This window comes from Cytobacillus firmus, assembly GCF_023715565.1.
GTDB classification, from domain to species: domain Bacteria; phylum Bacillota; class Bacilli; order Bacillales; family Cytobacillaceae; genus Cytobacillus; species Cytobacillus firmus_C.
Genome location: NZ_JAMBOJ010000027.1, coordinates 1 through 57671 on the forward strand (window position 1 = coordinate 1; position 57671 = coordinate 57671).

Here is a 57671-nt window from a genome sequence, read left to right on the forward strand (position 1 = left end):
CGGTAATCATGACGGCTAGCTGTTCGCTCATAAGGATATGTATTCAGATGATGATCACGTTCTTTTTCCATGAACTCATTTAATACCAGGACAATAGAAGCCTTTATCACTGAGTCGATGTTTGAATTCATGACGGATTCTTTTAAATTGTCAAGATTTAGGTTAAACTGTAATTGAGTCATAATTAATTCCTCCAACTTGTTTTTCGTAGCTGATAACATTGTTGACCAAAGGAATTAATTTGACTCATTTTCTTTTTACACAATTATATGGGCTTGACCGGTTCGCTATAGGCAAGTCCAGTAAATGTGATGCCCACCGGCTCTCCTTCAGGGGTATACCCGGCCGGTACTGTAATGGATGGATATCCCGCTTTTGCAGGGATGCCTGCTCCATAGTTATTAGGGAACACAATGGCATCCAGATTATGTTTCTGCATTACATAGTCAATGCCCTGCTCCCCTGAAAAATAGATATCCTTCTCTAGTGCTGATATATAGGCCATTTCGGTTAAATTTCCGCTTGTTTCCTCCGCTTCAATCAAAATGGATTGACCGTATTTCAAGCACATTTCGCTGTTCTTTTCATTAAATTCAATGACATCGGACAGGGTGCGAATATGTAGGTGCGGGGCGACAGTCCGCAGATAGGCATTCACATCCGCTTTAAATTCATAAGTGAGAACGTCATAGCTCCACTCCGTTTTTGTGGAAGGAATCACTATTTCGTCGACCACCTCTGCCCCCAGTTCATTTAACCGGGCTACGGCTTGGTTCATTAAGGCGAGCTTTTCAGAACTTAAGTAGTCAAAATAAGTCTCTCTGGCAATGCCGATTCGTGCGCCATGCAGTCCTTTTTCATCAAGGAAAGAGGTAAAATCCTTCCCTTGCAGATCCTGATTTGTCAGGGTAACCGGATCATTTTCATCAGAGACTGCCAGCACGTTTAATAATAATGCTGCATCCTTTACCGTTCTTGCCATTGGACCGGCAGTGTCCTGACTATGGGCAATTGGAATAATCCCGGTTCGGCTGACAAGTCCGACTGTCGGCTTTATTCCAACGAGAGAATTCTGGCTGGCAGGGCTTAATATGGAACCTGATGTCTCCGTCCCAATGGCTGCGGCTGCAAAATTAGCGGCGACAGCAGCACCGGACCCTGCACTTGAACCTCCCACATCAAATTTTTCCGGCCCATAAGGGTTTAAGGTTTGTCCGCCCCGTGAGCTGTAACCGCTCGGCATCCCTTCAGTCATAAAATTGGCCCATTCTGTCATATTTGTTTTTCCTAAAATAACAGCTCCCGCTTTTCTTAATTGAGATGCCACAAAGGAATCATTTTGTGCACAGTGACCTTTCAAAGCAAGTGATCCGGCAGTTGTCTGCAATTTATCTCCTGTGTCGATATTATCCTTTAACAAAATGGGAATGCCATGAAGAGGGCTGCGCGGCCCCTTCTTTTCTCTTTCTGCATCAAGAGCAGCTGCAGTATGCAGTGCATCAGGATTGACTTCTAAAACAGAATGAAGGTTTTTATCCATCTGTCCAATTCGGTTCATATATATTAATACAAGTTCTTGGGATGTAATCTCCCCACTTTGCATTTTTTCCTGCATTTCATCTATCGTGGCTTCAAGTAAAAAGTCATCATGAAATTTGTTTAGCCTTGGATTCTCCATCATCGATTTCCCCTTATTCTTTAGTTAATAAAGTTCTACTAACTAATTCGCTTAGAAAAAGAGAAATACCTTTTTATAAAAAAATGCCAGGCGCCAATGATATAGGTGCCCGGCACTTGATTTTTATACGATTTGGCCGCCGCGCATCACTTTCTTTTCTGCAGTGAGGCCCAGTTCTCTTGCCATTTGTTTAAGTTCGCGTTCTTCTCTTTCAGTGACAAGAGAAATAACGGTTCCACCTGCGCCGAATCTTCCTGTTCTTCCAGAGCGGTGGACATATTGATTGATATCCTTCGGGAAGTCGAAATGTACGACATGTGTAACTCCCTTGATGTCCAGCCCTCTTGCCGCAACATCTGTGGCAATCAGCATATTCGTATTGCCGTTGCGAAAGTTCTTGATGGCCTTCTGTCTGTCAAATTTGTTCAGGTCGCTGTGCAGAGTGCTTGAAGAGATATTTTTGAAATCAAGCTTTTCGGCCATTACGGTCAGGTTGCCGATATCTTTAACAAATACGAGTGCCTTAATGTCTTCAAGCCTTGAGATCTTTTCAAGCATTTTGATTTTGTCCCGCGCTTCTGCCACAAAATAAATATGATCCACATCTGCAGCCTGAATGGTTTCATCCTTCTCGACACGAATGACTTCGGCATCAGCTGTCAGTTCTTTCGCAAGCTGCTCAACAACCGGCGGCAGTGTCGCAGAAAACAGTAGGACCTGTCGTTCTTTAAGTGTAGATTTAACAATGTTTTGAACCGTCTGAGTGTGTTCCTTAACGAGAAGCTGATCACCTTCATCAAGTACAACGGTTTTGACTTCATGCATTTTCAGCTTTTTCTGTTTAATCAGCTCCATCACCCGTCCCGGCGTTCCTAAAGCAATATGCGGATGCTTTTTCAATTTTTCAAGCTGCCTTTTCACATTGGCTCCGCCGATAAAAGAAGCTGCTTTAATTCCGCTTCCTTCTGCCCACTTTTGAATTTCCCCCAAAATTTGCATGATTAGCTCCTGGGAAGAGGCCAAAATAACAGCCTGGACGGCCTGTTTATCCGGGTCAATTTTTTCAAGGACCGGCAGAAGGTAAGCAAGTGTTTTGCCTGTTCCAGTCGGGGACTCGGCAATAATATCTTTGCCTTCCAAAGCAGGAGGAACCGCCTCTGCCTGAATGGTCGTCGGCTGTACAAATGCAGCCTTTTTCCATGCTTCCTGGATAAACGGCTTCATATCTTGAATCATAGATTGTGTCATAAGAAACTCCTTTTTTATGTAAAATTAAACTTTTCTTCAGATTTATTTTCTAGCCTATAGTATAGCCGATTATTTAAGAAAAGAGTACCGGCATATTCAGCTGCTACCCTTACTCTCAATTTTTAACGCTAATGCTTCAACCGGGGGCTCCTCATTTGGCTTAATAGGCAGTTATGAATAATTCCTATCTCCGCCCTCAGCCTTTTCCTTGAGTTCATTAGCAAGAACGGACAAATTTTCGGTTGAATGATTAATTTCCTGAATTGAGTGAACGATGCTGTCGAGGTCCGTTTTGTTGCGGCCGAACATATCCAGATACTGTTCCATTTCCATTCTAACAGTAACAAGCCCGCCTTTTACCTGCTGAATCTGAGCTTGTGATTCTTTTGTTGAGAGATTCATGGAGTTCATAGTATCAACCAGCACGCTGATTTGATTGTCGCTTTTTTCAATTTGTTCCTTGATGTGACTGCTCATCTTCTTAGAGTTTTCTGCCAGTTTTCTCACTTCGGTTGCCACTACGGCAAATCCCCGGCCTTCATCACCCGCCCGGGCCGCCTCAATTGATGCATTCAGTGCCAGAAGATTAGTCTGATCGGCAATATCCTCAATCCCTTTTGTCATCGTGATAATTTGCTCCGAGATTCCCTTTAAAGCTTCAATTCCGCTTATAGACTGCTCCACATCCAGAAGGACTTTATTGAAAGCATGAACCATCTCATCCATTTGTGTTTGGTTGAGGTTAGTCAGGCTCAGCAGATTTTTGCTGCTTTTTTGCGTTGTTTCGGTTTCACTGCGGATTTGATCAGCTTTCAAGCTTGTCTCATTAATCGAAGCTTCCGTTTGCTGTACCGAGGCTGCTACTTCCTGGCTGATAGAATTTAATTCTTTCTGAAGATGTGCATTTGAAGCATTTAATTCATTGAGTTCATTCATTCTGGCCTGTAGATAATTTTCGACAACAAGCTGGGAATCCAGATTAATGATATGTGTAAGAGCCAGCAATGCGTTTGTCAGCTTGTCAGGATCCTGGTGCAGTTCCGCTACGATCTTAGGCACCAATAATGTATTAATGGCAGAATAGGTGGCCAGAAACCACTCAACTGGAAGACCAGCCCCGTTATGGGTATTTCCAATCCTCGTTCTCATCGCAAAGTATTCAGCATCCAGATTGCCGCTTAATAAGCTCTGGAAATATTGGACGTATACGCCATAGAGCCTATCCCTGCTTGTATTATTTTCAGCAATTCTCTTTAATGGCGACTGTTTATAAAGATGATCCAGAACTTTCTGGAGCAATTCATCCAGCAGTGGTGAAATCACCGGGTTCAGATCCTGAAGAGTGTCAAGATATTTTTTTGAAAAGCCCATATACCACATTCGTTCATTAATACGCTGATCCTTTACTTTAACTGTTTCCTCTGATTCCGGAAAGTTCATTTCCGGCTGAAAAAATGAAGATGGATTCTTCTTTTTTAACTGAAATAGCATAATAGTGTCCCTCCGGCTCTCTAACCAATTTGTATATATTTTGTATATATTATGTATATTAAATAGGTAAATAGCAACTATTAACTCTTTTTCAAATCAGGTCAATAGTCCTTAATATAAAAAAAAAGATGCACATTAAATGTACATCCCCTGTAAGTCTATAATTCTGCCTGCTGCTCTATAGGTAACATGAGGTTCACGATGGTGCCTTTTCCCACTTCACTCTCAAATAGGATCTCTGCCTTGTGTTCATCCATAATCTGCTTGGTAACCATTAGTCCTAAACCGGTTCCATCCGGCTTCGTTGTATAAAAGGGATCCCCGACCCGTTCCATACTTTTTGCATCTATCCCGCAGCCTTCATCTTTAATGCTGACCAACACCTGCTCAGCCTCCGTCAACTTGGCAGAAATCACAATTGTACCGCCTTCTGTCATAGATTCCATCGCATTTTTGATCAGATTAATAAAAGCCTGCTTCAGCATATGCTCATCACATTGAACTTTAGGAAGAGATTTCAGATTGTCTGTTTCAAAACGGATATTCTGATTTGCTGCCTGTTCTTTAATGATTGAGAGGACGTAGTGAATCACTGCACTCAGTTCAATTCTTTTAAACAAAGGCAGCCTAGGTTTACTCAGGATCATAAGGTCATCGGCAATCAAATTAATGCGGTCAATTTCATCAACCATCATTTTATATCGATCTCTATCTTCAGGGTGCTTTTCCATCTGCAGCTGAGTAAACCCTCTTAATGCCGCTAAAGGATTTCTCACTTCGTGGCCCACTGCTGAAGCCATCTTTCCAACAGCAGCCAGCTTTTCCGTCTGGCGGAGTTCCTGGAAAACATGTGTAAGCGAGTGAATATATGAATGAAATCGGTTCAGCAGAACATAGGAAACACTCGAAAAAATGACCATAAGCACGATTGGCACCATTACCTTCTGGCTGCTCAACAATAATCCAGCCAAAAGATACTTCCCAATCATGCCTCCGGATACGATCCAAAAATAGCGCTTATTCACAAAAATTGGCGCAAATATAATAAATAATAGTTCTACTGCGCTTCCGCTCTGGAATTCCTTCGGCTCACCAAGATAGGTCAGCATGCTGTTACTAAAATCTATCAGAAAAAAACCTGCAAAAAATAAGTATTTAACCTGAAAAGGCCGTCCCATCCTGATTAAATACAGCGCAAACGGCAAGAGTCCAATATTCGCGAGATAATACCCCCAGCCAAGTCCGCCCTTTGGGATCCCGGGATTTCCACCTGTATTGAGGGGAAACAGATAATAATAAAACAAATCATAAAGTACTAATATAATATAAAACAGCCAGATAAAAAGGGTGACTGCTTTTGTTTCTTCTTTTATCAGAGTATCTTGATTAAAGCCTTTCATTTTTTACAAGCTCCTTGGTTAATTCTAGTAATAATATGCCTTAAGCACTATTATATACGTTCGTGTCGAAATTTGTAAAATTATGTTATATTCTTAAACTTCAAAAAACCGGCCAATGTATTTCCTGGCCAGTTTGTATAATAGCTAAGGTTTTAAGATGACTTTGATACAGTCATCTTCATGGTCATTAAAAAGCTTATATGCACGATCTGCTTCTTGGAGGGGAATCTGATGAGTAATGATCGACTTTGGATCAAATTCCTTGTTCTTGATTTTTTCGAACAGCTCTGGCATGTAGTGCACAACAGGCGCTTGTCCCATTTTGAGGGTAACATTTCTCGAGAAGAATTCCTCCAGCGGGAACTTATTATATGTCAGCCCGTACACACCTGACAGCTGGACGGTTCCAAATTTACGGACGGCTTTTGTCGCTATTTGAATTGGGCCAAGTGTTCCCCCCTGCAGCTTCAGCTTCTGTTCAATTTTCTCCACTGCGGATTTCTTTCCATCCATGCCCACACAATCGATGACCACATCTGCTCCACCCTGGGTGATTTCTTTTAGATAAGCTCCCATGTCATCATATTTCGTGAAGTCATAGACCTCCACATCATTAGTGAGTTTGGCATGGTTCAGACGGTAATCAAGGTGATCGACCGCTATTACCCGCTTAGCACCTTTCATCCAGGCAAACTTCTGAGTCATTAACCCGATGGGGCCGCAGCCAAGGACGACTACTGTATCTCCCGCTTTTACACCTGAATGCTCCACACTCCAATAAGCTGTCGGCAGCACGTCCGATAAAAAGAGCAGTGACTCATCCTCCAGCTCGCATGATTCCGGTATGACAAAGGGCATGAAATTGCCAAATGGCACCTTCAAAAACTCTGCCTGGCCGCCAGGATGATTACCATATTTCTCGGTATAGCCAAAATAGCCTCCCGAATCGTTATGGGGGTTGGAATTATCACATTGGCTTTCCATTTCATGCTGGCAGTAGAAGCAATGCCCGCATGACACATTAAATGGAATAACCACCCTGTCGCCTTTTTTTATACGTGTCACATCAGGGCCTGTCTCCTCAACGATTCCCATCGGTTCATGCCCGATAATATACCCGGGCCGCAATGGCATGTTTCCCTGATATAAATGAAGATCTGATCCGCAAATAGCTGTTGACGTGATCCGTACAATCACATCATCCCTTTTCTCAAGTCTCGGATCATCCACATTTTTCACCTGAATATCTTTTGCTCCCTGGTAAGTTACGGCTCTCATGCTTCACACTCCTTATATGACTTAGTAAGCTATACCCTCCGAACGGTTTTATTAACACCACTTATATCCATGATTTGTTAATTATTTTACTGAAAAAAAATGTCCGGCATCAGCCGGACATCTCTTATCTTTCTATTAAGATACTTTTTCTTCCTGGACTTTGTAGCCATCTTCCCAATACTCGGCGTTTTTGATGCCCAGTTTAGTAGAGTTAAAGACTGGATCAAGCCCCTGCTTTTTCTGTGCTTCATAGTCTTTAAGCGCAAGCAGTGCAGGTTTGGCAAGAATCAGAATGGCAATGAGATTTAGCCATACCATTAAACCAAGACCCGCATCCCCGAGTGCCCATGCAAGGCCCGCTGTTTTGACTGCTCCATAGAAAGTTGATGCCAGCAAAACCACTTTCAATATATGAGTAGCAAGTTTAAGGTTTTTCCCTTTAATTAAATAAGTAACGTTTGTTTCTGCCATGTAGTAGTAAGCCATAATCGTTGTAAAAGCAAAGAAGAACAGGGATACAGCAACAAATCCTGCACCGAATCCCGGCAATACGGATTCAACAGCCGCCTGTGTATATCCTGGGCCAGCTTCTACACCGGGCAAATGCTCAACAACGAATGTCTTGCCATCTGTGCCAACGGTATTGAACATACCAGTGAACAAAATCATGAATGCTGTTGCGGAACATACAAGCAAAGTATCAATATAAATAGAAAATGCCTGAACTAACCCCTGCTTTACAGGATGAGAAACCTCTGCTGCCGCTGCAGCATGGGCACCTGTACCCTGTCCGGCTTCATTTGAATAAATTCCGCGCTTTACTCCCCATGCAATCGCGCTTCCTACAAGACCGCCAAAGATAGAGTCAGCAGCAAAAGCACTTCGGAATATTAAAGAAAATACTCCAGGCAATTCACCGACATTCATGCCAATAATGATTAGAGATACAATAATATATCCCACAGCCATGAAAGGAACAACATATTGGGCAACTGTTGCAATACGCTTTACTCCACCGAAAATAATTAAACCTAAGAGTGCAATGATAATAATGCCTGTTACACTTTTATTGATTCCAAATGCGTTTTCCATCCCTAAGGCAATAGAATTGGATTGAATACCAGGCATTAATAATGCCATTGCAAGCAAAGCAGAAATGGCAAAAAGCACGGCAAACCATTTAATTCCTATACCTTTTTCAATATAAAATGCCGGACCCCCGCGATACAGCCCGTCTTTCTTTTCTTTGTAAATCTGGGCAAGCGTTGACTCGATAAATGCCGTAGCAGCTCCGATAAAAGCCATAGCCCACATCCAGAATACAGCTCCAGGTCCTCCCATTGCGATTGCAGTTGCAGTACCTGCGATGTTACCAGTTCCTACACGGCCAGAAAGAGCAATAGATAAGGCCTGAAATGAAGATACGCCCGATTCGGAACTTTTCCCCTTGAACATCAGCATAATCATGTCTTTAATATGTCTGACCTGCAAAAATCGAGTTAGGATTGTAAATAGTAACCCTATTGCAAGACAGATGTAAATAACAGGTGTACTCCATAAAATACCGTTTAGCTGATTAATAAAAGCTTCCAAACAACTTCCCCCTTTTTAGTATATATTCTGAATCTTTTTCCTATTAGGAATTATAGAATAAATACTGTTATAAGACAATGTTTTTTTAACGGACTGTAGTAATAATGTCATAGAAATTTCTGGATTACCTGAATAAAGCGGTTTTCTTCATAGGTGAGAGGATATATATAAGTTAGAGTAATAGCATAACCCTTTCTATTTTTTGTCATTTTCGTTATTATATCTTTAGGGAAACGAAACGTTGACCGGAAAGAAGTGTTTCAAAAATGGTAAAACAAACGAAAAGAAATTTAATGATTATGTGGTTTGCCAATTTCTTTGTGGCAGGCAGCATGACAATGGTGCTTCCCTTTATTTCGTTATATATAGAAAGCTTCGGCAATCATTCTCCAACCTATGTGCAGCACTGGTCAGGGTGGACGTTTGCCATTACTTTTGTTACTGCATTTCTTTTCTCTCCTGTCTGGGGAAGAATAGGGGATCTTTTTGGGCGACGGAAAATATTGATTCTGTCAGGAATCGGCATGGGGATTTCCATCTTCCTGATGGGATATGTGACAAACGTCTGGCAGCTGTTTTTTCTCAGGCTGTTTACCGGAATTTTTACTGGCTTCATCGGTATGTCACAGGCGTTCATTTCCACGCAGACTCCGAAGGAAATGGCCGGCAGAGTGATGGGGACACTGCAGACAGGAAGCATTACAGGTTCTTTGATGGGTCCTCTTCTTGGGGGAGTCCTTGCAGACTTATTCGGATTTGCAGATACCTTTAAGTGGACCTCCATCGCCATCTTTGTTTCCGCTTTTCTTGTCTTTTTCACAAGAGAACACCAAATCCCAACTCAAAAGGGCGAGAAAACGCGGTATTCAAGCAAGGCGGTCATTCAGCATATTATCAGTAATCCCGTCCTGCTTACAGTTATGCTGATATCAACGCTTGTTCAAATTGCACATTTCAGCATCCAGCCTATCCTATCCTTATATGTCAGCGAATTGCACGGACCGGAAAATCTGGCATTTTTTGCGGGAATTGCTTTTTCTGCTGCAGGGCTTGGCAATCTTCTGATGGCAAGGCAATGGGGGAAAATCGGGGACCAGTATGGTTATATAAAAACGCTAATTGTTCTCCTCTTCCTCGCAGGTGTGTTTTATCTGCCTGGAGGATTTGTCTCTAACATGTGGCAGCTTGTTCTTGTCCGCTTTGCACTTGGTGTCACCATTGGGGGCATCATCCCTGTCCGAATCGCTTATATCCGCCAGGAAGCCCCGGTTGCCATGCAGGGTGAAGTACTTGGCTACAACACAAGCCTCCGTTTTTTCGGGAATATTATCGGACCCGTTATCGGCGGTATGATCTCTGGCTATCTTGGTTTTTCAGCCGTATTCGTCGTCACAAGCTTTCTCCTCATCTTGAGCGGATTGATTCTGCTAGGAGCGATGAACCGCCATCCGAAGCTTGCAAAGGATTCTTCTTATTAAAAAATAATGAAGCCGGCATCTCTGCTGGCTTCATTATTTTTTTGCTGCATTGCTTGCAATATGGACAGCATCCCAAACACCCGCAAACGGCGGCGCATAACAAAGATCTACCATGCCAAGCTCTTCTGCTGCCATATTGTTGTGGATAGCAACGGCGAATATATCAATTCGAAGGACCACTCCTTTATTTCCAATGGCGTGGGCTCCTAGTAACCGGTTTGTCCCTTTCTCACAGATCAGCTTGATCCAGATAGGAGTCTGATTCGGGTAGTAGTCCGGATGATCGGCTGCTTTTACAAATTCAGTTGTATATCCTATACCAAGCTTTTTGGCATCCTCCTCGGAAAGCCCCGTTCTTCCAAGCTCCATATCAAAGATTTTAATCGCTGCACTTCCCAAAGTTCCCACATATTTTTCATGGTTTCCGGCAATATTGCCACCAGCCAGGCGGCCGCATTTATTCGCATTATTCCCAGCGGAATATAGTCATTTTCTTCAAGCACCTTATGATAAACCTGGGCGCAATCCCCCGCGGCATAAACACCCTCAATGTTTGTCCTCATTTCACGGTCGATGATGATGGCTCCATTTTCCGCCATCTCTATTCCCGATCCTTTCAGAAACTTCGTAGCAGGTTTTACACCAACAGCCACAAGCACTAAATCAGCTTTATAAGTGCCTTTATCCGTTTTGACACTATCCACTTTCCCATTGCCGTTGAAGCTTTCCACCTTTTCTCCCAGGTTCAGCTCTACACCGTTATCTCGAATTTCCTTTTCAGCGATATCGGTTATTTCCTTATCAAATGGAGCCAGGATTCTTTCGCCCATTTCAACAACTCGAACATTTTTACCGAGGGCTTTCATCGCTTCAACCACTTCAATGCCAATATAACCACCACCGACGATAACCACATCTTGCACTTCAGGTTTGCGGGAAATTTCTTTTAATATCATCCCATCTTCGAGTGTCTTCAACACATGAATGTTCTCGAGATCAGCTCCCGGAAATGGAGGCATGATCGGAAACGTGCCTGTCCCGATCATCAGCTTGTCATATGTATCCGTAAAGGTTTTGTCTGATGCAAGGTCTTTAACCGTTACTTCCCTTTTATTTGTATCTACTTTTAAGACTTCATGCTGCAGATGTGTTTTAATATTCCTCTCAGCAAATTGCTTCTGTGTTCTTGCGATCATTTTACGGTAATCGTCATTTTCGCCGGAAATGTAATACGGAAGACCGCAGGCTCCGTAAGATAAGAATTTACCCTTTTCATAGACCGTAATTTCCGCTTGTTCGTCCATTCTCCTTAATTTCGATGCGGCTGACATACTTGCAGCCACTCCGCCAATGACCAGCAATTTCATCGGAATCTCTCCTCGCGTTTCAAAAAAGTATTCAAGATAGGTTTCGTTAAAAGGTTGAAATTATACAGAATATCCATACCCTTACCACTATCCTTTTTTGGTTATTTTAAAACGTTTTTCAGAACTTCTTCCGTTACTTTCCGAACGATATTTCTAATCATTTCTTCTGTCATGCCCGGAGCTGTCCGGATTTCCTTATCACGTTTCGGAACGGGTATTCCGCCTGTATGAATACCCATTTTTTCACGGATTGAGATCAGCTCGGCAACTTGGTCTGTACTTAGTTCGTTTGACTTTTGAATAATGTGATCAGAATACATCATCATAAGTGCATAGTGTTCCAATGACTCCATCCGGAAATAGGCCTCTGTTATGTCCCTTCCCCAGGTTAGGGCTCCATGGTTCGCGAGAAGTAAAGCATTGTAATCCCTGCAATATGGGGCAATCGAGTCTGGAACTTCCTGTGTCCCCGGAGTGGCATAAGGGGCTACTGGCACTTTGCCAAGCAGGACTACAGCTTCAGGTGAAACAGGTTTTTCAAGGCTAATTCCAGCTATGGCAAACGAAGTGGCCACAGGAGGATGGGCATGGACAACAGCCATTGCTTCAGGGTTTTCCTTATATACTCTGAGGTGCATCTTTACTTCTGAAGATGGGTTCAGCTTCCCTTCCAGAATATTGCCTGAAAGGTCCATCTTAACCATCATATCAGGTGTCATAAACCCTTTGCTCACTCCCGTTGGTGTTGTCCAGATTTCACGCTCATTCACTTTAATGGAAATGTTTCCATCGTTTGCAGCAACGAAGTTTTTATTGTATATTCTTCTGCCGATTTCGCAGATGAATTCCTTTGCTTCCTGGTCATTATGGTATGTATTATTATCAGCCACGGCTGTCAGTCCCCTCCTATTCACATCTACTCCCTATTGTATATTCAAAATTAATTTGTTTCAGCATTTTCTATCAGTTTACATGTCTCGCCAAAATTTGATCATTTCCGCGGAAATATTATAAAAAACCGCCTGATCAGATCAGACGGTTTCGGGAGTATGATGCTTTTCGTTTATTTTACGCGAGGGTATCCGAAGCCTGACGCATAGTCGTCACCAGATGCTGCTCCGTATCCGCCTTTAATGTCATATTGCTTAGCACGATTTTGAAGCTCTGTACGAAGCTGGGAATGACTCATGGATGGGCTGGATGACCAGATTTTTGCTGCAAGGCCTGCTACGTGAGGTGTTGCCATGGATGTTCCGCTGATCGTGTTGTAGCCTCCGTTATACCATGTTGACTCGATGCTTGCACCAGGTGCAGACACTTCTATGTCTTTTTCCTGAATCACATAGTCGCCATCAGTGTTAGGGTTTCCGCGTGAAGAGAAGTTTGCCACACGGTATGTACCGTTCTCCTGAACATTTTCAAGTGCTGCAACTGCAACCGCATTCTTTAATGCTCCAGGATATCCAATTGTATTAGCACTGTAGCCTGAGTTACCTGCCGCTGCCACAATAAGCACACCTTTGCTGTATGCGTAATCAACTGCACTGCTGATTAAAGAATCTTTGCCACTTGAACCAAGTGACATATTGATGACCACTTTAGAACCTGTGCGGGATGCTTCGTCTGCAACGTGACGGATTGCAGCTGCAATATCATCTGAGTAACCTGAACCATTATCTCCAAGTACTTTGTAAGCCCATAATTTCGCCTGTGGGGCTACCCCATAAATCCCCTGTCCATCAGATCCGCCATGCGCCAATACGGTTCCGGCTACATGTGTGCCATGTCCCTGACGATCCGTACAAGAGCCATTGACAATCGGAGAGGACTGTGTGAAATCTTTACATTGCTCTGCGGAGCCTGCCAGATCAATATGGCTTGTATATACGCCTGTATCAAGGACAGCTACCTTAATCCCACTTCCGCCTGAAGTACTCGTTATACTGCTGTTGTTATAGATGGATTCAATCCCCCAAGGCGTCTGGTCACTTGGGTATCCAGCAGCCTGAGCCTTATTGGACGCTGTTGTTCTAACTGTATCAAGTTTAACTTCATGAACTTTTTCAATCTTTAAGTTTTTATTTTTCAATAATGCCTGGTACTGCTTAGAATTAACCTCTGCAGTCATACCATCGCTGCCAAAATCCCAGCGCTTGTCCACTTGTGAATTCACAGAAGCTGTAGCATTTGATGGGCCTTGGATCAATACCCTATAGGTTTCGTTTTGAGTCTCCGGTTCTTTAGCAAATGCCCCCGCTGTGAAAACTGATAACCCCATTGTCATACTTAGAAGTGCTGCTCCTAATGCCCTTTTTTTCTTCATCCTTTTTCTCCTCTCGAATCTTTATTTTTTCTGTCGCTTCTTGTTGCATTTAAAGTATATTTGAAATATTCAGACTCTATCAATATGCTAAATTATTTAATTGTCAGACTTTGGAATCAGGCACTAAAACATAGTTTCTTAAAAAGTATCAGGTAATTTGGAGGGTTTACAAATAGTTTATATTATTTACATGTTGTTTAATTCATAATTTTTCCATTAAATAAATGAATCACCTCAAATACAACAGTTCAATCGATCGATGCAAAGAGTAAAATTACACTATATTTTGTCGGTTTCAGGGATATTTTCCTAGTTAAACGCTTTAAAGGTATAAAGAATTAAATATCCTCCTAACCGCTTTGGCAGGAGGATTTATATTCTTATTTGAACATTTTGGGAAGGTTTTCTGTGTAAGGTGCATAAGCAATGCCATTTTCCGTGATAATGCCTGTGATCAGTTCATTATCCGTTACATCAAATGCGGGATTATACGTTTTTACACCTTCCGGCGCCATCGGCTTTTCGTACCATTTGGAAGTAATTTCTTCTGAATCTCTTAATTCTATATGGATATCATCCCCTGTTTTGCATGCGAGATCGACTGTTGACAGCGGAGCACAAATATAGAAAGGTATATTATAATGTTTTGCAAGAATCGCAACGCCAGATGTTCCAATCTTATTGGCAGTATCCCCATTGGCTGCAACACGGTCACAGCCGACAAGTACCGCTTGAATCCTGCCTTCTTTCATGACGATGCTGGCCATATTATCGCAGATCAGCGTAACATCGACACCTGCTTCTTTGAGCTCCCATGCAGTCAGGCGCGCCCCCTGAAGCAGCGGGCGGGTTTCATCGGCGAATACTTTAAAATCATACCCCTTTTCCTGACCTAAATAAATCGGAGCCAGGGCTGTCCCATATTTAGCGGTTGCAATTGTACCGGCATTGCAGTGTGTCAGAATTCCCCATCCGGGCTTCAGTACAGAAAGAGCGTGCTGTCCGATCGTCTCGCAGACTTTTTCATCCTCAGCCCGAATTTTTTCTGCTTCCTCTTTCAGTGCCTGCTTTATTTCAACTGCACTCTTACCTTCTTCCTTCTGGAAGCGGGCTTCCATCCGGTCGAGCGCCCAAAACAGATTGACTGCAGTTGGCCGCGAGGACGCTAGATATTCCTTCGCTTTATTAAAATCCAGATAAAGTTCATTATAGCTCTCTGCCGCTGATTGCTTTGTACCCAAATAAACACCGTAAGCTGCGGCTATCCCAATGGCAGGTGCACCGCGGACCTTTAAATGATAGATGGCCTCCCAGATATCCTTTACTTCTTTCAAATGCAAAAAGTTCTTTTCATTCGGCAAAACTGTTTGATCTAATAGAATGAGTGTATTGTTTTCATCATCCAATCTTACAGACTGGATAACATCCACAGGCTTTCCCATCATGCTGCCTCCTTTAGAATCTTTTTTCACAGGCTTTTAGAGTACGAACAAAATCGGCTCCTGTTTTAAAAGATTCCCTATCCATGATAAATATTTTTCCTGCTGCCAGACAAATCATTTCTGCTGAAGCTCTGCTGGTGTAATCTTCAATGGATGTGACATCCTTTACAGATGCCAGCCCGACAATTCTTCTGCACAATTCAAGTCCTGTGACGGCTGCTGTGTCACGCAGGATTGTATCAACATAGTATTCTTTAAAGCCTTCATAGCTGGCAGTTTGTTCAGATGCCTTCTCATCCCAGGCCTGCAGGAATTTCGATTGAAACAAGTCGATAATATCTTCAATAGTATTTTCAAGATAACCCAGCTGATCGCTTCTTGCTTCATCATCGTAAATGGTATACTTTGCGTTCACATAGGCGAAAATCAGGTTGGCAATCACGTTTCCGACATCGTATCCTGCCGGGCCATAAAAGGCGAACTCAGGATCAATAATTTTAGTATAATTTTCTTTTACAAAAATTGAACCTGTGTGCAGATCGCCATGCAGCAGGGACTGGGCATTAGTCATAAACTCAAATTTAAGCTTTGCTGTTTCAAGCTGAAATTTTGGATCCTCCCACATTTCCTTTTTGGCAAATTCCCTGGTGCCTTCAAACACTTCATTTCTCACACAATCGTAAAACGGTTCTGTGAAGACGAGATCCTCTGAAATTTCGCATAGTTCCGGATTGATAAACTTTTTGACGAGCTCTTTCTTTTCCTTATGTCCCATTACGACATCTGAAGTTAGCAATAAGGTATTGACCAGAAAAGTCGAGATATGGTCAGCAAACAGCGGGAATTTTTCATGCTTCATTAAGGCTGTTCTCATAATAGTGTAATCTGACAGATCTTCCATTGCGGTACAATTCATTACTGGATCATAATTAAACACTTGTGGTACGAAGCCTGGAGCGAGCTTGTTTTGCAGATCAAGTATTTCGTATTCAATGCGGTTGCGGTCAGGAGACAGCTTAAATTCATCAGATATTCTAGCAACCGGTCCGGCCTGCTTGATAATTAGAGACTTCTTGTGTTTATGATCAGTCAGTCTGAAGACATAGTTCAAATTGCCATCGCCAATTTCCCCGCACTCCAATTCAGCATCTGAAGCAAAATAATTAAGCCTTGTTTTGGCATATTCAATGGCTTCCTGTTCAGTCATTGTAAAATATGCGGATGTAAAAACAGTCATGCAAAAAGCCTCCCATACGAATCTTTTTGATAGTAGCTATTATTTTGTCAATTTATTATATTGGAAAATATCTAAATACTATCATGTGACCTGGGGTTCGACAATTGTTTTTTAAATATTCCACTTTTAAACTTCGAAAAAAAAAAAGCCCTTTAGGAGCAGCTCCATTCATTACCGCTATTTAATGCTTCTGATCGCCTGCAGGACGCTCGAGTATACTTCAAGGGATGACAAGTCAATACAAGGACAACGGCATTCATTGCCAAATCCGGTCTGATTCCTGTTGCAATGGTCTTAACACCTATTAGCTGGAGAATATTACGGATATCAAAAATATGATTGGCAATTTCAACATCTATATTTACAGTGCCGGAAAAATCAATAATTAAGGTTTCAATTCCCAGATGACGGACCCGAGGGACTGTCTTCTCAATGATGATTTGAGCTCTGTCATAGTCTATACTGCCGTCAATGGAAGGATTGCAATGCTGTCCTGGATCGGTACAATGGCCGCAGACAGCTCATTTATCTGGGATTGCGTCTCTCTCAGTTGTTCCTCGGAGTGCCGTTCAAAAGCAAATACGGTCTCATTAATACTTATGTCCAGCATAAAGTTCACTTTTTTAACAATAGAAATAATTTCATCAGCCGTTAACTCCAACTCTTTGCAAATCTTGTTTATTCTATCAGTAAAAACGAGGCGGGTGTCAGGATACCGGATAACGAAATCAGAAATTCTCCTTCCCTTGGAGGCAGCCTGTTCGCCATTTCCTTTGCTCCATTCAACCAACCCTTCATGAATCCTCTCATCGCTTCTTGCAATCATGGTTCCCAGGAGCCTCATAAACTCCACATACATCAAAACGGCAGCCTTATATTCCTGTTTTGGAATTTCAAAACCAAATCGTTTTATGATCTCTGTAACCAGCTTTTCGGATAATACCTCCGCATTTTGAGTAAGATACGCTGAAACATTATGAATAGGCTCCATCTGTGTACATATCTCCCCTCTTATGTCTTGCTTCAAATTATGTCCTCCTATTCTCTTAAAATGACATAACGGGAAATAAATAGGAGAATTCCCCTAATGGGCAAGATTGCTGTTTTCAAGCTTTTTATAAATACTGAGAGCCTCTATTAAAAACTCGCGGTCATACCCTGTCTTTTCATGAATCCGGGCCGCCCATCCTTCAATAGATTCTGCGGGAGCATCATGGTACAGGCCTTCTGTGGTACTAAGGAAGCTTTGCCAGTTGTAAAATTCCCAGTGTGCGGTTTCGTTTTTATAGGAAATCCGCTGCTCCAGCAAAGCCTTTGGATAAATATAGTTTTGGGAACGTTCGGCTGCTTCATGAAAGAAGTTCATTTCAACCGGATCCGTATCATAATTTTGCCGCGATATTTTTCCGTTCGGCCGATGATAGGCAATTTCCAGCTGTCCCGGTTCAGATGAAACCTGAACATCTGCCGCCGGGAAGAATCCTCTTATCTTTTCCGGAGTAAAATTCCGTGACTTTGAATCAATTAATATGGGCTGCAGCCATTGGTCGCCAAGATCACATAGAAAGCGGCGGCCCTCTTCATCCACTGCCACCACTGCAGCATGGGCTGAAGAATTATGTAATTCGTGGCCAACCGGATAGGCCTGAATTCCAGCCTCCTTAAATTCGTGCAGAAGCCAAATGGCGAGGTCAAAACAGTTTCCGGAAATGCCATATTGGGCATGGTGCTCCTTCATTAAAGAAACATCCCGCTGCTTTTTCGTTCCTGCTTTATCGGAAAACCATGCTTTTGTCAGTGTCTCCATCGGAAAGTGATCAAATTTTTGCCAAACAGACAATATCGATTGGGGTGCCTTCAATATGATCATCCTCTCATATATATTTCTATTTACTATTCTTTTTGGATTATCAAATTCCTCTTCCTTTTGTTTGAACTGAAATCTATGATAGAGTATTTTTCAGAGAAAAGAATTTAAAGGAGGCTCCATATGGCCAAGTACAGAGGATACATAGGGACATATACTAAGGGAGAAAGTGAAGGGATTTATACATTTATTCTGGATACCGATGCCGGCAAAATTTCCGATGTGAAAACGGCAGCGATTTTGGATAATCCCACCTATTTAACAATCAGCCAGGATAACCGTTTTTTATACTCGGTAGCCAAGGAAGGAGAATCCGGCGGAGTAGCTGCATATCGTCTGGATAGCAGCAGCGGTTCACTTAAGAAGATCAACAGCCAGGTTTCTGCCGGTTCCCCTCCATGTCATGTCAGTATAGATTCTGCCGTCCGCAATGTTTTCAGTGCAAACTATCATAAAGGAACAGTCGAGTCTTACTTAACCAATGAAGATGGCTCTTTAAATCCTGCTGTTTCGGTTATAGAGCATAGTGGATCAGGTCCTGACAGCAGGCAGGAAAAGCCTCATACCCATTACGCGGGGCTTACTCCGGACGAAAAATACTTAGCTGCAGTTGACCTCGGAACAGACCAGGTGATTACGTATGAAGTAAGTAATGGCATTCTAAAGGAAACTAGCACCCTATCCGTTAAACCTGGGAGCGGACCGAGACACCTGGTGTTTCATCCAAATGGAAAGTATGCCTATGTGATGACCGAGTTTAGCTCTGAAGTGCTTTTACTTGAGTATCATGAAGATGGAAGTTTCGTTCAAAAGCAGGCTGTAACCACGCTTCCTGAAAGTTTTACGGAAAATAACCAGGGCAGCGCTATTCATATCTCAAGAGACGGCCGCTTTGTTTATGCGGGCAACCGCGGGCATGACAGCATAGCTGTTTTCTCCGTCAATCAGGATAATGGAGAGCTTGCATTTGTGGAGTATACCTCCACAGAAGGAAACTGGCCGCGTGATTTTGTAATCGATCCATCTGAAAAATTTGTAATTGGCTCGAACCAGAATTCAAGCAATATTGTTTTGTTCTCGAGAGATGAACATACAGGGAGGCTAACTTTGCTTCAGTCTGATGTGAAAGTGCCTGATCCGGTTTGTGTGAAGTTTTTAAATGTATAAGTTAATGAAAAGAAAGAGCCCGCAAAGGCTCTTTCTTTAGATTTTAAACTTCATAGCCTTTTCATGGAGCTCCTGTGCCATGTCTGCAAGGACACCTGTTGCGGATGAAACTTCCTGAATGGCAGCGCTCTGCTCCTCTGTTGCACCTGCAACCTCCTGAGTAAGCAGCGCAGCGTGAGTTGCATATTCATCAACCGTATTAAACGAACCTGAGAGCTGGCTCGTGCTAAGCTGTATCTTTTTCATTTTTCCGGATACACGCTCCATTTGTGCATACGTTTCTTTTACAGCAGCCGATATCCCATCGAAGGAATTCCAAGCCTCACCAAAAAGTATAATACCCTCTTTTACTGTTCTTTCTCCTTTTGAAATGGATTCAACCGCAATTTTGGTTCGATCCTGAATGTCGAGAATGAGTGAAGAAATTTGTTTTGCAGAAGCACTTGATTGCTCAGCAAGTTTTCGGACTTCATCTGCAACAACTGCAAACCCTTTGCCGTGCTCTCCGGCTCTGGCAGCCTCGATAGCAGCATTCAATGCAAGCAAATTGGTCTGATCAGCAATCTGACTGATAATCGATAGAATCTTCTCGATTTCTGCAGACTTCTCATCCAGCATATGAATAATTCTGCCAGTCTCATCCGTGTTTTGGCTGATAATTTCCATCTGCTTAATTGCACGATTAACGGTCAGCATACCCTCTTCTGACCTGGCAGCTGTATATTCAGAGGACTGTGCGACTTTTCCTGACAAAGAAGAAATTTCCCTGATATCGTCTGTAATTAGATTCAAATGTTCGCGGGACTCGGCAACCTTTCCAGCTTGGCCTTCCGTCCCTTCAGATACTTCCTGGATGGATCCTGCAATTTGGTCTGTGGCCTTTGCCACTTCGTCCGCATTTGCATTCAGCTGTTCTGCAGAGGCTGCCACCTGCTGAGAAGTATCTATCACGTTGGTTATCAGCTCTTTTAAATGATCCATCATTTCGTTATAGCTTGATACCAGCATGCCTAGTTCGTCCTGCTGCGCTGAATACAGTTTATCGACTGAAAGATCACCTTTTGCCAGTCTATACATGCCTGACTGAAGTGCTCCAAGCCGTTTTATGAAATTTTTCATAAAGATATAAACAATCAGCAGTCCGGCCAGCACAGATAATCCGGCAATGATTAAGGACTTATTCAGTATATCTCCTCTTATTAGAAGAGCAAGCTTGTGCATATCAAAATCAAGCCCTGCCACTCCCTCAATATTCCCATTTTCATTTTTAAAAGCTTTCGCTAATGTAATAGTAGATTTCCCTGTGCCAGTGTCAATATAAGGATCAGTCCAGATTGCCTTTCCATTTGCCTCTTTTGCACTTAAATACCAGTCACGCTGCCTAGGATCAAAATCCCTCAGGTCTACTTCTGAAGGCGGGATATTTGAAAGGTAAAACTCTCCCTTACCTTCTGTTGCAAAATATAGGTTTAAGGTGTTTTCGTAATCACCTGCTTTACTGCTCAGGTAGGTTTCATAGAATTGTGTTTTCAATGGGTCATTGGCTGCCGGCATATTTGTAATCTCTTTTGCCATTTTATCCGGAAATGAGTATGTATTTGACTTCAGTTCTTCCGAAACAGTTAATTCTGTTAAAAATTGTTCATAATCTGCAAAAATTCCCTTGAAGTCCGGATTGATTTCCTCCAATGAGCTCTTGGGGATAATTGCATATTCCAGCACTTTAGTCTGCTGATACGATAAAAATCCGATTAGCATTAACGGAACTAGTAAAAGCAGGATCATAATCAGGCTCATCTTAAACCTTAAAGATTGATAGAACTTCATTATAGCCTCCAAAGTTGAAACATGTAGAATTTAAGGCTATTCTACCACTACTAATGATTCATAACAATAAATTTTTAGAATGTTCCCAAAATTTTTCCTTATAGTAATAAACACCTCTGTTCCGAGGTGTTTATTTTCTTATCTAATCGTAAAGGCAATTTTCCCCCATTGCTCTGCGTTTGAGATTTTATCAAAAGCCTGTTCATAATGTTCCAGGTGAAATGCCTGATCCAATACCGGCCTTATTTGATGTTTATCAATAAATTGGAGCATTTCATCGTATTCCTCTGCACTTCCCATTGTCGAGCCAAGCAGGTTTTGCTGAGCGTAAAAGAGACTGCGGAGATTAAGTTCCAGCGCATCTCCTGTAGAGGATCCAAAGGTTACAATGGTTCCGCCATTTCGAAGGATTTCCAGAGATTTATTAAATGTAGCCGGGCCGACAGATTCAATGACAAGATCCACCTTTTTCCCGCCAAGAGCTTCCTTCCAATCTTCGCTGCTGTCCAAGGCTTTGTCTGCACCAAGCTCCAGAGCTCTCCGGCATTTCTCTTCGGAACGGGAAGCCACATACACAGTCGCCCCTGCCGCTTTAGCGAACTGCATCAAGAAGGTTGCCACTCCCCCTCCAATTCCAGGAATGAACACCTTCATGTCTTCCTTAAGCTTTCCTCTTGTAAATAATGCTCTGTATGCGGTTAGTGCTGCAAGGGAGAGGACGCCTGCTTCCTCCCAGGTTAAATATTCTGGCTTTTTTGCGGCATTTTCAGCCGGAATCACAATGTATTCTGCGAATGTCCCATGATACGGCAAGCCGACGATTTCAAAACCGGCGGGCGGTGCCTCGGTCTTTTCCTTCCAGCCAAGCCCCGGATTGATGATGACTTCATCACCCCGCTTCACTTCTGATACACCCTCCCCGACTGCATCAATGACCCCGGCACCATCAGAACCGATGACAAGCGCCGGATCTTCCGGTTTGTGGCGATGCGGGACAAATAAATCACGATGGTTCAATCCTGCCGTTTTTAGTTTCACCCTGACCTCGCCTGCACCCGGCTCAGGCTTTTCCATTTCACCATATGATAACCCGTCGAGACCCGCTATTCCTTTATGAATGATCGCTTTCATTTCCTCCACCTGCTTTTCTTTAAAAATTTCGTCTATTCTATCATAGCTTGAGAAGGAGCCGAGAAAAAAGAGATATGCCTAGCTTAGCCTTAGTTTTACAAACTTCCTTTTTCCTGCCTGAAGAACTAATCCATCTGTCATTTTCACAATCAGCTTTACATCGTTGACTTTTTCTCCGTTTAACCGGATGCCTCCTCCTGCAATCATTTTTCTTGCTTCTGTTTTGGATGGAAGAAGCCCAAGTCCTGCAATCAGATCTGTAATGAGCATTTCACCCTCTCCCTTCCATTCGATTTCCGGGATTTCCTTTGGCATGGCACCTTTTTGGAAAATGGTTTGAAAATGCTGTTCGGCTTTTTCAGCTGCAGATGCACCATGGTACATGCGGACGATCGTGCGCCCTAATAGCATTTTAGCGTCACGCGGATGAAGCGCTCCATTTTCCAGCCCTGCTGCAATTTGCTGCTTCTCAGTCACCGGCAAATCGGTTGCAAGATTGAAGTATTTTATAATCAACTCATCCGGTATAGACATCGTTTTGCCGTACATATTATTCGGATCCTCATCCACACCGATGTAATTTTTTTTCGATTTGGACATTTTCTCTTTGCCATCCAGGCCCTCAAGGAGCGGCATCAGGATGACAACCTGCTTTTCCTTTTCAAAATGCTCCTGCAGATGGCGTCCCATCAGAACATTGAAATGCTGATCAGTGCCGCCGAGCTCGATATCACTTTCAAGAGCAACCGAATCGTAGCCCTGCATCAGCGGGTAGAAAAATTCGTGAAGGGAGATCGGCTTTCCTGTGGCCAGGCGCTCTGAAAAATCATTTCGTTCCAGCAGGCGGGCAACCGTAATGCTTGCGGACATGCGGATAACATCTTCAAGCTGGAGGTCTGAAAGCCATGCTGCATTGTAGTGAAGATCGACTTTGTCCATGTCCAGCACTTTGCTGAATTGCTCGAAGTATGTTTTGGCATTATACTTCACTTCTTCATCTGTGAGCTGATTTCGGGCTGCCGATTTGCCTGTCGGGTCGCCAATTTTTCCTGTAAAATCGCCAATAATCAGCTGGATGACGTGTCCGTTGTCCTGAAACTGCTTTAATTTATTCAGCACAACCGTATGGCCAATATGGACGTCCGGTGCCGATGGATCTAGCCCAAGCTTAATTTTTAAAGGCTGATTTTGAAAAATGGATTTGGCGATTTTATTCTTTAACTCTGCTTCAGGCAGAATTTCCTGGACACCATTAGAGTAAATCTCAAGCTGCCTCTCTGTTTCGAGCTTTTGATCTTGTGTAAGTTTTTCAAAAAAATTCTCCATGTTCCCCATCCTTTCTATTATTGAAATATAAAAAACCACGCCCCTATAGAAAGGGACGTGGTTAACGCGGTACCACCCTTATTAAAGATTGCTCTTCCACTCAGCGGATTAACGGTCCGTGCCGTTCCCTGCTACTTCTGTTCACAGAGAAAGTTCGAGAAGGTAATTCACTGTTATCTATGTGCTGATTTTCACCGGGCATCAGCTCTCTAAAACAGGGAGAGAACAGCTACTGATTTCTGTCATTACTTTAAAATTTGAAATTTTTATTATTTTAGCGGATTGGTTTGGAATGTTCAAGTGTTTTTTTTAATCCTTAGAAGTAAATAAACCAGGAACATGCAATGTCCCTGGTTTATGTTTATTTCGTTAAGATAATGGGTCCTCCTTTTGTGATAACAACTGTATGTTCGCATTGGGCGACATGGCTTTTATTTGGTGTGACGAACGTCCAGCCGTCGCTCATTTCTCTTACTTCTTCATCTCCGCTCGAGATAAATGGTTCGAAAGCTACAACCATTCCTTCTCTTAGCAGCTGCTTATCCCATGGATCAAAATAGTTCAGGATATGGTCGGGCTTCTCATGAAGGGAGCGGCCAACACCGTGGCCGGTCAGATTCATGATTACGTTGAATCCATTGTTTTTTGCGACTTTATGAACCGTTTTACCAACAAGGCTCAGCTTGCCGCCCGGCTTTAATTTTTTCAGGCCTTCGTCAAAAGCTTCCTGTGCTGCACTACATAACTTTTGCAGCTTCTCGTCCTCGCCAACTACAAATGATAGGCCTGTATCTGCGAAGTAGCCGTCCTTAGATCCTGAAACATCAATATTTACCAGATCGCCTTCTTTTATTATGCGGCTACCCGGAATCCCATGGGCCACCTCTTCGTTCACGCTGATGCATGTGAACCCTGGAAAGTCGTATTCTCCTTTAGGTCCTGAAATCGCTCCATGCTTTTCAAATAGCTCTCCAGCTAGGTCATCAAGCTCCTTGGTTGTTACGCCTGGTTTGGTTTTTTCGATCATCACATCGCGAATCTCCGCAACAATTTTGCCGATTTCCTTCAGTTTTGCTAATTCTTCTTCGTTTTTTACAATCATACAGAATCCTGCCTTTTCTTTAGTTGTTATTTCTCTATTATAATCTAAATGTGACTTGCTTAATAAGAATTCGCATTTTCTCTTAATAAAAACCTGATAATCATGAGCATCATTAGTATTAAAGTCACTTATTAATTGGTTCTACCTATCAATCAAACGTTTGATTGAATTTCTTCTATCCCAGGCCATACTAATTTCCAGTTCTTTTTTTCAATTCGTTCCATGTAAACTCCAAACAATTTGCTATCTTCAGCAAACACAGGTGTGGGCTTTATTTTAAGAGCAAGCAGGTCCTCGATCCCCCATGGAGCAGTTAATATAATATTGTCTTTGTCATCAAGCTTTAATCCAAGGGCAGTAGCCGTTTCAGGAAATTTTGAGATTGCATTCACTGATGAAGTATATGGGGGAAGGTCATTAATGAGATGCATTCTTGCCTCATTTTTAACTGACCAGGGCACTTTAGGCAGAAAGGATTTAAGCTGAGACTCCAGTTTTTTTTCCGTATTTTCGCTAAGGTCACTCTTATTAAAATAAATGACATCCACATCCGGCAAGTGAGTTCTATTACTGAATCCATGAAGAGTATCCCAGACTTTTGCCCTCACAAAGCCTGCACAGACCCACCAGTCAGGGAGGTCTAATGACTTTGCGGCTGTTAGGATAGTCATCATCCATTTGTCCTGCTTTACCACCTTCACTATATCTTCTTCAGTCTTAATCAGCATGTTCCTTCTCCATCTCCCGAATTGAATGCAGTACGCGCCTGTAGTAGGAATCCTCATGCGGAACAAAGTCCTCTTTGCTCACTGCAATGGCAGAAGAGATTCTTTCATCTCTTTCAACCTGAATCCCTTCTGCCTTAATATGTTCTCTTGATTCAAACCAAAGCTCATAGAAGTCCTCCAGAGCAATCCGGTAGATTCCTGTTACTTCTTCCGGCTGCGGGTTGAACTCCTCCAGTGTATGGACGCTGTCATAAAGAAACACATGCGCCAGTTCTTTGTCGATAAAATTTTCTTTCTCTGCCAAATATTCAATGACACCCAGTGGCATCAAATCCGCAAAATCAACATGAATTCCCAGTTCTTCCTCCACTTCCCTCATACCGTCCATGACCGATTCATGGCTCATGAGGTGGCCAGCAGCCGTTATATCCAGAAGTCCGGGGTAATCCTTTTTGTCATTGCTGCGGTATTGAAAATAAATAAAATCCTGATCATGTTCCCTGCTCACAAACCAGCAATGAAAAGTTTCATGCCACTGGCCTTTTTTATGGACCTCTGCACGGGAAGCTACACCGATTTGTTTTCTGTTATCATCGAAAATATTAAGTATTTCTGTGTCCAAATAATATTGGCCTCCTCTTTTAGATAAACTAAATTGAAGGGATACCCAGCTTCCGGTTCCCCTGTTTCAGCTTTTCTGATTGATAAAAAAACCGTCCAGCATATCTGATGATATACCTTCTATATCCACTTTATATTCAATCATTTTGTCAGCTCTATTAACATCTAAAAAAAAACAGTTAACAATCCTGCTAACAAGATATTTTCGTCAATTATTTATAAAATGCCTGCGATTTTTTTGAAAAATTCAAACAGGCCATTTTTCATTTACTCTTCAATACATTAAAATGATGATAATAGACTTGGTTAAAGGGGCATATGGGATGTTTGAACTTCTGATTACGATGCTCGAGCGGCTTGGAATAATTGTCACCATTGCATTGATTCTGACAAGGTTCCGCTTTTTCAGGGAGATGATTTATGGGGAACGTTTAAAACGAGAGCACGAGTATAAAGCCATTCTTTTTTTCGGTTTCTTTGGCATCATTGGAACTTATTCCGGCCTGGCCTTTAATACAGACACTCTGCAGTTTAACCGCTGGGCATCCGAACTTGCCTCGGATGAAGCCATTGCCAATTCGCGGGTGATCGGGGTCGTGCTTGCCGGATTGCTTGGCGGTCCTAAAGTAGGAATTGGTGCGGGTATTATCGCAGGATTTCACCGATTTACACTTGGCGGCTTTACCGGGATTGCCTGCGGCCTTGCATCCATAGTCGCAGGGCTGCTTGCCGGCTTTTTCCGCCGAAAGAACGAGCATGTAAAGCTGTCCTCAGCCTTCTTCATTGGGGCTGCGGCAGAAGCTGTGCAAATGCTGATTATTCTTGGAATATCAAGACCCATGGAAAAAGCTGTGACTCTTGTTCAAATGATTGGAATTCCCATGATTGTAGCAAATGGACTTGGAAGCGCCTTATTCCTGCTGATCATAAAAAATGTCATTAACGAAGAAGAAAAAGCAGGTGCTTTTCATGCACAGAAAACGCTACGGATTGCAGATCAGACCCTTGTTCACCTTCGGGACGGGATTAATAATAAATCCGCACTGGCTGTCTGCCAGATATTACATAAGGAACTTCAAATGAAAGCTGTTGCGATCACCAATCACACTGAAATCCTGGCCCATGTCGGCATTGGTGACGACCACCACCGTTCCGGAAGCCCGATTCAGACACAGATCACACGTGATGTCATAGAGCACGGTGAAATTGCGGCTGCCAATGTTCAGACCATTCACTGCCAGCAGGAAAACTGTCCGCTTGGTGCAGCCATTGTCGCTCCTTTGAAGCTGCGTGGAGAAACAATTGGGACGCTGAAGTTTTACTTCACTTCGGAAAAAGAAATGACCAATCTCTTGATGGAGCTAATCTCTGGACTGAGTGTACTGCTCAGCAATCAGCTCGAAATCGCTGAAGCTGATAAAGCCTACCAGCTGGCAAAAGAAGCTGAAATTAAAGCACTGCAGGCGCAAATTTCACCGCATTTTTTATTTAATTCATTAAATACGATCATTTCCCTTGTGAGGATTGAGCCTGCTCAAGCACGAAAATTGCTTGTATCACTTTCACACTTTCTCCGGCAAAACCTGACAGCCACAACAGTCAGCTGTACAACCCTCGAACAGGAGCTCAAACATGTAAAGGCCTATTTGTCCATAGAGGAAACCCGGTTTGTGGATCGGCTAGAGGTCATATATGACATTGAGGAAGAAGCCCTTTCGGAGAGAATTCCGCCGCTCACTCTGCAGCCGATTGTAGAAAACGCTGTAAAGCATGGGATTAAAGACAAAGAGCATGACTGTCTCATTAAGATCGAAATAATGAATCGAGATGGAAAAACGATAGTTAAAGTGAAGGACAACGGACAGGGTATGAGCATGGAGAGAGCTGACCAAATTGGGAAAGAAACCCTTACCTCCAAATCGGGATCCGGCCTTGCACTCTACAACATTAACAGACGGCTGTCGATGATGTTTGGTGAAGAAGCTTCCCTGCAAATTGCCAGCACGCCTGGCATCGGCACTGTCATTCAATTCGCTATTCCACAAACGGAGGAAAAAACTGATGGACAAAACGATTCGTGCCTTAATCGCTGATGACGAACGCTACAGCAGAGATGAATTAAAGCATTTAATGGAGAAATTCCCTGCCATTCAGGTTGTCGGTGAGGCTGAATCAGGTGAAGCAACAGTGATGAAAGCCATCCAGCTTCAGCCGGATGTGGTTTTCCTGGATGTGGAGATGCCTAAAATGAACGGTATGGAAGCTGCCAAGTCTCTGTACGAACTGAAAAAAGTGCCGCTCATCATCTTTGCAACGGCCTACCCGCAGTTTGCTGCTGAAGCCTTCCGCTATGAAGCGACAGATTATTTATTGAAGCCCTACGATGAAGAACAGCTCGAACAGACGATCAGGCGCGTGGAAAAACTGATTTGCCGCAAAAAAGAAAATGACATTGGCAAGCCGGCCGGCAAACTGGCAGTTGAAGAAGATGGGGAAATTTTATACCTGGAGCCAAAAGATATCCTCTATATTGGACGGGAAGAAAAAGTATCCAGGATCATTACCAAAACCGGAGAGCATGAAACCAAAATTCCCTTAAAGGATTTGGAAAGCAGGCTCTTGCCCTTCTCTTTTTTCAGGATTCATAAAAGTTACCTGGTGAATCTGGACTATATAACCCGGCTGACCCCCTGGTTTAACGGCGCCTATCAGCTGGAGATGGAAGGCCGGGATGAACTCTTGCCTGTGAGCAGGAACTATGTGAAAGCATTGCGAGTGCGATTGGAATTGTGAAAAAGCATCGGAAAACGGTGCTTTTTATGTGGAATTGACGGCTATATTCAGGGCTTCCGCTTTGAATTCAGGTCAATTTTTCAGCTCAATGTCTATTAATAAAGAGAATTTTCTAATCATTCTCACCCCTTTCTGCATCTTAATCTCTCTCCATTGCCTTTTAATCTTCATTTATTACATGTTGGACACAAATTGTTCAAATTTTATCTTTCTTTTATATAATAATTGTAAACGCATTCATAATTCGTAAAGGGGGATACAAATGATTACTTTTCTAGTCTGTATAGCACTTTTAATTGTTGGTTATTTTACGTACGGTAAGTTTGTTGAAAAAGTATTCGGTGTGAAAGAGGCACGGACGACTCCAGCCTATACTCATGCTGACGGTGTGGACTATATCGCTATGAGCACACCCAAGAACTCATTAATACAGCTATTGAATATTGCGGGGACCGGTCCTATTTTCGGCCCGATTATGGGTGCTCTTTACGGCCCAGTGGCCTTTATCTGGATTGTAGTCGGCTGTATCTTTGCAGGTGCAGTTCATGATTATTTAACAGGAATGATTTCTATCCGCAACCGCGGTGCCCATTTGCCTGAGCTTGCAAGTAAATTTCTCGGCAAAGTCATGAAGCATGTTGTGAACGCCTTCGCTGTTCTGCTTCTGTTGTTGGTTGGTACGGTGTTTGTTACGACTCCGGCTGATTTGCTTTATGTTGTGATGGATCAGAAGGTATCTCTGACACTAATCATTGCTGCAATTTTCATCTATTATATTTTAGCGACTTTACTGCCTGTTGATAAAATTATTGGCCGCCTGTACCCATACTTTGGCGCATTGCTTTTAATCAGTGCCCTTGGTGTAGGGATAGGCTTAGTTGCAACCGGTGCTAAAATCCCGGAAATTTCTCTTCAGAATTTCCACCCGGCTAACGCACCTATTTTTCCATTACTGTTTTTCACAATCACTTGCGGTGCTCTATCCGGTTTCCATGCAACCCAGACACCGATTATCTCCCGTACAACTCAGAATGAAAACCAGGGACGTAAAATTTTCTACGGCATGATGATTGCAGAAGGTGTTATTGCGATGATCTGGGCCGCTGCTGCTATGAGCTTGTTTGATGGCTATAACGGATTAAGTGACTTCCTTGCAAACGGCGGTCCTGGAGCTGTCGTCAGCGAAGCTTCCACTATGATGCTTGGTGCCGTCGGCGGAACACTTGCCATTCTTGGGGTAGTGGTCCTTCCAATCACATCTGGTGATACAGCATTCCGAAGTGCCCGTATGATCATTGCTGACTATATCAATTTCGCACAAAAGAAAATTTCAAGCCGTTTATGGATTTCGATTCCATTGTTTGCTGTTTCCTTGGCACTTACGCAAATCGACTTTAACCTTCTATGGAGATATTTCAGCTGGGCTAACCAATCAACTGCAGTGATCGCACTGTTTGTCGGTGCCATGTACTTGTATATTGCGAAGAAAAATTACTGGATCTCGCTTATACCTGGAACATTCATGTTGTTGATGGTCTTAACGTATATCTTAAATGCACCGATCGGCTTCGGATTATCCTGGACTGCTGCCTGGATTGGCGGCGCAATCGGCACAGTTGCTCTTGTAGTCCTGTTCTTCTCCGCTGCCAAAAAAGCGCGGGCGAATAACCTGCCGCTTGAAGAGGATATTTCTGGCTGGAAAAGATCTGCTTAATGGGCTGCTGCAATCCCAAATACCGGGATACCGTTAATGAGAAAGAAAAAGAATTAAACGATAAAGGCAAAGATTCTCTGTCTCTTTCTCTGTCTCTTTCTGCCAAATTGATTTTAGTGGCATTTATGTTAGCAGGAGCAGGATTCTTCATCTATTTAACTTAGCAATCTGGGAAAGTGCACGTACTTGCGTGCACTTTTCCCTTTAACCAAGGAGGTACTATTGTATGAGAATATTGATTGTTGGAGCCGGAGCCATTGGGGGCTATTTTGGCGGAAGGCTTTTGGAAAAAGGCATGGATGTTACGTTTTTGGTAAGGGAGAAAAGAAAGCAGCAGCTTGAGAAATATGGGCTGCGCGTGGAAAGTGTTCACGGGGAAATGCTGTTTTCGGAACCAAAAACGATTAAGGCAGGAGAAAAGGCAGATTCATTCGACCTCATCCTGCTCTCTACCAAAGCTTATCATCTTGAGGGGGCCATCAGGGATATCCGTCCATACACAGACAATAAAACTTTGATTCTTCCTCTCTTAAATGGAATTGCCCATATGGATCAGCTGACAGCAGCTTTTGGAGAAGAAAACGTTCTGGGAGGACTTTGCTTTATTGAAACCACTCTCGGTGAAAATGGCAAAGTGATTCAAACCAGCCCTGTCCATGACTTGGTTTTCGGGGAGCGTTCCGGCGAAAAGACGGAACGGAGTCTGAAGCTTCATGAAGCACTTTCAGGAACAAAAGCAAACTTCCGTCTCTCTGAAAATATCGAACAGGAGATGTGGCATAAGTATCTGTTTATCTCCACACTTTCCGGTGTCACCTCCCTGTTCCGCTCACCAATCGGGCCGATTCGCGAGCAGTTATTCGGATTGAATTCGATTAAAGAGGTTTTGAAAGAGTCATCTGCCATTATGAAAGGCTTAGATGCTCCGCTCGCTGATGGGATTGAAGAAAGCCAGGTAAAGAAAGTACATGAAATGGGCTATGAAATGAAATCCTCCCTGCAGCGGGATATGGAAAAAGGGCAGGCTATTGAAGCGGATCATTTCTTTGGATACTTGCTGGAAAAGGCTGATCTGCTGGATTTAGATGCTCCTGTTCTTGGAGCTATTTATGCGAACCTGCAAGTTTATGAGAAAAATAGTCTTTAATAACAAAAATCCGAGCAGGCCACCCCCGCTCGGATTTTTTAATCTATTATTTTTTGCTGCTGTTCGTGTTATAGAAGAATTTTGCAGTGATGGATCCATCCGCATTTTCTTTAATGTCTGTTACATGAATTCCGGAGTCAGCCGGTGTAGAGCCGTATCCTTTCCAAAAGTAGTAAGAGCCAGTGTGGACCTTTCCTGAAACCGGTGTGATTTTGCTGCCTGTCTTGAAGAAGTCACCTGCATCACCGCGGTTTTTATTTTTCTCCAGATCATACTTGCCATCAGCCTGCAGAACAGATAAGCCATAGTGTGTTACCACTGTTCCGTCACTAGCTGTTTCGGATTGATTGTACTGGAAGCGTTTATTCATCCAGTTCTCCACATTGTTCGGACGGAAGCCGGCTGTCTGATACAGGTTGATGATGTTCTCATCTACATGCCACGCCACTAAGCCTTTAGCGTCTTCTCCCTGGCGGATAAACCCTTTATTAAAGCCGTCCTGCTGAATGTTTTCAAATAGGAAGTATTCAGTACCGTTTGAGCCTAGGACTTCCATTTTGACGATGCCATTGTCAGCTGTCGCTTTGCTGATTGCCGGCAATGTGATCGTTTGCTGCCCGTCTTCGGGTGTCACTTCAATAGGGTTTATCCATCCTAAGAAAATCTTAGAGAATGGATCAAAGTGTGCGGGAGAATTTCCGCCAAATTCAGGTTTATCCGGATAGCGCAGCCATGAACCGCCTGCCATCATGGAGTAGTTTCCTACCCCTTCTGAGCTATAGACCGTATCATAGAAATCAGGCAATCCTAATGCATGTCCAAATTCATGGGCATAGACCCCAGTTTGAGCAGGGAAAGGACCTGTTTTTGCTTCATCCTTATACGTATTTGTTGCTGCATCAAATCCAGCCACGTTACCGCCGATTCCCGGCTGGATGTTGTAATTGTTAACGATTACGCCATCATATGTCATATCTTCTTTAACAGTTTTGTCAATCCATGCTTCTTCAGGCATTCCTTCTTTTACTGGTGCGGGCTGGCCAGTTTCATAGTATTTCCCATAGTAAAGGGCACTCAGGATATTCCATTTATGAGACCAGAACTGTGCTGGGTCACGGCTGAATTCAGCCCCTGTTCCTTCATGAATGACAAAAACATTAGGCACTTCCCCGTTTTCGGCATACTTTGAAAAATCAACCTGATCATCTGCCGCTTTAAGCAAGTCACGGATGAATTCACCTGTATGGGCATCACCATTCACGTTCCCATTTACATATTTACCATCTTCAGCATATTTACCTTCCTGATCCAAATAGTAGGAAGCACCTTTTGGCATCTCTACCCAAACAAATTCTGTGTTCTCTTTACGGACCAGGTTCGTTTTTCCATAGCTGGATTCCTTATAAGCGTTTTGCATTGTGCGGTCCTTTGGAACATCCGGTCCATCGTATTTCTTGAACTGAGTAAGCTCATATGGATTATACTCAGTACCAAAAATCAAATCCTCATAATATTTAGCCGGGACTTGTCCAGGCATATCACCGACAGGCTCATCACCATCCGGATACTTTGCTAGAAGAACCAGAACCGGTATATCTCCTGTTGCTTCATTGTATGCAACATGATTGTCGCCAGGCTGCTGGAATTTCGCTCCTGCCTTGGCAGCTTTCTCAGCCGGATCTGCCTTTGACAGATCGATTCCCAGTTCCTTCGCTTTTGAAGCGAGCTCTGGAGACGCCCCAACATGATGTGCAAGATTGATTTGATACTTGTTTCCCTGCTTAGTATGTATATCTGCCGGCCCGGCTCCTGCAAAAACGGCACTTCCTGCTAAAGCAAGGGTTAAAGCTGAAGTTGATAGAACTTTTAACAATATACTCACTCCCTATAATCTATTTCTGCAATCTAAATATTATAAAATATTCAGTATTTTCGAAATAGGAGGAAAGCATGGTTTTGCATGAAATTTCGTGATCCTAAAGACTTATTTTTCAGAAAAGTTACAGGTAAAAAGAATATTTCTCTAAGAAATTTCCTTTAATAGGTTAATGATTTATAATAGAGAAATATGTAAATAAAGGAGACTCTAACATGACTAATATAGAAGACAATGCACCCAAAAAAACCAGCCTTAAAGAAGCAATGAAACAGCAGCTTATGAATAAAAAGCAGGGTCAGTCAAGCGGAACTTTCAATAATGCCCCTGTAAAATCCACGAAAGCAATGAAAAGCCAGCAGACTAAGAAGACCAATAATCAGCGGAAACGGACGGGTGTGTAATGGAAGGCCGGAATCGCTCTGCCATAGCTCCAGGATTAAAAGTGAAGATTGTACTTAAGAAGGACCAGCGGACAGGTGTGCTGACAGAAGGAATCGTGAAAGATATTTTAACGAAGTCCCCTTCCCATCCGCATGGCATTAAAGTAAGGCTTGAGGATGGGAAGGTTGGCCGGGTAAAACAAATCCTGCACCCATAAGGAGCGGCCTTTTAATTTGATAACTCACGGAGGAGACTATTGGTTACACTGATTAAACCTTTACTGGTAAATATTACGATACTTTTCTCATTTACGTTTAACGGAAATTTGCTTTTTCCCTATCAGACAAAGCCCCCCCTTACTTTTAAGCAGAAATTGATATATGGCCTGCTTGGCTTATTCGGGGCACTTCTATGTATGTTTTACCCTATTGAAACACTGGGGGAAACCCATTTTGATTTGCGCATGGTCGCAATCATGATTGTGACACTGTATGCAGGGTGGCTCCCAGGATCCATTGTAATGCTGAGTACCGTCATTACCCGATATGTAATTGGCGGTCAATTTATTTATATTGGAATGTTGGTATCCATATTATCATTTGTGATTACATTTTCCTTTAGGAGGGTGTTTCTTAATTCCAAACACCGGATAATTACTGGTTCATTTATTCTCTTTTTTTATTTTTATCTGTATATAGCCATTCTTGCGACAGCCGTCATGTTTCTGGACACCTTTTTTTATCTAACCTACTTCGCAGCATTTTACCTGACTTTTATTGCTCTTATTTTTATAATTGAAAGCCTGTTCAGAACGAATAAACAGATTAGTGAAATGGTGTATATGGATAAGCTGACAATGGTCGGCCAGCTGGCAGCTTCCTTTGCCCATGAAATTAGAAATCCTTTATCTACTGTAAGGGGCTTCATTCAATATTTGAGCCAGGATACGGCGGATGAGAACTTTAAAAAGTTCTCCCCTCTCATAATTGAAGAACTGGATCGCACAAACAGTATCATTACCAACTATCTTAAAGTCTCAAAGCCCGAACAGTTCCATCTGGCTAATGTCCCCCTGCATGAGGTGATTCAGGATTGCGTCCTGCTCATGAGGCCGCTTGCCTCTTATTCAAATGTAGTGATTGAGTACGGGAATAAAGGGCCGTTTTATGTGAGGGGTGATGAAGATCACCTGAAGCAGGCCATCATGAATGTGATTAAGAATGGCATTGAATCGGTTCAGGAAAAAGGAAGAATCTCTATCATTACTTCAGCTGATTATTTTCTTAACACGGTTAAATTAACGATTGCGGATAATGGGCGGGGTATGACATCCGAGCAATTACAAAATATCGGTCTGCCTTTTTACACAACGAAAACTAAGGGAACAGGCCTGGGGAGCATGGTGACGAACAAAATCATTCGTGAAATGCAGGGAACGATTGAGTATGATAGTGAAATCGGTCAGGGGACGACAGTCCACATCACCCTTCCTTTGCTGAAGAATGAATAAGAAAAAGAGTGCCGCATGCACTCTTTTTCCTTCCTGTATAGACTTTTAGCCAAGCCGGCCCTGGGCTGCTGGCTGGTATTTCCTCATCGGGCCTTTTGCCAGAACATCACGCAGATAGAAGTCACCGGCCGGATTTGTCTTTTTCAGCAGTTCTAAGAGATATGTAATATCATCCATGGCGCGGTGTGTCTGACTGTCTGCAATCCGGTGGGATTGAAGAAGAGTGAGCAGCTTGCTGTCTGCAAAGCCGTATTCCTTCCATGGAACACTTCTCATTGTGCAATACCATTTTAATTCGTTAATATCTTCTGGATACATCCGGTATAAAAAGCTGCGGTCAAAGGATGCATTATGTGCGAATACCGAATCAGCGTGAAAGAAGTATTTTTTTATCTTGATATCATCAAAGTATTTTCCGCTGACCGCTTCATATGGGATCCCGTGGACTCTGAATGCACGGCTGTAATTGTTTTTGGCCGAGTTGCTGATGGGCTCCCGCAGGAAGGCAGATTTATCCTTTATATCAAGAATCTCCCCTGTGTCGGCACGATATGAAAATAGCTTTAATGCCAGTTCGATGATTTCATCGGAATTTGGTCCAAGCCCCGTGGTCTCCACATCCAGCAGCAATCCCAACTTTTCCTCGTTTTTCATTGCCTGCCTCCTCTATAGATTATAAATTAAGCATATAATAGAGGAGTGCTGAAAGCCAGCGGAACCGCTCTTAGACTTTTTTATCATTTTTCAGGCGATCTACATAGTCCGCATGATAATTCTGGTGCATGTATTCCCGGTTTTTCATGGAATAGAAATATCCTGTTGCAAGAGACAGAAAGGCGAACAGAAAACCTACACCAAAACCGAAGCGATGGTAGCCCATAACGATACTGACAATAGTAATAAGCATTAGCGCCACTAATATATAAAATAATATATTTTTGCTTTTCAAGGATGTGCCTCCTCATTAAAAACTGTCTTATTATTATACCAAAACCGAAACTAAATGGGCGCTTTATCCGTAAAGAATAGCAAGGAGGTTTTTGCCATGATTGGACTTATCATTACTCAAATTTCTGTAATCCTGCTCTTCCTGATTCTGGGATGGGCCGTACGATTCAAAAAAGCTTACTGGCTCATTTCCGGTTTCGCCTCGCGTTCTGAGAACGAAAAAGAACAATTAATTAACAGTGGTTATCCGCAAAAAACCGGCAGCCTGCTAATTGGCACTGCTATCGGGATGCTGGTGCTTCTGCCTTTATCATTTACCGGATTCAGATTTGCAATGGAAGTGCAATTCGGCTTTATGATGATTGTTTTACTTGGGGGATTCATCTATTTATCGAGATATGAAGTGCCGGCTAAAAGAAAACGAAGTTATATTATTGCTCTCATTATTTTTATAGTAACCCTTGTCCCCCTCATTTACCTGACTGTCTCCAGCCATAAAGGCTATGAAATGGCCTTAGCAGAGAATTCATTTGAAATCTCCGGAATGTACGGAGACGAATGGGATTATCGGGATATTCAGTCTGTTCATTTATTAGAGAAGATGCCTGAGGTAACCTGGAAGCAGAATGGAATCGGCCTTCCCACCCTTTCACAGGGGCATTTTAAAGTGACTGGCTATGGTAGCAGCTTATTATTCATCCAGAAAGGACATACGCCGATTCTGTACATTGAACTTAAAGATGAGCAGATCTTTATTAATAGCAAAAATCCCGCAGACACTGAGAGCTGGTATAAGGTTATGAAAGAAGAAGCGGATATCAAATAAGCCACAAGGTATAATCCCGGCATTTTAATTGAACCTACAATAGGGTACTCTTATTAAAAACAGGAGGTAACTCATAAAGGTGTCATATTTACTTTTAATTGTTGGATTTGCTTTATTGATTGCAGGGGCAAACTTTTTTGTGGATGGCGCTTCAAAAATTGCAGGGTTTCTAAAGATTTCCCCGCTGCTGGTCGGGCTGACAATCGTTGCATTTGGAACAAGTTCACCTGAAGCCACTGTCAGCATTCTCGCTGCACTAGATGGAAATGCCGATGTGGCTATAGGAAATGTTGTGGGCAGTAATATCTTTAACATCACGCTGGTGGTCGGTGTGACCGCCATGATTTTCCCTTTAAAAGTCGAAAGTGCAACCATCCGCAAGGAGATTCCCTTTACTTTGCTTGCCACTGCCGCTCTTATGATCTTCATCAGTGATCAATATCTTGATTCTATCAGCAGTAATGTGGTTTCACGCAGTGATGGCATTGTGCTGCTGCTCATATTTGCCGTATTCATGTACTACTTATTTGAGGTGGCCCGCGAGAGCCGAAGCAGCACGAAGTCTGCTCCTGTCAAAACAAGTACCGCCCAATGGACAAAGCAAAGTCTTTTGACGATTGCCGGATTGGCTGCCATTATTTTTGGCGGTGACCTGGTTGTTGGAAGCAGTACAGAGATTGCCTTTACTTTGGGGATGAGTGAAACATTGGTCGGCTTAACGATTGTTGCTATCGGGACATCTCTGCCGGAACTGGTGACCTCTGTCGCTGCTGCCATAAAAAAAGAGAGTGAAATTGCTTTAGGAAATATCGTAGGAAGCAATATCTTTAACATCCTTTTCGTCCTTGGGGCATCTGCTGCCATATCCCCACTTCCTGTGGACCCTAAAATGTTCATCGATATTACAATCTTAATTTTAATTACATTCGTGCTCCTTATCTTTTCAAGAAGCCATTATGCCATCGGAAAATATGAAGGGGGTTTTCTCGCAGCCTCTTACATTATTTATTTAATTTATATCATAATGCGAAATTAATGCGAGCGCCGGTCCTTTAGGAGCGGCGCTTCTTTTTAAGCGGATGTTGTTTCTGAAAAATACTGCTCCTTCCCCGGCTTTAATAGCTGCAAGCAGACATATAGAGAAAGAAGTAAATTCAGGAATGCTAAAATGATTATTGTATAGCGGAGCGGAAACAGATCACCCAGAACACCAATAACGATAAGCAAGATAATCTGCGTAAAGCTTTGAATGACACCGATTACGCTGGTCATTCTTCCCATTATTTCAACAGGCACGTTATTTTGGTAAAAGGTTTGATATCCCGCACTTGAAAAGGCATTAAAAATGCCGAGTACAGTAAATCCAGTAACAACCATCATAAAGGAGTCTGCCAATGCATAAATCAGATAGCCTGCCGCCACCAAAAACATGCCAGATCCCATGAGCTGCTTGATGCTAAGCATTTTTGAAACGATGGTGATAAAGAGAGCTCCCACCGCAAAGGCGATTCCCGTGATACTGACAAGGAAACTATAATCCGCTTCTGTCAGCCCAACAACATCCTGGATAAAAACAACTTCCTGGGAATCCATTGCGAGAGAAAACAAACCGAATGCCATGAAGCATCCGTAGACAGAGATTATAAAAGCCTCTCTCCTGCCAAACGCAATGACCTGCTTCCAATCATCCCGGAGCGTTTCATAGGCTGACGTTTTGATTGCAGCCTCCGCCAAATCTTTATCCGTGTCCGGCAGCAGCCAGATGATGACAGATGAAAAGATAAAAGAAGCCGCATTTAGGAAGATGGCTGCTTCAATGGTTCCAATAAGGAATAAGCCGCCGGCGATAGCTGGTCCTACGATGAAAGCGCCTGAAGTCACAAGGCTGTTGATGGAATTAAACCTTTTTCTGCTTTCGATCGGCACCAGCTTGGTTATATACGTGGCGGAAGCCGGCATAAAAAGGGCTTTCGCTATGCTGTTCAGAAATAGGACTGCATAAATGAAGCTGATGCTTCCTAGAAACGGTATCAGCGCTACACCTAGTGCCCTAGCCACATCCGTCCAAATCATGATGCTCTTTTTATTCTTCCGGTCAATCATGCCCCCGCTCCATGAATTGGTTAAAACGGAAGTGATTGGGCCGATAATCCATAAGCCTGCCACAGCGGCAGCCGATTTAGTCATTTCATATACAATTAAATTAATTGCAATCAGGTAAATAAAATCTCCCAATCTGGATATTCCAATTCCCGTCAGCAGTAATGATGATATTTTCCAATTAAATGGTTTCATAGATCACCTGGTTATAGTTAGAATTTTCCCAATTATTAGTATAACATAAAAAAATGCTCCAGAGAATCTCTAGAGCATTCAGCAATCAGCCAGCAGCTGAGTTTTTATTGTAAGGAACTTTCGTGTGGACGTTCCTTAACCCTGCAAAAAACCTTGCGGTGAAGATGATCGCAGCCAGAACGATAAAGATTCCGCTGACAGCGCCTACCTGGTCGGATAGTACCCATTGTGGCAAGTGCTCTGCCCATCTCCTTGGTGCACTGATTCCGCCTGCATAAAGGAAAGAGCCCACCAGACCCGTAAAAAACGCAAAGTAGAGCGCAATGGTGAATGTATCGATTCCCCTGTGCCGCTGATTGCCTTCGGTTTTATTGAAATAATACATAAATCCGATAATCATGGCGACTACCCCCATTCCCATATATGTATGGAAATGTCCCGGAACCCATTTGGTGTTATGCATCACATGATTTACAACAATGGTTGCATCAATGATGGCCGGAATGGCTCCTGCCACCCAACCGAACATGGAAAGGAAAAACAGGCTTGAGGCAAAGTCCCATTTCATACGCGAGCGGTAGACAATCATCATTGCTCCGTAGGCCGTAACGACCATAACAGGCAAGCCGTTAGCATAGGAAAACACTTGCCCAATAATGAGCATCCATTTTGGTACTGCAAAGTCCATCAACAAATGGTGCGTATAAATCATTAAGGTAAAAAGTGTGGAGCAGTTCCAAGCGATTAAAAAGACCTTGTTAGCTTTCCACGGACGTTTTGTATATTCTGACAGGACCTCATAAACGGCAATTACAGCCATATAGATGGTACAGTTGGCAAAGATATGGCCAAACACATAGGTAAGGTGCTTGGCAAGCAGCGGATCTATCGTAATGGCCGGATTGATAATATTCACCAATGATGCGGTCAGCACCGTGGCACCTGCCAGCAGTGCAGTCGAGTTGGTGATGATAACCATTGCTGTCGCCACGACAGCAGCAGGCGGCCCGTATCCTTTCTTCCCCCTGAAAATGATATCCCATCCGAGCGCCTTTCCGAGGCCTCCATAAACTGCTGTCAGTCTAGCAGCCAAATACATGTACAGAAGCAAAAAGCCCATGCCGAGAATCAGCATGCCAGATAAGAAGAATTCTGCCCCTGCTGCCCCGTACAGTTTGGCTGACTGGGCAGGAAGCGGATATAAAAACGTCCATCCATCTGAAAAGTCAAAGACAAAAACGGCGATGAGAACCATCGTGACTCCGGTTAAAAAAAGGACAAAATTTGCAATGAGGATTACAGGGTTAAGCTTTACGTATTTAGACAGGAAGTACCATAGTATGGCCGTTCCGCCCAATGCTGCGATGCCAACCATGCCTGTACCGTGTGCTGTCATGATTTTATAGAACCATTGCGGTGTAATGCTGATCATTCCCCCCTGATTCATCAGCATGATAACCCCAAAGATCATCATGAGAATCAAAACGAGTGCAGTCACAGCCAGATGCCAAATCACTGCTTTCCTGGCTAATGGGTGAATGACTTCATTCATCAGATGCCCCCCCTTCCGATTCGACAACAATTTCTTTTACCATCACATGGTGGCCGGTTGAACAATATTCAAGACATAAAATCTGATAAGTTCCAGGCTCTATAAATGTATAAAAAACGGTATTTGTATATTCAGGCATTGCCTGAGTCTGTGCCACAAGCTCCATTTTTTCATTATATAAGCCGAAACCGTGGGTAACATCAGATGACGTCACATCAAATTGGACTTGGTCCCCAACTTTGAACCTTTCCTCACTCATCTCCCACGCATATTGGATTCCTGTTACCTTCACTACCTTCGTTTCACTAAACCCTTCCGCTTCTGCCTGATTGCTGTCATACGGCAGCCTGCCAAGCGTCATAACAGAGGCAAAAGCCATAATGGCAATAAGTCCGAGAAAATAGAATTTCCTGATTTTATATCCTTTTTTCTGAATGGCGCTATATTCACCGCTGCGCTTGGATTCACCGTAAACAAACGCAAAAGCCAAGGCCAGCAGGAAAACAAAGAAAACAGTCGCATACATTGCGATAAGCTGATACATTTCTACCCCTCCCAAAAAATATTCAAAAATCCCCCAAACCCTATTTTATGGAAGCTTAAAAATTATTTCGGTGATATATGTCCTATTTGATGTTTTTTTTACATTTCATATGAGAATATCCCTCAAATTTATTTTTAGCCGCATAATTACTTGCCATATATTTAATGCTAAAAGAAGCAACATGAGAAGAAAGGGGATTGCATGTGAAGAAAAGCTTAATGGTTTTCTATATATCTGCCGGAATTTTATTATTGCTTGTTTTTTTCGGTGTGTTTGCTCCTGATTCACTGGAGAACGTTACAGCCAATGTGCAGGCTTTTATCACCGATAAATTCGGCTGGTATTATTTAATTCTTGTTTCGTTTATTGTCATTGTTTGTTTATATTTCTTAATCAGCCCTTTAGGAAGAATCAAGCTTGGGAAGCAGGAGGATAAACCTGAATTTTCCCGGCCAACCTGGTTTGCAATGCTGTTCAGCGCCGGGATGGGAATCGGGCTGGTTTTCTGGGGTGCAGCCGAGCCGATTTATCATTATGCAGTCGGATCTCCAACCGGCGGTGCAGTCGGGACGGACGAAGCTATCAAGAATGCGATGAGATATACGTACTTCCATTGGGGTATCCATGCATGGGCGATTTATGGAATTGTTGCGCTTGTGCTGGCGTACTTTAATTTCCGCCATGGGGAACCCGGTTTAATCAGTGCCACCTTAAAGCCCATATTGGGAGACCGTACACAGGGGGTTACTGGAAAAGTCATTGATATCCTATCAGTAGTAGCAACTGTTATTGGTGTAGCAACGACACTTGGGTTTGGAGCTGTGCAGATAAATGGGGGATTGTCCTATTTATATGGCATTCCTGTCAATTTCACAGTGCAGTTTATCATTGTCGTGATCGTTACCGTCCTGTTTGTCGTATCAGCTCTTTCGGGATTGGGGAAAGGCATCAAAATTTTGAGCAATGCGAATATGATTCTTGCGGCTGTTCTATTTGTTCTGGCGTTCTTTCTTGGACCGTCATTATTTATACTGAATCTATTCACCAATACACTCGGAAGCTATCTTCAATATTTACCCGGCATGAGCCTCAGGATTGCCCCTCTGAATCCGGAGGTCAGGGAATGGATTAATGGCTGGACGATTTTTTACTGGGCGTGGTGGATTGCCTGGGCACCGTTCGTTGGCATTTTCATTGCCCGTGTTTCAAAAGGGAGAACGATCCGGGAATTTGTCTTTGGGGTTCTGCTTGTTCCGTCACTCATCGGCTTCATCTGGTTTGCCACTTTTGGGGGAACAGCCATTATGCAGGAGCATCAGGGCATAGCGAAGATCTCTGAATTGGCTACTGAGGAAGCATTGTTTGGCGTATTCTCCAACCTTCCGATGGGTACGGTTTTGTCAATCATCGCCATCCTGCTTATTTGCACATTTTTTATTACCTCTGCCGACTCCGGCACCTATGTTCTGGGAATGATGACGACAAATGGCTCACATCACCCAGGCAACAAGATTAAATTGGTGTGGGGAATATTGCTTGCTGCCATTTCGTTGGTCCTGCTCTATTCCGGCGGACTGCAGGCTCTGCAGAATACAATGATTGCAGCCGCTCTTCCCTTTTCCGTTATTATGGCTTTAATGACCTTCAGTCTGATCAAGGCTCTGCAGAAAGAAGCGAAGGAGCTTGGAATTGGGAGGATTCCGAAGAAGAAAGTATAGACGTAATTTTTAGTTGTTATTTTACCGGAATCCATATCTCTGAATAATAATCCAGACTGGATGCATCACCTGCTGTATAGACCTCCAGTTCAGGTGCAGCAGCATGTTCATAGCCGCTTGATGGAAACCATTCCGAGAAGATTTTTTTCCAGGTGTTTTGCATGGCATACGGTATGGCGCCATGTACTTCGAACACCGCCCATTTGGAAGCAGGGACTTGCAGGCACTCGAAGCTGTCAGGTTTGTCGCCTTTAAAGCTTGCGGCAATCCAGTAGTCCATGCTGTCAGGCTTCTGACTGCGGTTATCAACACACACGCCTAGAAGACCTTTGATATCTCCATTATTCAGCTTGAACAGCTTATCAGAGGTTCCATTACTGTTCACTTCATCCCACATTTTCGGGATGCCGGCCAGATTGTCTTCATTAATTAGACTGAATTCTTTCCTGATACCGGCTACTTGAAAAGCTTCTTTTTCGACAATGGCATATTGCATTGGTTCTGCCCCTTTCAGACTCACCTGGATTCTCAGGCGGTTATAGGATTTCAGCTTTCCGGATAAGTTTCTGGCTTCAGTTGGATTCATGCCATGCTGTCTGCGAAAAGCCTTTGTAAAAGCTTCGGGAGTGTCATAGCCATATTTGTAGGCGAGGTCAATCACTTTGATATCATTACAAACCAGGTCCTGTGCGGCGAGTGTTAATCTTCTTCCCCGGATATATTCGCCTACCGGCATATCTGTCAAAATGGCGAACGTGCGCTGAAAATGAAATACGGAGGAGTTCGCTGCCTCCGCAGCTCTCTTGACTGAAAAATCCTCATTCAGCAAATGCTCCTCTATATAATCAATAGCCTTCTGCAGCGATTCAATCCATGACATTACTGATCACTCCCTTATGTATATCCTATCTTTATCTCATTTTGGCTGCCTGTCATTTTTTGCTTTGTTTTGGCAGGCGGATATTAAATTATTCTGATTTTAGGCGGAGAATACCTGCTGAATGGAAAATTTCAGATGCGGTTTTTATTGGTCAGTATCAGCATCATTTCGGCGATTTAAAAGATCATATAAAAGCCAGCGCCCATTAACAGGCAGCTGGCTTCGACTTTATATGGAACGTCCCCAATGACGGTGCATGGCAATCGTATTAATTAGATTCTCACTGGAAGATGGATCTCCGTTTCTGATTTCTACGATCCCCATATCAGAGAGTGTTTGTGATTGCCCCAGCATCTTTAAGGCTTCTGGAGGCAGTAATTCCGCTCCCTCACCGCTAAACGCAATCGTTTTAAAATGCTTGTAGGCTTCACTGACGAATTCCCTGGCCTGCGGCACCTTTTTCAGCGCTTCTGCACTTTCTTTGCCGCCGGCAGCATAAATGACATCATACATCACAGAATGAGAAGTCAGGAAGGATTTCATAACTTCCAGTTCTCCGCCGTCACCTTTTATCATGCCCAGGTTTCTGCTGACAATCTCCGGCATGGTTCCAGCCTCTTTCAAGGCTTCCATTACGCTTTTGACTTCTGAATAATCGAACCCATTATCAGCAAGAATGGCTACTTTCCGGGTCTTAGCTGATTTGGCTGCATTCATTTGACTTAATGCAGGAGAAGAAAGCGTGACTTTAGATTCTGCCGCCGCATCCGGCACCTTCGCACCGACGCCAAGGGCAATTTGTTCAGCCAGGTAAAGGTCCACATTACTGAACATATCGACAACATGCTGCTTTATATCCTTGTTCTGCACCTTGCCAACTTCAAAACGGAATGCTTCGATAATATGCTCCTTTTCTACTTCGGACATGCTGTTCCAGAACAGTTTCGCCTGGCTGTAGTGGTCTTTGAAGCTGTCGCTGCGCTGGCGCACTTTGCGCCCTTCGACCTTTTCCTGATAATGAACATACCCGCCCTCTTCTGCTGTGGCAGGGCTTGGATCATTATTCTGCATCGAGTTTTTATGATAAGCAACCTGCCCTTTATTAATGGTCATTCGATGATAGCCGTCATACTGGTTATTATGAAATGGACATACAGGACGGTTGATCGGGATTTCGTGGAAGTTCGGACCGCCAAGGCGGATCAGCTGGGTGTCTGTATAGGAAAACAGGCGTCCCTGCAGCAATGGGTCATTTGAAAAATCAATTCCCGGTACTACATGCCCAGGATGGAATGCGACTTGTTCCGTTTCGGCAAATACATTATCCTGGTTGCGGTTCAGCGTCATTTTTCCGATAATCCTTACCGGGACCATTTCCTCCGGCCACAGCTTTGTTGCATCCAGAATATCAAAATCGAAGGAGAATTCATCTTCTTCATCAATCATCTGGACACCCAGCTCAAATTCAGGGTAGTCTCCCATTTCGATTGCTTCCCAAAGGTCGCGGCGGTGGAAATCCGGATCCTTTCCGGCAAGCTTTTGGGCTTCGTCAAAAACAAGTGAATGCGTGCCCAGAACCGGCTTCCAGTGAAACTTTACAAATCGTGCCCTGCCCTGCTCATTCACAAACCGGAATGTGTGAACACCGAAGCCTTCCATCATGCGGTAGCTGCGCGGAATGGCACGATCTGACATTGTCCACATGATCATGTGGGCAGTTTCCGTATTGTTGGCTGCAAAATCCCAGAACGTATCATGGGCCGTTGAAGCCTGCGGCATTTCGTTATGCGGCTCCGGCTTGAATGAATGAACGAGATCCGGGAATTTAATGGCATCCTGGATGAAGAATACCGGGATATTATTGCCGACTAAATCGTAATTGCCTTCTTCCGTGTAAAACTTGGTGGCAAATCCGCGGGCATCACGTACAGAGTCTGCCGAGCCCCGGGAGCCGGCAACGGTTGAGAACCGGACAAAGACCGGGGTTTTGACAGATGGGTCCTGCAGAAACTTGGCCCTGGTGTATTCTCCCATGGACTCATACACCTGGAAATAGCCATGTGAGCCAAACCCGCGGGCATGAACAACCCGTTCAGGGATGCGTTCATGGTCAAAATGCGTCATTTTTTCCCGAAAGTGAAAGTCCTCCATCAAGGTCGGACCGCGGGTACCTGCTTTCAGTGAATGCTCATCCTCCGAAACCTTTACCCCTTGATTCGTCGTCAGTTTCTTGCCTGCGTTATCCATGCGGAAATCCTCAAGCTGCCTGTCCTTGCTGTGTTCATTTACACCTTTGTTTTTCGGATCCTGTTTCAAATGTTCATTCCTCCTTATATTTAAGAAGCAAATGCTTCTGGATTACGTATGTATCTACAATTGAAGTACCCTACATCAAAGGAGGTAAACAGCAAAATAAAAGAAAACAGCGGGACCATTCCTATTAATTCAAAAGAAAACTCATTTACTTTTTACAGGAATTGGTTCTTTAGCTTACCAAATTTTTGTTTTTTCTGACAATATTATATAAAAAAAGCAAATGAGTATTGTCAATAATAGTAAAACAATATAGAATTTTCATATAACCTCATAAAGAGGCAGGTGAAACGGTGGAAATCACAAAGCATTTTTTCTTTAATCTATCGCTTTTGATCGTTATCTTGTTTGTTGTGCTTGTATGGGCGGAAAAAAGCTCGAAATTCCGATTTTCCAAAGGCTGCTCCTTTGTATGGCTTTTGTTTATGATCTGGATATGCTTTCAGTTTTCATATCAGCCAAGCCCACATTATTTTTTTGATTTACGTTTGATACCTGTCATCGTCGGCGGTTTATATGCGGGGATCGGCCCAGCATTAGCCGGGTCTGTGATTTTAATGAGAAGTTTTTATGGAATAGAACCTGGTTTTTATTCTAATATTCTTTTATATTTGCCCCTGGGGATTATACTATGGAAGCTCTATCCCTGGTTTTGGAAGCAGGTGCCCCAAAAAAGAGTTCGCTTTTCGATTTACATTACCCTGTTATTAAGTGTAGTGACGGTTATGGTAATGGAAATATGTACACCTCCTCAAGACCGATTTGACGCCTGGTTTGCTTATTTGGTGATTCCCCCGTTGGGTGTCTTTATGATTACATATGTTTTTGAATTTGCTAAAAGGAATCTGGATATGCGGGAGAATCTAGTCCGCGCTGAAAAGCTTGAAGCAGTCGAGCAAATGGGTGCAGCCATCTCTCATGAAATTCGCAATCCCCTGACAGCCGCCATCGGATTTGTGCAGCTTTTACAGGAGCAGCGGCTGCCTCCACGAAAAAGGGTGGAGTATCTGAGTATTGTGAAGGCTGAGCTGGAATCAGCAGAGCAGGTCATCCAGAACTATTTAACCTTTTCCAAACCATCCTTAGATAGGATTGAGGAAATCAATGTAAAAAAAGAACTCATGCAGGTAATGAATATATTAAAGCCGACAGCCAACCAGAATTCCGTGGAAATCAATGCCCACTTTTCCCTCCTCGGATCAATTAAGGGGGATCGGCAAAAATTCCACCAATGCTTCTTGAATGTAATAAAAAATTCAATTGAGGCTATGCCGCGCGGCGGGCAATTATACATAGAAACGCACTACAGCAGCAGCCAAATCACCATCGAAATAAAAGACACTGGTGTTGGCATGACTCCCGAACAGCTTCAGCGACTGGGAGAACCCTATTATTCTACTAAAGGCTCCAAAGGGACCGGACTCGGTATGATGGTTGTATTCAGTATTGTAAGGGCCATGGATGGCAATGTTCGCGTCAAAAGCGAAGTCAATAAAGGGACTGTTTTCAGCTTTACATTTCCGAATTATAAGCCGGAGATACATAAGGTCTAAAAGAAACAGCAGGGTCAACACTGCTGTTTTTATTTATTCCAATTTTTATGGAACCTCGAACCAGTACCCCTCGTCTAAGTGTTACCAACGAAAGGAGCATAAACATGCTGGTAAAAATAACAGACAATCAAGGGCCTCCCCTTCAATCCGATACAGAGTCCAAAGAAGAGAAGCTTATTTGGCTAATGGATAAATATGGGGACATGGTTATCAGGGTTGCCTTCTCCTATTTAAAACAAAAGCAGCTGGCCGAAGACGTATCTCAGGAAGTTTTTATTAGCTGCTACCAGAACCTTGAAGGTTTTCAGAAGAAAGCTGCCTATAAAACCTGGCTTTACAGGATCACTGTCAACAAATGCAAGGATGTTTTAAAAAGCTGGTCTTATAAAAATTTATTTTATAAAGAATGGATTGGATCCCTGCTGGCAGATCGAATGGATTCTGTTGAAACTGAGCTGCTTCATATAGAAAATAAGGAGTATCTGTATAGCAGAGTTCTTAGGCTTCCTTTGAAAATGCGTGAAGTCATTATCCTTCACTATTATGAAGAGCTAACGCTTGCCGAAATTTCCGACCTCCTGAGCATAAATATGAATACAGTCAAAACGCGGCTTCACCGGGCAAGAAATTCCTTAAAAGACGTTCTTTCAGAGAAGGGAGATGAACAGACATGACCAATCATTTTAAATACCCTGATAATCAAATTCGATTCGAGGATAGACAAAAAGAAATGGTATTAAAAGCTGTAAGACCTAACTCATATTCTTTTCAAAAGAAAGAAAGAATAAGCCGGAAAAAGAAATGGGCTTATTCAGGTACAGCTGCAGCAGCTTTGTTCATTCTTTTTATCGGGACAGCTTATTTTTCTCCCGGAATGGCAAAGGTAGCCGCCAAGATTCCTTACTTCAGCGTATTTATAAAACAGGAAGAATACAAATATGCTTTATATGATGTCATTAGTGATACTGCTAATAAGCATCGCTATGACTTGAGAAGAATGGATGCCTCCATCCCCGATAAAGAGTTAACCGTCTGGCTTGGAGGAACAAAGGAGGATGTAAACAGCATTAAAGGAGATGTAAAAAAAACCTTCAGCCACTCATTAAAAGATCATAACTTTGGTGCGTATGATATTAGAATAAAAAGGGACAAACATGATAACACGATACCAGAAGAAACCCCTGAAATGAAAAAGCAGCAAGCTGACAGCCTGGAGCTGGAACAAAAAATCATTAAAGCGCTTGAAGCGAATAATTACACGATGGCCTTCCCAGTTCAGGCAAGGATAAATGAAATTGAGAAATACATTTTTGTAGCTATTCCGAAGACTGAAGAAAGGACTGACGAGCTTAATAGTTTATTGAATTCCATTTCAAGTGAATATGGAAAGGGGTTCAAATATGACATTAGACAGATTGATATGGAAGCCAGAGAACAGGAACAGCAATGGGATGAAGCCGGAGTCATTCACGTCATCGCAAGCGGCTTGATGGAAAACAAAGAATTCAAGGTAAAAGGGTTTTCATACTCGTTCCATCCTCTCCCGCTGCAAATAAAGGTGAAAACATCCGTGAAAGCAGATGATCCGGACGCAAAGGTGCTGGCAGAACGCATTAAAGAGGAAATCAAGAGCTTCTTACAAACACATGAAAAAGCAGAAGATATTCGAAATGACCCATATGAGCTGACGATCTTAAGTAAAGATAAAAAGAAAATAAACTAAAATATGTACTGGTAAGCTTTGCCTCCCGGTTCGGGGAGGCTTTTATTTTTCTCTCAGGAAAAGGCTGCGATTCCGCCTGTCCGGCCTCTTTTGCTTATGCTTTTTTCATTATGATTCTATCTGCTCCGCTTCCAAATGCTTCGTGCAATTATAAAGCTCACAGTCCCACTTGCTTTCTTTTATTAACAGTTCCGTGATAGATGTGTTTTTCGGCGGAGTCGTGAGGTCTATCTGCGGAACCAGTTCCTTTAACAGATGGCGGATGAAGGCGCCGTGACTTACAATCAGCACGTTTTCGCCCGGATGCTTTTCTTTAATTTCCTGCAGGAAGCCAAGCCCTCTTTCCAAAACACTTTCTTTCGGCTCGAAACCAAGGTCCATTTCACGCCAATTCTGGCCCCATTTTTTAAGTCGTTCGGCTTCAGTTGTGCCTTCAATCATCCCGCCACCGACTTCTCTTATTCGGGGGTCGAGGTAAAGGGGAATGGAACCGTTTCTCTTCTGAATGGCTTCTGCCGTCTGCTTTGCCCTTAGAAGATTACTGGAGTAAATCACATCCCATTTTTCGCCGCTAACCCGTTCCGCCAGGCGTTCTGCCTCAGCCAAACCTTCTTCATGAAGGGGAATATCCGAGCTCCCCTGTGCCCGACGCTCCTTATTCCACGCTGTGATTCCGTGCCGGATTAATCCGATTCTTGTCATATGTAATACCATCCTTTCTTTTGACTGGATTGTTTAGGTGTTCCCTTCTCTAAGCAAAAGAGCGGTCTTTACCGCTCCTGCAGCTAATCTATTTTCCTCATACTTGTAAAAGGATACCAGACAAATTCACTTACGCCAATAATCCGCTCTTTCTCAATAAAACCGAGCCCATTTCGGCTGTCCAGGCTGACAAGGCGATTGTCCCCCATGACGTAATAGTGATTACTCGGAACCGTGATAGGACCGAAGTCACCAGTCAGTTTGCTGACAATTCCTTCTGCTGCTTCGCGATTTTCAGCAAGGTAGTCTTCATCCCATTGCTGGCCGTTAATATACAGATGGTCTTCCTTCATTTCCAGTTCATCACCGGGGAAACCTATTAATCTCTTGACATAGTTCTTTTCATCGCCCCTGATGATGACAATATCGCCTCTCTTCAGTTCTTCAAATTTATTTACAAATATTTTTTCCTCGTCATGAAGAGTAGGATCCATGGAGGCTCCTTCCACATAGTACGGTGAAAAAAGAAAGACTCTGATGGCCAGTGCGATTCCAAAGGCAATCAAAAGGGACTTGAGCCAGTCTGCTATTTCATGTTTAATCATGTGCTACCAAAACTTTCTGCACCCATATACCGGTCTTTGATTAAAGTGCGGTGGTGAAGTTCATGTCCTGCAATGATATAGGCAATGGCTCTTGCGGTTACCCTGGTGCCGTTCGCATTCCCTCGTCTTAGCAACGCCTCATCATCCAGGCTTTTCAGTAAACCGATCGTATTTTGGCGAACCTGGGACAGCTGTGCTGAAAGCTCCGCAATGCTGAAGGAGTTGAATTTACCATTCTTTACATACTGGTTATCATCATATCCCGGCAGCTCAGCCTTCTCCCCTCTGCCAATGCAAAGCAGGCGGTAGCTCATGATGCGTTCAGTATCTGTAATATGGCCGATCACTTCCTTAACCGTCCATTTTTCCGGAGCATAGCGGAAATGTGCCTGTTCTTCATTCAGATCTTTTACCAGATTGATTGTCTCCTTCATTTGTTCATCGAGGATTTTCAGAAGGTCCCTTTCCGGTACGGAGCTGACGTATTTCTCATAATACGGTGCATATTCATCCAATCCAGGTTTCTTTAACATCTTGTTCCCTCCCATTCTATTATCTTATTTTACTGAATTTTCACCTATAGGGCCAACTTCAGGTCTGAAAAAGCTCACCCCTGATTGCTTTAACATACCGTTTGTGTGACCGTTGCACTGCAAGGTCTGCCTCCTTTTCTACCACTCTGTGAAACGCATTGTAAATCCGGTCAAAAGACAGCGGTTTGATTTTTCTGGCCATTCTTTCAACCGTTTCAGCGGGAAGTGGAATGAGATTTGGGTAGCTGTACATGAAGCTTACCCATTCTCTGTCCGCAACGACCTGAATAATGTCGCCCGTGAGCATGACGCCTTTGCCCCCATTCCCATTTTCCCAATGAAGGACAGCACCGCCTTTAAAATGGCCGCCAAGGCGGTGGATGACCAGTCCATCATGAATCTTAAGACTTTCCCCGCTCCAGAAAATGATGTGATCACTTTCCCGAATAACCCACTCCCTGTCGTATTCATGGATATAAATCGGCGCATTAAATGCTTCCGCCCATTCAACTTGTGCTGAGTAATAATGGGGATGGGACAGTGCAATCGCGCTGATCCCTCCCAGTTCTTTGATAGCTTCTATCGTGCGCTCATCAAGGTAGGTAATGCAATCCCACATTAGGTTAAAACCGTTATGCTGGACAAGATAAGCTGTCTGGCCGATAGCAAACTCCGGAGCTGTTTTCAAGCTGTAAAGATTGGATTCTTCCTTCTTTATTTCATTCGAAAATTCTTGGCTTTCCGTCATTTCATGTAAAGTAGTCCACTCCTGTCCTCCGAGTCCAACATACTGGCGCTCCTCCATGCAGATCGGGCAGCTTTCAGGCTGATGATCGCATGGTGGAAATTGCGTTCCGCACGTTTTGCATATATATTTTTCCATAGATATTGCCTCCGTTTCTCATACTGGTTATATTAACCATTTTACTGCTGGAAACGTTCTGTTAAATCGCCGCTTCGGCTGAAAGCGGCTACAGCTTTAGACTGAGGACGTATTCTTTAAGCCTTATAAATCTAGTTCACAACGGAATCCTATTCCTATTCGGGTTCGGTGCAGAAAAATCCTTCCTTTTAAGGATTGTGCAATCCTGAGGCACAAGAAGAATTAATGATTACCTTTTTGAAACTTTTTTGCTTTTCACCCGTAAAGAATAGTAACGAACTTATTGTTAGGAGAGAGTCATAATGGGAAATATATTTATTTTTTCACTCATCGCCGGACTGGCGATTGCAATTCTACTGATTCCGTTTAGCTATATACAGAAGGAAAAATCGAAGGAAGACAAAGGCAGGAAAATGGGAACAGGAATCTTGGCCGCCACAGCCGCTTTATCTGTGCTGCTTGTTTTTGCCGTGTATTATTTAACCAATCTGGACCGTAACTTGACCAGCTTGTGGCTGTTCGCGATGATCGCTTCTTTAATCGGGGCCGTTTTAGCGACTGGCCGGGAGCGTATAATCAAAATGGGTGTGTTTGTCCTTAGTTTAGCTGCAGGGGCTTTCTTTCTGACAGCTTTTCTGTTTAATGCAGATGATAAGTATGAAAGTGCCAAAATGAAGGAAAAAACGGAGATTGAAACATTTGATGAAAAAGAAACACCCGCGAGCGTGCCTCCTAAGTTTGCGCGCAATAAGATGAAGAAGGCTTTCGGGCAGGTTCCTAACACAAGTTATTATGAACTTGGCAGCCTGCAGATCCAGAAGGTCAATGGGGAGTATGTATATATTGCGCCTGTTGAGTTTTCGGGCTTTTTCAAATGGTTGAATGGGGATAAGACACCAGGCTATTTTACAATTAGCGCAACTGATTCCTCAGCTAATCCAAAATTCGTGAAGAGCGATATGGTGTACACACCATCCTCTTATTTTAATAAAAATATAGAGCGCCATATCCGGATGCAGTATCCGCAAGCCATTTTTCACGGAGAAGTGCAGCTGGAAGTGGATGACGACGGAAAGCCGTTTTATATTCGCTCGTATGGTGAGTTTATATCGGCGCGAAACGGTTTTGATGTTCAAGGGATAGTCATGGTTGACCCGCTGAATGGACAGACAAAGACTTATAAACTTGCGGATGTGCCCGCCTTTATTGATGGAGCAGTTTCGCCTGAGACGGTTAGTCTGCAAAACAGCTATTTCGGAAATTATGTCCATGGCTTCTGGAACAGCAAATTCGGAAAGTCTGATGTAAGGCTTCCATCTGATGAGGGGACAGAAGCCAATGTAAGCCCTATTTTTGATGAAAATGGTGACATGTACTACTTCACTGATTTTACGAGTCCAAAAGAAGGCGTCGACTCGATGCTTGGCTATTCTCTGACAAATTCAAGGACAGGCGAAGCAGTCTTCTTTACAGGCAATCTTGAAGAATCTTATATGGATTCGCAAGGTGCCCTTCAGATTATTGAGAAGAAATTCATTGAGAAGAAATGGAGCGGTGAAATGCCTGTTCTGTACAACTTCTACGGTGAAGCGAGCTGGCTGACGCCAGTGCTCGATGCCAACGGATTCCTGCAGAACTATTTCATTGTTTCAGCTGCCAATCCGGAAATTTCCGCTTATGGAACGACGCCAAATGAAGCATTGCGTTTGTATAAAACCGCATTGCAGCGGGGCGGAGGCACTGTAGACGGAAGCTCGAAAGCAGAGGAAAAACAGATAAGCGGCACTGTGGTGCGAGTGTACAAGGAGAAATCCGGTGATTTCACCGTTGTATCATTCCTTCTGGACAACCGAAAAAGCTGTGTGGTTTCATCTGAAACCGTGCCGATGGCCATTTACCTGCAGGAAGGTGATCATGTCAACGTTAACTATCTGGATACAGGTGAGGCATTCCTGCCTGTGAAAGAAATGAATATTAAAGGATTGGAATAGATGCAAAAACACGATGAAGACATTCTTCATCGTGTTTTTTATTAACCTGTGATTATGTTCGCTGATTTAATGGCAGTCGATAGCGTTGATTTAATGCTGACGTGATCAAAAGACAACCCAAGCTGTACTGCGGTTTGGGCAATTTCCGGTCTTAACCCGGAGATTGTGGTCTTTACGCCGATCAGGCTTAGCGCTTCGATCAGCTGGAATAGCTGATGGGCTACCATTGTATCGATCATGACTACGCCTGAAAGGTCAAGAAACAGCTGGCTGACGCCTAATTTATTACATTGCTGCAGTGTATTTTCAAGCATGACTTTTGCCCGTGCTGTATCAATATCCCCGACAAGCGGCAGAAGTGCGATATGTTCTGTCAAAGAAATGACCGGGGAACTGAGCTCAAGGATTAAAGCCTGCTGAGCCTGCAGCCTCCTATGGGAATGGTTATTATACTCTTCCGTGAACCAGGTAACTATTTCTCCAATAGTTCTGATGATCATCCTGCGCCATAAGCCGATTTGTTTGTCATCATACTGGCTCTGATTGATTTCAAGAAACTGCTCAAGCACATTCAAATACTGTTCCTGAGTGTTAAAGAACTCCTTGAGAATCATCTCAAGAGGTGTACGGAGATGTTCATCATCCTCCGCCACTTTGACAATCCAGACTTCCAAATCACTAAAGAAGGATTCTTCATCTTTATGGAATACTTCGGAGAACTTCTTGTGAAATTCGTAATTTTGCTTTTTTAAGCATTCGATCACAGCGGGGTCTTCCGAGGCATACACTCCGCCACTCTCTTCTTTATTTACGCTTTTATACCATTCCTCTGTTAAATCCCAAGTTTTCTCAAGGAAAAATTGATATAGATCATGATTACGATGCATGCCCGTCTCCCCTAACCGATCTGTTATTTCAATAAGATTATTTTAACCGAAGAGAAATAAAGTGTCGATTTTTAGCTTCTACCTATACTCGGCTAAATCTCTGCCGGCTGCATACTGATAATCTGCCCCCTGCCTTGGGAGCAGTATGCTTAAGGCTGATGCGAATATCAAAAGAATAATGGAGGCAATGAAAGAACTGTCATAGCTGCCTGTCAGATCAAATAATACACCAGGGACAAATGAGCCGAGAGCTGAACCCAGCTGATTGCTTAAATAGATCCACCCAATCACTGCTCCTGCTGACAAATGCCTGAAATATTCCGCTGCCAGCTTCATGGTTGGTGCGACAGAGGCAAAATTAACAATTCCAAAGCTGATGGCAAACAGAATGAGCAGATGGGACTCGGTGATGAAAAAGCCAAACAGTGAAGCATCATTCAGGATGATCAGAAGCAGAACAATGGTCAGATCCCTCACTCCGTAAAGAAAGGCAAGGATTTTTCTGCAATTCCACCTATCTGCCAGAAACCCGGAAACGACTGTGCCAAGAATATTAAAGCCGGCGAGCAGGCTGACAGCGGCTCCCGTAACACCAGGCGTAAATCCGCAATATTGGGCAAAGGGAATAAGATGCGTATCCATCAGCCCGGTAGTCGTCACGCCGCATACGAAAAACGGGAGCATGAGAAACAGGAATTCTTTCCGCTTTAAGAGCTGGAATATAGAAAGCATCCCTTTTGGTGCTTCCTTTCTCTCCTGCATTCCCTGATCACTTTCACTCACTTTTGCTCCATACGCATGGATACGCAGATCAGCCGGGTTCGAACGGATAAAGAGCAGAAGCAGCGGAAAAATGATTATAATCAAAAAACAGCCGAGCACAAGAACGGTTGTCTTCCAGCCCAGCTGGTCTATCAGGAATAAGGAGAGCGGGACGAGAATAAGCTGTCCTGCTGCGGTGCCTGCAGACATCAGGCCCATCGCCATTCCCTTTTTATCTGCAAACCAGGTCGCAACTGCCATCGTTCCCACAACATTGGATGCACCGCCAAAGCCAACTGAGGCGATTACTCCGTAAATGATCATCAGCTGGAGGGGGCTGGTGGTAAAAAAGGTCAGAAGTGTAGAAAAACCAATAACCAGAATACTGAAGGACAGAATATAACGAATGCCATATTTATCAATCAGTCTGCCGACATACGGCTGTGAAATAGCAAAAACAATATAGCTGACAAAAGCAATGAAGGAAATAACACTTCGATTTGCGGAAAACTCATTCTCTCACGGCGCCATAAAAGCGCCAAACGACAATCGTACCCCCTGTGCAGCCAGCAAAGCCAAAAACGTCAGCACTAAAACTATCCACGCATAATGAACCTTTAAGCGCTTCACTATGTAAACCTTCTTTCCTGGTGACAGGTACCTATACCACTTTGGCCAAGTGGTATAGGTACCTGTCACTCACATTTTTTAAAAATAATCATACCATAAAATTTTTATAACTTTCTAAATTTATTTGTCTTTCGTGTTTTTTCAACAATTGTCGTTTCAATCAAACTTTTGATTGAAACGACAAGGAAATACTGCCACTTCTTATTTTTTCCCGGGAAATGACTGCAGTTATTGTCGCGTGCACATCTGAGTTTCGACAATATATAAGAAAAGGCCATACTCCCAAGAGGAGAATGGCCTTTCCCTTTATACTGCCTGCTTTTGCTGTTCCTGCTTCATTAATTTCATTTCGCTGATGGCTTTCTTAGCCTTATTTTCATCAAACTCATTTTCGCTCTTTGCTACAACCATTGTGGCGATTCCATTTCCAATCAGGTTCACGATCGCTCTTCCTTCACTCATGAAGCGGTCTACACCAAGAAGAAGCGCCAAGCCTTCAAGAGGAATAACCTGAAGGGCTGCAAGCGTGGAAGCCAGTACTATAAATCCGCTGCCTGTTACACCTGCTGCTCCCTTTGAAGTTAGCATTAACACTAGC

53 protein-coding genes, 1 pseudogene and 1 other annotated feature (1 of these 55 running past the window's edge) are annotated in these 57671 nt (G+C 43.2%); of the genes and pseudogenes, 17 read left to right on the forward strand and 37 right to left on the reverse strand.

Annotated elements, in window-relative coordinates; genetic code table 11:
- The 7 genes from M3205_RS12415 to M3205_RS12445 form a co-directional block, all read right to left on the reverse strand.
- The coding region (locus M3205_RS12415; RefSeq protein ID WP_251170198.1) for a transposase at window positions 1-182 on the reverse strand (182 nt) is incomplete at its 3' end.
- 83 nt (window positions 183-265) lie between these two features.
- Window positions 266-1678: an amidase family protein gene (locus M3205_RS12420; protein ID WP_251170253.1), complete on the reverse strand. Its 1413-nt coding sequence runs from the start codon at window positions 1676-1678 to the stop codon at window positions 266-268.
- A 123-nt stretch (window positions 1679-1801) separates the two neighbouring features.
- Window positions 1802-2926, reverse strand: coding sequence for a DEAD/DEAH box helicase (locus M3205_RS12425; RefSeq protein ID WP_251170199.1), 1125 nt, complete (start codon window positions 2924-2926; stop codon window positions 1802-1804).
- Window positions 2927-3097: 171 nt separating this feature from the next.
- Window positions 3098-4417, reverse strand: a complete 1320-nt coding sequence (locus M3205_RS12430; protein ID WP_251170200.1) for a globin-coupled sensor protein — start codon at window positions 4415-4417, stop codon at window positions 3098-3100.
- A gap of 158 nt (window positions 4418-4575) precedes the next feature.
- Window positions 4576-5817: an ATP-binding protein gene (locus tag M3205_RS12435; RefSeq protein WP_251170201.1), complete on the reverse strand. Its 1242-nt coding sequence runs from the start codon at window positions 5815-5817 to the stop codon at window positions 4576-4578.
- A 144-nt stretch (window positions 5818-5961) separates the two neighbouring features.
- Window positions 5962-7095 carry a zinc-dependent alcohol dehydrogenase gene (locus tag M3205_RS12440; RefSeq protein WP_251170202.1) on the reverse strand — a complete coding sequence of 378 codons (1134 nt, stop codon included), beginning with the start codon at window positions 7093-7095 and terminating at the stop codon, window positions 5962-5964.
- 135 nt (window positions 7096-7230) lie between these two features.
- Window positions 7231-8688, reverse strand: coding sequence for an alanine/glycine:cation symporter family protein (locus tag M3205_RS12445; protein ID WP_251170203.1), 1458 nt, complete (start codon window positions 8686-8688; stop codon window positions 7231-7233).
- Between the two features lie 266 nt (window positions 8689-8954).
- On the opposite strand from M3205_RS12445, the gene M3205_RS12450 reads away from it, so the two are divergent.
- Entirely contained in the window at window positions 8955-10166 is a 1212-nt protein-coding gene (locus tag M3205_RS12450; protein WP_251170204.1) for an MFS transporter, read from the forward strand.
- Between the two features lie 33 nt (window positions 10167-10199).
- Here the strand turns inward: M3205_RS12450 and M3205_RS12455 are convergent, their stop codons facing one another.
- From M3205_RS12455 to M3205_RS12495, 9 genes are all read right to left on the reverse strand, one after another.
- Entirely contained in the window at window positions 10200-10535 is a 336-nt protein-coding gene (locus M3205_RS12455) for an NAD(P)/FAD-dependent oxidoreductase (RefSeq protein ID WP_251170205.1), read from the reverse strand.
- On the reverse strand, window positions 10481-11533 hold the full coding sequence (locus tag M3205_RS12460) for an FAD-dependent oxidoreductase (RefSeq protein WP_251170206.1): 1053 nt from the start codon (window positions 11531-11533) through the stop codon (window positions 10481-10483). The genes M3205_RS12455 and M3205_RS12460 overlap by 55 nt, the downstream gene beginning before the upstream one ends.
- A gap of 101 nt (window positions 11534-11634) precedes the next feature.
- The gene (locus M3205_RS12465; protein ID WP_251170207.1) at window positions 11635-12423 is read right to left on the reverse strand and encodes a class II aldolase/adducin family protein; all 789 of its coding nucleotides are present in this window, start codon (window positions 12421-12423) and stop codon (window positions 11635-11637) included.
- Window positions 12424-12596: 173 nt separating this feature from the next.
- Window positions 12597-13856, reverse strand: coding sequence for a S8 family peptidase (locus M3205_RS12470; protein WP_251170208.1), 1260 nt, complete (start codon window positions 13854-13856; stop codon window positions 12597-12599).
- Between the two features lie 380 nt (window positions 13857-14236).
- Window positions 14237-15298 carry an S-methyl-5-thioribose-1-phosphate isomerase gene (gene mtnA, locus M3205_RS12475; protein ID WP_396105670.1) on the reverse strand — a complete coding sequence of 354 codons (1062 nt, stop codon included), beginning with the start codon at window positions 15296-15298 and terminating at the stop codon, window positions 14237-14239.
- 13 nt (window positions 15299-15311) lie between these two features.
- Complete coding sequence (gene mtnK, locus M3205_RS12480; protein WP_251170210.1) at window positions 15312-16535, reverse strand: S-methyl-5-thioribose kinase; 1224 nt, start codon at window positions 16533-16535, stop codon at window positions 15312-15314.
- A gap of 152 nt (window positions 16536-16687) precedes the next feature.
- Window positions 16688-17008: an STAS domain-containing protein gene (locus M3205_RS12485; RefSeq protein WP_311315731.1), complete on the reverse strand. Its 321-nt coding sequence runs from the start codon at window positions 17006-17008 to the stop codon at window positions 16688-16690.
- Window positions 16993-17562 (reverse strand): hypothetical protein, encoded by a 570-nt coding sequence (locus tag M3205_RS12490; RefSeq protein ID WP_251170211.1) that lies wholly within the window; start codon window positions 17560-17562, stop codon window positions 16993-16995. Before M3205_RS12490 ends, M3205_RS12485 begins: the two co-directional genes overlap by 16 nt.
- A 57-nt stretch (window positions 17563-17619) precedes the next feature.
- A complete protein-coding gene (locus M3205_RS12495) occupies window positions 17620-18399 on the reverse strand; it encodes a hypothetical protein (protein ID WP_251170255.1) in 780 nt (259 codons plus the stop codon).
- A gap of 126 nt (window positions 18400-18525) precedes the next feature.
- On the opposite strand from M3205_RS12495, the gene M3205_RS12500 reads away from it, so the two are divergent.
- The gene (locus M3205_RS12500) at window positions 18526-19569 is read left to right on the forward strand and encodes a lactonase family protein (protein WP_251170212.1); all 1044 of its coding nucleotides are present in this window, start codon (window positions 18526-18528) and stop codon (window positions 19567-19569) included.
- 36 nt (window positions 19570-19605) lie between these two features.
- On the opposite strand, the gene M3205_RS12505 is transcribed toward M3205_RS12500, so the two are convergent.
- From M3205_RS12505 to M3205_RS12530, 6 genes are all read right to left on the reverse strand, one after another.
- The gene (locus M3205_RS12505) at window positions 19606-21396 is read right to left on the reverse strand and encodes a methyl-accepting chemotaxis protein (RefSeq protein WP_251170213.1); all 1791 of its coding nucleotides are present in this window, start codon (window positions 21394-21396) and stop codon (window positions 19606-19608) included.
- A 138-nt stretch (window positions 21397-21534) separates the two neighbouring features.
- The gene (locus M3205_RS12510) at window positions 21535-22527 is read right to left on the reverse strand and encodes a zinc-binding dehydrogenase (RefSeq protein ID WP_251170214.1); all 993 of its coding nucleotides are present in this window, start codon (window positions 22525-22527) and stop codon (window positions 21535-21537) included.
- A 78-nt stretch (window positions 22528-22605) separates the two neighbouring features.
- Window positions 22606-23853 carry a tyrosine--tRNA ligase gene (tyrS, locus tag M3205_RS12515; protein WP_251170215.1) on the reverse strand — a complete coding sequence of 416 codons (1248 nt, stop codon included), beginning with the start codon at window positions 23851-23853 and terminating at the stop codon, window positions 22606-22608.
- A 48-nt stretch (window positions 23854-23901) separates the two neighbouring features.
- Window positions 23902-24108 (reverse strand) — a binding site (T-box leader).
- 106 nt (window positions 24109-24214) lie between these two features.
- Entirely contained in the window at window positions 24215-24955 is a 741-nt protein-coding gene (map, locus tag M3205_RS12520) for a type I methionyl aminopeptidase (protein ID WP_251170216.1), read from the reverse strand.
- A gap of 152 nt (window positions 24956-25107) precedes the next feature.
- Window positions 25108-25683 (reverse strand): nucleotidyltransferase family protein, encoded by a 576-nt coding sequence (locus tag M3205_RS12525; RefSeq protein WP_251170217.1) that lies wholly within the window; start codon window positions 25681-25683, stop codon window positions 25108-25110.
- Window positions 25673-26305, reverse strand: coding sequence for an NUDIX hydrolase (locus tag M3205_RS12530; protein ID WP_251170218.1), 633 nt, complete (start codon window positions 26303-26305; stop codon window positions 25673-25675). The genes M3205_RS12525 and M3205_RS12530 overlap by 11 nt, the downstream gene beginning before the upstream one ends.
- A gap of 322 nt (window positions 26306-26627) precedes the next feature.
- On the opposite strand from M3205_RS12530, the gene M3205_RS12535 reads away from it, so the two are divergent.
- The 5 genes from M3205_RS12535 (at window position 26628) to M3205_RS12555 (ending at window position 31958) form a co-directional block, all read left to right on the forward strand.
- The gene (locus M3205_RS12535) at window positions 26628-28397 is read left to right on the forward strand and encodes a sensor histidine kinase (protein ID WP_251170219.1); all 1770 of its coding nucleotides are present in this window, start codon (window positions 26628-26630) and stop codon (window positions 28395-28397) included.
- Window positions 28366-29097: a LytR/AlgR family response regulator transcription factor gene (locus M3205_RS12540; protein WP_251170220.1), complete on the forward strand. Its 732-nt coding sequence runs from the start codon at window positions 28366-28368 to the stop codon at window positions 29095-29097. Before M3205_RS12535 ends, M3205_RS12540 begins: the two co-directional genes overlap by 32 nt.
- Before the next feature lie 262 nt (window positions 29098-29359).
- A complete protein-coding gene (locus tag M3205_RS12545; RefSeq protein WP_251170221.1) occupies window positions 29360-30811 on the forward strand; it encodes a carbon starvation CstA family protein in 1452 nt (483 codons plus the stop codon).
- Window positions 30811-30975, forward strand: a complete 165-nt coding sequence (locus M3205_RS12550) for a hypothetical protein (RefSeq protein ID WP_251170222.1) — start codon at window positions 30811-30813, stop codon at window positions 30973-30975. The genes M3205_RS12545 and M3205_RS12550 overlap by 1 nt, the downstream gene beginning before the upstream one ends.
- A gap of 62 nt (window positions 30976-31037) precedes the next feature.
- On the forward strand, window positions 31038-31958 hold the full coding sequence (locus M3205_RS12555) for a ketopantoate reductase family protein (protein ID WP_251170223.1): 921 nt from the start codon (window positions 31038-31040) through the stop codon (window positions 31956-31958).
- A gap of 46 nt (window positions 31959-32004) precedes the next feature.
- On the opposite strand, the gene M3205_RS12560 is transcribed toward M3205_RS12555, so the two are convergent.
- Window positions 32005-33831 carry a M6 family metalloprotease domain-containing protein gene (locus M3205_RS12560; protein ID WP_251170224.1) on the reverse strand — a complete coding sequence of 609 codons (1827 nt, stop codon included), beginning with the start codon at window positions 33829-33831 and terminating at the stop codon, window positions 32005-32007.
- Between the two features lie 218 nt (window positions 33832-34049).
- Here M3205_RS12560 and M3205_RS12565 point away from each other — a divergent pair, with 218 nt between their 5' ends.
- Genes M3205_RS12565 through M3205_RS12575 form a run of 3 tightly spaced genes read left to right on the forward strand, consistent with a single transcriptional unit; the run spans window position 34050 to window position 35728 of the window.
- On the forward strand, window positions 34050-34238 hold the full coding sequence (locus M3205_RS12565) for a hypothetical protein (protein WP_285886290.1): 189 nt from the start codon (window positions 34050-34052) through the stop codon (window positions 34236-34238).
- Window positions 34238-34435: a YwbE family protein gene (locus M3205_RS12570; protein ID WP_251170225.1), complete on the forward strand. Its 198-nt coding sequence runs from the start codon at window positions 34238-34240 to the stop codon at window positions 34433-34435. The genes M3205_RS12565 and M3205_RS12570 overlap by 1 nt, the downstream gene beginning before the upstream one ends.
- A 39-nt stretch (window positions 34436-34474) precedes the next feature.
- Complete coding sequence (locus M3205_RS12575) at window positions 34475-35728, forward strand: ATP-binding protein (RefSeq protein ID WP_251170226.1); 1254 nt, start codon at window positions 34475-34477, stop codon at window positions 35726-35728.
- Window positions 35729-35773: 45 nt separating this feature from the next.
- Here the strand turns inward: M3205_RS12575 and M3205_RS12580 are convergent, their stop codons facing one another.
- Together M3205_RS12580 and M3205_RS12585 are read right to left on the reverse strand one after the other, a co-directional pair.
- A complete protein-coding gene (locus M3205_RS12580; protein ID WP_251170227.1) occupies window positions 35774-36382 on the reverse strand; it encodes an exonuclease domain-containing protein in 609 nt (202 codons plus the stop codon).
- 70 nt (window positions 36383-36452) lie between these two features.
- Window positions 36453-36677 (reverse strand): hypothetical protein, encoded by a 225-nt coding sequence (locus M3205_RS12585; RefSeq protein WP_251170228.1) that lies wholly within the window; start codon window positions 36675-36677, stop codon window positions 36453-36455.
- A gap of 96 nt (window positions 36678-36773) precedes the next feature.
- Here M3205_RS12585 and M3205_RS12590 point away from each other — a divergent pair, with 96 nt between their 5' ends.
- Window positions 36774-37502, forward strand: a complete 729-nt coding sequence (locus tag M3205_RS12590) for a DUF3784 domain-containing protein (protein ID WP_251170229.1) — start codon at window positions 36774-36776, stop codon at window positions 37500-37502.
- Window positions 37503-37581: 79 nt separating this feature from the next.
- The gene (locus tag M3205_RS12595; RefSeq protein ID WP_251170230.1) at window positions 37582-38538 is read left to right on the forward strand and encodes a calcium/sodium antiporter; all 957 of its coding nucleotides are present in this window, start codon (window positions 37582-37584) and stop codon (window positions 38536-38538) included.
- Between the two features lie 35 nt (window positions 38539-38573).
- Here M3205_RS12595 and M3205_RS12600 read toward each other — a convergent pair whose 3' ends face one another.
- The 3 genes from M3205_RS12600 to M3205_RS12610 all read right to left on the reverse strand — a co-directional run bounded on the left by M3205_RS12600 (window position 38574) and on the right by M3205_RS12610 (window position 41893).
- Window positions 38574-39797, reverse strand: coding sequence for an MFS transporter (locus M3205_RS12600; RefSeq protein WP_251170231.1), 1224 nt, complete (start codon window positions 39795-39797; stop codon window positions 38574-38576).
- A gap of 85 nt (window positions 39798-39882) precedes the next feature.
- Window positions 39883-41349, reverse strand: coding sequence for a cbb3-type cytochrome c oxidase subunit I (locus M3205_RS12605; RefSeq protein ID WP_251170232.1), 1467 nt, complete (start codon window positions 41347-41349; stop codon window positions 39883-39885).
- Entirely contained in the window at window positions 41342-41893 is a 552-nt protein-coding gene (locus M3205_RS12610; protein WP_251170233.1) for a cupredoxin domain-containing protein, read from the reverse strand. Before M3205_RS12610 ends, M3205_RS12605 begins: the two co-directional genes overlap by 8 nt.
- Window positions 41894-42096: 203 nt before the next feature.
- On the opposite strand from M3205_RS12610, the gene M3205_RS12615 reads away from it, so the two are divergent.
- Complete coding sequence (locus M3205_RS12615) at window positions 42097-43611, forward strand: glycine betaine uptake BCCT transporter (RefSeq protein ID WP_251170234.1); 1515 nt, start codon at window positions 42097-42099, stop codon at window positions 43609-43611.
- A 16-nt stretch (window positions 43612-43627) separates the two neighbouring features.
- Here M3205_RS12615 and M3205_RS12620 read toward each other — a convergent pair whose 3' ends face one another.
- Both M3205_RS12620 and M3205_RS12625 read right to left on the reverse strand, forming a co-directional pair.
- Window positions 43628-44491 carry an AraC family transcriptional regulator gene (locus M3205_RS12620; RefSeq protein WP_251170235.1) on the reverse strand — a complete coding sequence of 288 codons (864 nt, stop codon included), beginning with the start codon at window positions 44489-44491 and terminating at the stop codon, window positions 43628-43630.
- Between the two features lie 228 nt (window positions 44492-44719).
- Window positions 44720-46807 carry a catalase gene (locus tag M3205_RS12625; RefSeq protein ID WP_251170236.1) on the reverse strand — a complete coding sequence of 696 codons (2088 nt, stop codon included), beginning with the start codon at window positions 46805-46807 and terminating at the stop codon, window positions 44720-44722.
- Window positions 46808-47097: 290 nt separating this feature from the next.
- Between M3205_RS12625 and M3205_RS12630 the strand changes: the two genes are divergently transcribed.
- From M3205_RS12630 to M3205_RS12640, 3 genes are all read left to right on the forward strand, one after another.
- A complete protein-coding gene (locus M3205_RS12630; RefSeq protein WP_251170237.1) occupies window positions 47098-48357 on the forward strand; it encodes an ATP-binding protein in 1260 nt (419 codons plus the stop codon).
- 104 nt (window positions 48358-48461) lie between these two features.
- Window positions 48462-49031 (forward strand): sigma-70 family RNA polymerase sigma factor, encoded by a 570-nt coding sequence (locus M3205_RS12635; protein WP_251170238.1) that lies wholly within the window; start codon window positions 48462-48464, stop codon window positions 49029-49031.
- Window positions 49028-50080, forward strand: coding sequence for a DUF4030 domain-containing protein (locus M3205_RS12640; RefSeq protein WP_251170239.1), 1053 nt, complete (start codon window positions 49028-49030; stop codon window positions 50078-50080). The genes M3205_RS12635 and M3205_RS12640 overlap by 4 nt, the downstream gene beginning before the upstream one ends.
- 108 nt (window positions 50081-50188) lie before the next feature.
- Here the strand turns inward: M3205_RS12640 and M3205_RS12645 are convergent, their stop codons facing one another.
- The 4 genes from M3205_RS12645 to M3205_RS12660 all read right to left on the reverse strand — a co-directional run bounded on the left by M3205_RS12645 (window position 50189) and on the right by M3205_RS12660 (window position 52803).
- The gene (locus tag M3205_RS12645; RefSeq protein ID WP_251170240.1) at window positions 50189-50782 is read right to left on the reverse strand and encodes a histidine phosphatase family protein; all 594 of its coding nucleotides are present in this window, start codon (window positions 50780-50782) and stop codon (window positions 50189-50191) included.
- Window positions 50783-50865: 83 nt separating this feature from the next.
- Complete coding sequence (gene lepB, locus M3205_RS12650) at window positions 50866-51387, reverse strand: signal peptidase I (RefSeq protein ID WP_251170241.1); 522 nt, start codon at window positions 51385-51387, stop codon at window positions 50866-50868.
- Entirely contained in the window at window positions 51384-51920 is a 537-nt protein-coding gene (locus tag M3205_RS12655) for a DinB family protein (protein WP_251170242.1), read from the reverse strand. Before M3205_RS12655 ends, lepB begins: the two co-directional genes overlap by 4 nt.
- A 58-nt stretch (window positions 51921-51978) precedes the next feature.
- Window positions 51979-52803, reverse strand: a complete 825-nt coding sequence (locus tag M3205_RS12660; RefSeq protein ID WP_251170243.1) for an MBL fold metallo-hydrolase — start codon at window positions 52801-52803, stop codon at window positions 51979-51981.
- 302 nt (window positions 52804-53105) lie between these two features.
- Here M3205_RS12660 and M3205_RS12665 point away from each other — a divergent pair, with 302 nt between their 5' ends.
- Window positions 53106-54794, forward strand: a complete 1689-nt coding sequence (locus M3205_RS12665) for an MFS transporter (protein ID WP_251170244.1) — start codon at window positions 53106-53108, stop codon at window positions 54792-54794.
- Between the two features lie 41 nt (window positions 54795-54835).
- Here the strand turns inward: M3205_RS12665 and M3205_RS12670 are convergent, their stop codons facing one another.
- The 3 genes and pseudogenes from M3205_RS12670 to dctP all read right to left on the reverse strand — a co-directional run.
- Window positions 54836-55681 carry an STAS domain-containing protein gene (locus M3205_RS12670; protein ID WP_251170245.1) on the reverse strand — a complete coding sequence of 282 codons (846 nt, stop codon included), beginning with the start codon at window positions 55679-55681 and terminating at the stop codon, window positions 54836-54838.
- 78 nt (window positions 55682-55759) lie between these two features.
- Window positions 55760-57073, reverse strand: a pseudogene (locus M3205_RS12675) (MFS transporter).
- Window positions 57074-57379: 306 nt separating this feature from the next.
- On the reverse strand, window positions 57380-57671 hold the final stretch of the coding sequence (dctP, locus tag M3205_RS12680; protein ID WP_311315730.1) for a C4-dicarboxylate transporter DctP. 998 nt of this gene lie beyond the right edge of the window; 292 of the gene's 1290 nt are visible here — the last part of the coding sequence; its start codon lies off the right edge, out of view — the gene reads right to left on this strand; it ends in the stop codon at window positions 57380-57382.

What these genes read in the sequence shown, in the direction of transcription:
- M3205_RS12420 (WP_251170253.1), bottom strand. Translation starts at nt 1,678, where the DNA reads ATGGAGAATCCAAGGCTAAACAAATTTCATGATGACTTTTTACTTGAA.
- M3205_RS12425 (WP_251170199.1), bottom strand. Translation starts at nt 2,926, where the DNA reads ATGACACAATCTATGATTCAAGATATGAAGCCGTTTATCCAGGAAGCA.
- M3205_RS12430 (WP_251170200.1), bottom strand. Translation starts at nt 4,417, where the DNA reads ATGCTATTTCAGTTAAAAAAGAAGAATCCATCTTCATTTTTTCAGCCG.
- M3205_RS12435 (WP_251170201.1), bottom strand. Translation starts at nt 5,817, where the DNA reads ATGAAAGGCTTTAATCAAGATACTCTGATAAAAGAAGAAACAAAAGCA.
- M3205_RS12440 (WP_251170202.1), bottom strand. Translation starts at nt 7,095, where the DNA reads ATGAGAGCCGTAACTTACCAGGGAGCAAAAGATATTCAGGTGAAAAAT.
- M3205_RS12450 (WP_251170204.1), top strand. Translation starts at nt 8,955, where the DNA reads ATGGTAAAACAAACGAAAAGAAATTTAATGATTATGTGGTTTGCCAAT.
- M3205_RS12455 (WP_251170205.1), bottom strand. Translation starts at nt 10,535, where the DNA reads ATGGAGCTTGGAAGAACGGGGCTTTCCGAGGAGGATGCCAAAAAGCTT.
- M3205_RS12460 (WP_251170206.1), bottom strand. Translation starts at nt 11,533, where the DNA reads ATGAAATTGCTGGTCATTGGCGGAGTGGCTGCAAGTATGTCAGCCGCA.
- M3205_RS12470 (WP_251170208.1), bottom strand. Translation starts at nt 13,856, where the DNA reads ATGAAGAAAAAAAGGGCATTAGGAGCAGCACTTCTAAGTATGACAATG.
- mtnA (WP_396105670.1), bottom strand. Translation starts at nt 15,298, where the DNA reads ATGGGAAAGCCTGTGGATGTTATCCAGTCTGTAAGATTGGATGATGAA.
- mtnK (WP_251170210.1), bottom strand. Translation starts at nt 16,535, where the DNA reads ATGACTGTTTTTACATCCGCATATTTTACAATGACTGAACAGGAAGCC.
- M3205_RS12500 (WP_251170212.1), top strand. Translation starts at nt 18,526, where the DNA reads ATGGCCAAGTACAGAGGATACATAGGGACATATACTAAGGGAGAAAGT.
- M3205_RS12505 (WP_251170213.1), bottom strand. Translation starts at nt 21,396, where the DNA reads ATGAAGTTCTATCAATCTTTAAGGTTTAAGATGAGCCTGATTATGATC.
- M3205_RS12510 (WP_251170214.1), bottom strand. Translation starts at nt 22,527, where the DNA reads ATGAAAGCGATCATTCATAAAGGAATAGCGGGTCTCGACGGGTTATCA.
- tyrS (WP_251170215.1), bottom strand. Translation starts at nt 23,853, where the DNA reads ATGGAGAATTTTTTTGAAAAACTTACACAAGATCAAAAGCTCGAAACA.
- map (WP_251170216.1), bottom strand. Translation starts at nt 24,955, where the DNA reads ATGATTGTAAAAAACGAAGAAGAATTAGCAAAACTGAAGGAAATCGGC.
- M3205_RS12525 (WP_251170217.1), bottom strand. Translation starts at nt 25,683, where the DNA reads ATGCTGATTAAGACTGAAGAAGATATAGTGAAGGTGGTAAAGCAGGAC.
- M3205_RS12535 (WP_251170219.1), top strand. Translation starts at nt 26,628, where the DNA reads ATGTTTGAACTTCTGATTACGATGCTCGAGCGGCTTGGAATAATTGTC.
- M3205_RS12540 (WP_251170220.1), top strand. Translation starts at nt 28,366, where the DNA reads ATGGACAAAACGATTCGTGCCTTAATCGCTGATGACGAACGCTACAGC.
- M3205_RS12545 (WP_251170221.1), top strand. Translation starts at nt 29,360, where the DNA reads ATGATTACTTTTCTAGTCTGTATAGCACTTTTAATTGTTGGTTATTTT.
- M3205_RS12550 (WP_251170222.1), top strand. Translation starts at nt 30,811, where the DNA reads ATGGGCTGCTGCAATCCCAAATACCGGGATACCGTTAATGAGAAAGAA.
- M3205_RS12555 (WP_251170223.1), top strand. Translation starts at nt 31,038, where the DNA reads ATGAGAATATTGATTGTTGGAGCCGGAGCCATTGGGGGCTATTTTGGC.
- M3205_RS12565 (WP_285886290.1), top strand. Translation starts at nt 34,050, where the DNA reads ATGACTAATATAGAAGACAATGCACCCAAAAAAACCAGCCTTAAAGAA.
- M3205_RS12570 (WP_251170225.1), top strand. Translation starts at nt 34,238, where the DNA reads ATGGAAGGCCGGAATCGCTCTGCCATAGCTCCAGGATTAAAAGTGAAG.
- M3205_RS12580 (WP_251170227.1), bottom strand. Translation starts at nt 36,382, where the DNA reads ATGAAAAACGAGGAAAAGTTGGGATTGCTGCTGGATGTGGAGACCACG.
- M3205_RS12590 (WP_251170229.1), top strand. Translation starts at nt 36,774, where the DNA reads ATGATTGGACTTATCATTACTCAAATTTCTGTAATCCTGCTCTTCCTG.
- M3205_RS12600 (WP_251170231.1), bottom strand. Translation starts at nt 39,797, where the DNA reads ATGAAACCATTTAATTGGAAAATATCATCATTACTGCTGACGGGAATT.
- M3205_RS12605 (WP_251170232.1), bottom strand. Translation starts at nt 41,349, where the DNA reads ATGAATGAAGTCATTCACCCATTAGCCAGGAAAGCAGTGATTTGGCAT.
- M3205_RS12610 (WP_251170233.1), bottom strand. Translation starts at nt 41,893, where the DNA reads ATGTATCAGCTTATCGCAATGTATGCGACTGTTTTCTTTGTTTTCCTG.
- M3205_RS12620 (WP_251170235.1), bottom strand. Translation starts at nt 44,491, where the DNA reads ATGTCATGGATTGAATCGCTGCAGAAGGCTATTGATTATATAGAGGAG.
- M3205_RS12635 (WP_251170238.1), top strand. Translation starts at nt 48,462, where the DNA reads ATGCTGGTAAAAATAACAGACAATCAAGGGCCTCCCCTTCAATCCGAT.
- M3205_RS12640 (WP_251170239.1), top strand. Translation starts at nt 49,028, where the DNA reads ATGACCAATCATTTTAAATACCCTGATAATCAAATTCGATTCGAGGAT.
- M3205_RS12645 (WP_251170240.1), bottom strand. Translation starts at nt 50,782, where the DNA reads ATGACAAGAATCGGATTAATCCGGCACGGAATCACAGCGTGGAATAAG.
- lepB (WP_251170241.1), bottom strand. Translation starts at nt 51,387, where the DNA reads ATGATTAAACATGAAATAGCAGACTGGCTCAAGTCCCTTTTGATTGCC.
- M3205_RS12655 (WP_251170242.1), bottom strand. Translation starts at nt 51,920, where the DNA reads ATGTTAAAGAAACCTGGATTGGATGAATATGCACCGTATTATGAGAAA.
- M3205_RS12660 (WP_251170243.1), bottom strand. Translation starts at nt 52,803, where the DNA reads ATGGAAAAATATATATGCAAAACGTGCGGAACGCAATTTCCACCATGC.
- M3205_RS12665 (WP_251170244.1), top strand. Translation starts at nt 53,106, where the DNA reads ATGGGAAATATATTTATTTTTTCACTCATCGCCGGACTGGCGATTGCA.
- M3205_RS12670 (WP_251170245.1), bottom strand. Translation starts at nt 55,681, where the DNA reads ATGCATCGTAATCATGATCTATATCAATTTTTCCTTGAGAAAACTTGG.